Source organism: Paenibacillus sp. 23TSA30-6, from assembly GCF_014858585.1.
GTDB lineage: Bacteria > Bacillota > Bacilli > Paenibacillales > Paenibacillaceae > Paenibacillus.
The window spans coordinates 1-57,671 of sequence record NZ_SLTL01000007.1 but is presented as its reverse complement, the minus strand read 5'-3'; the positions used below and the strand labels follow the sequence as shown (position 1 = coordinate 57,671).

The following is a 57,671-nucleotide window of genomic DNA, read 5'->3' as shown; positions in this document are numbered from 1 at the left end:
TTTGGCGCTCCGGTTGCTCGATATCGGCAGAAGGATACCAGCGCGACACTCATGACTGAGGCTTCATCGTTCCTGTCGTTGCGGCATGGAGATGCACGTCTACTGGCGGTTCAGGCAGCTTCGTATTTCTCGCCAGGCTTCGTGCCTATGCAGGAGCTGACTGCGCATGAAACCGGATGGACGCTATCGGGTCAGCAGGCCAAGGGCTATTACGGGCCTGTTGCTGCCGCTGATCTGCCGCCTACCTCGCAGGAGGAAATCAGTCCGTGGTATTTGCTCCCGCACCACAAACGGCCACTAACCCATGAACAGAAGCATGAAATCCGGGTCGATGTGGATCGTCAGGAGGATATGTGGACGCTTCGTTTTCGTTCAGAAGGTCCGGTGGATTGCATGACACAGATTTTATTTGTTTTTGGACGTGAAGGGAAATTCACTTGCGGGGAATACAGGCTGGTTAATGAAGCGGTGCAATGCTGGACTGGGGGTATGGCGCGCTATGAATCGGGAAATGCATGGTTTGAACTGACAGGAACAGCGATGGAGCATTCGGCTACTTCGGTTCGGGGGGCTGCTCACCCTGTGGATTGTCACACATTGCTAGTCAATTGGATGGCTCCGTTCGATCAGACGATCACGATCCGTATGTCTCCTTTGCCAGTGAGTGAAGTTTGAGGTACGATGAGCACCTGTTTCCGGGGATGAGGTCAGTCTCGGAAACAGGTGCTTTTTGGTGTCTTGAGCCCTGCTGAATGGAGCGCTTCCATTGAGCTTGAAGCGATTGTGGTGTACACTGTCCAGAACAGGTGTAAATTGGAACGTCAGGAAGGATGGACGGTTGCAAAGGAGGGAAAGACACTTATGTATGCCCGTTTAAGATCGTTGAATTATCCTGTAAAAGGGTATGTTTTTATTGTATTGGCCGTATGCTCAGTGATAAGCACCTTGTGGATCATTAACGTGCGGCTGCCCTCGGGAGGCCGCCCTTATCTTTTTATTTGGTGGAATATGATGCTGGCCTGGATTCCGATGCTTTTAACGCTGCTGCTTGATGTGATTTATAGTTCCTGGCGGCGGGGAACGAGAACATTTTTGCTCTGGATAACGGGAGCGGTATGGTTCTTTTTTTATCCCAACACACCGTATTTAATCACAGATTTGCTGCATGTGTTCGCAAGATATCCTTTTCTCGGGGAGCAACGCTTTTGGGGAGAGCCGTATTTCTGGAATCATGTACTGGGGATGCTGTCGGTCGCTGTCCTTGGGCTGACGATGGGATTTGTATCGCTCGAATCTGTACGACAGCTGGTACAGCGTGCACGCGGCGGGTTTGTAAGCTGGCTGTTTGTGCTGGCTGTACTGCTGCTAAGTAGCTTGGGGATTTATATCGGTCGTTTCTTTCGGGGGAACACATGGGATATTATATCTGCGCCTTCCCAGTTATATGCGCAGGTATCCTCCATATGGGCAGATACCCTGCAGCGTGCTCATTTTGTGGAGTTTAGTGGGATGGTATTCGCTATTTTGTTCATTAGCTATGTATCCACGATGTGCGTGGTTTGGATCGGCAACAGCCGTCGGGATGAATGGCGTAACTGGTGATGTCAATACGACCATGTGGCTGAGTAGCTTCATAAGCTTGAATAGAAAGGAGGAGTAGAGACAATGAACGGACAGAACCGATCAGATATTCGCGCAGGGCTTCAGGTGGATATTGTGCTTAAAAAAGATCAGCCTACCGGAAAGCTGACGCGAGGAACGGTGAAGGATATTTTGACCAATTCTCCGCGTCATCCGCATGGAATTAAAGTGCGTTTGGCAGACGGACAGGTTGGGCGTGTCAAACATATCGTAACCAATGAAGGATAGAGACCGCGGGTTGAGGGGGAATGACGTATGAATCAGGCAACGGCAAGGTCGCAACATGATCGCTATCCGTTTGTTTTGCTTGTATTACTGGTGCTTGTTCTCATCTGGTCCTTTATCCATCCGGCGGATCATTTTACCTGGGTACTGGAAGTTCTCCCGGCGATTTTGGGAGCGGGTCTGCTGGTGGCGGTTTACCGCCAATTCCGGTTTACGAATCTGGTGTATACCCTGATGTGGCTGCATGCGCTCATTCTGATTGTCGGCGGGCATTATACCTATGCGGAAATGCCCCTGTTCAACTGGATTCGGGATACCTTCGGGCTGGAGCGTAACTATTACGACCGACTTGGGCATTTTGTGCAAGGCTTTGTGCCTGCGCTTATTGTCAGAGAAGTACTGCTGCGTAAAACGACCTTGGGAAGCGGAGGTTGGCTGACCTTTCTCACGGTTAGTGTATGCCTTGCGATTAGTGCTGCGTATGAGCTGATTGAGTTTGCCGTAGCCAAGGCGACTGGAACGGCCGCAGAAGCCTTTTTGGGAACCCAAGGGGATATATGGGATACCCAATGGGATATGCTTCTTGCTTTGATTGGTGCCATGACAGCCGTGATTCTGTTAAGCGGAGTACATAACAAGCTGCTGAAACAGCTCAGACATTAGCGGGTTCCTTTCTATTGGAGATTATAGCTGGACGATACAAAGTTGTAATGATAGTGGAGGGTGGTTACAGAATGCGTGCTAAAGCATTTTCTAACCACCCTTTGATGTATCCTGAGATCCGCAGTTTCTGGGGCTATATATGCGTCATAGGGCGGCTGCCGAGATGTAAGGTTGCTGCATCGATGTAGCTGTCCAGCAGCCGTTCGAAAATGCGGTCCCACGTCTGCTCCAGACTGTACGATCTGCCCGCCACGGACATAGAATCGCGAAGCGGGCCGTCTTTGTACAACAGGTGCACAGCTTCGGCAAAGGCAGGGGCATCTCCGGCCGGACACAATAAGCCCGTCTTCCCATGGATGAGATTATCCTTTACCCCGCCTTCATCGGCACCGACCACGGGTGTTCCGCTCGCCATGGCCTCCAGCACGACGTTGCCGAATGTTTCCGTAGTGGAGGGAAACAGGAATACATCCGCTGCGGCGTATAGCTCCGCTAATTCCTGCCCTTTCACAAAGCCAAGCCAATGGACTGCATGCTCTGGCACCCCCATGTCCGCTGCTGTTTTGACCTTGTACAGTGGTCCGTCTCCCGCAATGACCAGCACAGATTCTGCCCGGACATCGTCCGACAACTGGAGATAGGCGTCCAGTAGGGTGTCTATTCCCTTTTCCGGTGCAAGTCTGCCGACATATAAAATAACGAAAGCGTCTGCACGAACGCCCCATTTTCTCCATACTTCGTGACGATCCACTTTCGGTTGGAAGCGTTGGGTATCAATGCCCCGGCCCCAAATTTCGAGTTGGCTCATTCCTTTATTGCGCAATAACTCCATGGTTGACCGAGAGGGCACGTACACTCGTTCACAATGTCTGTGAAACCAGAGCATGTATTTCCATAAGGCAGGTTCAAGCCAGCGAAGCTTGTAATATTCGAGGTATTTATCAAAGTGGGTATGATATGAGGCGACGAGTGGAATATGGTGTTTGGCTGCGTAGCTTGTTCCGTACAGGCCAAGGTTAAACGGGGTAGCGACATGAATCAGGTGCGGGGAAAAGGCAGTCAGACTGTCGTTAATCTGCTTGGCGTTGGGGATCGCCAGTCTGCATTCGCGGTACAACAAAAAAGGGATGCTCCGAAACCGTTCTACACCCGGCCCGGAGGGCAGATGATGGTCTGCCTCCGGGGCGAAGACGAGCGTAGATACCCCATGTTTCTCCAGATAGCCAATCCATCGTTCCAGTGTCAGGGCAGCGCCATTTACGTCAGGAGCATACGTGTCCGTAAATAATGCGACTCGAAGCATACCTTCATTCCTCCTCCGCCATTCTCATTTATCCTATGACGTTCCAGGGGAGTCCGCTTGGAGGCTCCGGCTTTTATTGTGCCATGATTTTGTTTACGGGCTTGCCGGGTTTTGTAAAAGCTGACCCGCGGACAGGCGGTTTTCTCGGAACATCCAATAGTAGACGAGGGAGGACAAAATATAGAACACACCTGTCATGCTGAACGTGATGGCATAGCCCCAGTAATTGCCGTAGGTCGTAATCAGATAGGCTTGTACAGGTCCCATGCCTGCGGTTCCGAGCATCCAGGTCGTTTGGAGAATCGAGTTGGCAATGCCCCGGTTCTTATCCGATACACGTTCCACCAGAATGGCGGTTTGCAGCGGATTGGCCGCATTCATCAGCGCTTGCCTGAACAGAAAGCTGATGGAAGCAATCCAGAGGACATTGGTGAAGCCGGTAATCAGAAGAAACGGGAGCGAGAGCAGTTGAAAGCCCACGACAGCCTTGACCAGTCCGATCCGGCTGCCAAGCGTAGGCCCGATCAGCATGGAGAGGATGGTCATGAGCTGACCGAGAGCAATCAGCAAACTCATCGCGCTGAGCGATACGGAAAAGCGGTTCGTAAAATATAAATTGAGATACGGGATGACCAGACCTGAGCCCAACCCGAGAAAAAACTGGGCAAGAACAAATTGTCCGATAACCCGGGTATCGGAAGCAACAGGAGCAGGTGCTACTGGTAAAGCGGACGTGGATTCCGCCGTATCCGCTGTTACCGGTTCAGGTGTCGATTTGGCAAGGTGCACATTTTCTTCGACGTGAGAGGCTTTTGTCATGAACAATAGAGGAATAAAAGCGGTCAGTGTTGCCGTTCCTCCGAGAAACAGGGCGACCCGCAGACTGGAAAGCTGTGTGATCCCCCACGTTTGCAGTCCATCCGCAAGCACACCACCGCCAAAGCTTCCTATGACCTGTGCCGCGAGTACAAGAGCCGAGTAATAGCTGAATATCTTCAAGCGCTGGGCTTTGCTTATGCTTTCCGCCAAAAAGGGTACAGCCAGCACCTGAATAAAGGCGGCAAATACTCCCGAAACGACGGCGAAAACCAGCATACTGCCACTGGTATCCGTAAAGGTACGGATGAGAAAGGCAACACCGCTGAATAGCGCTCCGATGACCAGCATGTGTTTGCGGCTCGTCCGATCCCCTAAAAAACCGACCGGAATAAACAGCAAAGCTGTAGCCAGCGCCTGCATGCTCACCACCCGGCCATTCATGTCATCCCCGAAGCCAAGCCCCTGGATATACAGGTTATACAGTACGGAAAACATCCCCGTACCCATCTGGTACAGCAGATTGGCGATAAAAAACAATCGGATATTACGTGGCCACTTTCTAGGCTCGTCTAACATTTTGCTAATCCATGACACGATGGGATCCTCCTGTGACGTTGATGCAGATAAGTTGATGCTGTTGATATGTATTCTAGCAGGATCTGTGCATTTCATAAATATTCCTTGTCTCCGATTTTTTTGGGTAATAATAAAGCATAGACTTTGTCTTGAAATTTCATTATAGTAATTCGGTATGAATAAATTTGAAGGGTAAGCAGGAGGGATGGCTTTGGCTTTTGGAGCACGGGTGTTAAAAACGGGAATCGCAGTGACGCTCGCCCTTTTTTTGAGCACGCTCTTGAATACCCATTCGCCTGTGGGGGCAGCGATAGCCGCTATTTTTGCCATGCAACCGTCGATATACAGGTCGTGGCGTTATTTTCTGGATCAACTCCAAACAAGCACACTGGGTGCAATCATGGCGTTGCTGGGCGGAATGGTATTTTCAAATGAACCGATTGCGGTCGGATTGGTATGCGTACTGGTACTAATGATATGTCTGAAAATAAATATGGCTGATACGGTAGGTTTGACACTCGTTACCGTTGTTTCTGTAATGGAAGCTTCCGGTGACTGGAAATTTGCGGTGACCCGTTTTGTGCTCACCTTAATCGGGATTGTTTCTGCTTTTGTCATTAATGTTACTGTTTTTCCCCCGAAACCGAAAAGGCAGTTTATCAATCAGATTCAAAGTGTATTTAACAGTATGTCCTTGCTGCTGCGCACCGCCATTTCCGATGAGATTAAGGAGTCTGTCTTTAAAGAGGAAAAAGGCAATCTGGAGGGAGCTATAAAATCGCTATCGGATAAATATCATTTGTTCGAGGAAGAGCAGAAGAAGCTCAAGCGCTCCCGGTTCAGTCAGACGAGGCAGATGGTGGTATACAAGCAAATGCTCGGAAGTTTGCACAAAGGATATGAGGTACTGGACGCGGTGGAAAGGCACTACTTCCAGTCCTTACGACCGAAGGGAACGGATGCATTTTTTGATAGTCACCTGGAGCTGCTGATCCGGTTCCATGAACATGCGCTGCTTAAATTCGAGGATAAGCTGAAACCGAACGAGGAAGAAAGCGAAATGTTCCAGCAGGCGAACGGCGAATTTATGAAGCATGCAATTACCCGTTTTGACCACTGTCAGGAGGGAATGCTAAGACTGTCGATTGTGGCTGCCGCGATGTATGACTATGGTCATCAACTGGAGCGGTTGAGCAGATTGGCGGATCATATTCATCCTGTGGAAGAGAGCAAGTAGCGAATGTATGAAAAAGCAAAAAGCGGTCGTATTCATCTATACAGATGGACGACCGCTTTTTGCGTATATAAAAAGGTATAAAAAAAGCCCGCTGGTTGCGAACAGGGGTTGAAGTTGCTACAATAGAGGATGCTATGTTTATGGTAAAACCATGAATTTAAATTCGTTAATTACACTTCTTATCGCATTATAGCATGTTTCAAAGTGTAAGTCAATTTTCCCGGATCAGAGGGATGCCAAGGGTATACCCAGGTCCATAATAGAACATAGTTTAGCCCTGCGGTGGAGCGGGAGGAAACGGAACAGGAGTGATGCCAGTGACTACTGAGCAGCAATGGAATGAGGAACAACGGAGAGTAGAGGACGTGACTGCTATCATTAGCGGACGCATTCGGAAGCTGGAGACGGAGGTTGGCTCTGTACGCGGAGATGTCGTAGATATGCGTAAAGACTTTTGGGATGAGGTAACGATCAATTTTAGTGAGGCGGATGATGTGGGCGAGACCTCCACCAGCTTGCGTCAGCAATCTGAAATTTTGTCGGAACGGGAGCGCAGGCACAAGCATTCTACAGAGGCGCTAGGTCGTTTGAAAAAGCTGCTGGAATCACCGTATTTTGCACGTATTGATTTTGCTGAGGAAGGACAGCCCGCAGAGCGTGTTTATCTGGGGATCGCCTCCCTGCTGGATAATCAGGACGAGGAATTTCTGGTCTATGACTGGCGTGCGCCGATTTCTGATCTCTATTACGATAATATGCCGGGTCCCGCTTCCTATAAGACTCCGACAGGGGAAATGAAAGGAGAACTGACGCTCAAGCGCCAATTCTCGATCCGCGGTGGACAGATTCGTTTTATGTTCGATACAGGGGTAACGATTGGAGACGAGCTGCTACAGGCGGTGCTGAGCCGCAGCTCGGATGCTCAGATGAAAAGTATTGTGGCAACAATCCAAAGGGAGCAGAATCGCATTATTCGTGATGATCGAAGCCGTATGCTTATCGTACAGGGGGCGGCGGGAAGCGGCAAAACATCTGCTGCGCTCCAGAGAGTAGCCTATTTGCTGTATAAGTACCGTGATCGCTTGCGCGCGGATCAGGTGGTGCTATTTTCGCCCAATCCGATGTTTAACAGCTACGTTTCGACGGTACTGCCCGAATTGGGTGAGGAAAACATGCTCCAGGCCACGCTTCAGGAGTATTTAGAGCGTCGGTTGGGCCGGGAGTTTCAACTGGAAGACCCTTTTGAGCAACTGGAATATGTACTTTCGGCATCGTCACAGCCAGGGTATGAGGCCAGAATGGAAGGTATCCGCTTTAAGTCTTCCAAGACGTTTTTACAAGCCATTACCGGATACAAGGCATATTTGGAGCAGGAAGGTATGCGTTTTAAACCGATCCGGTTTCAAGGGCGCGAGGTGGTTCCATTGGAGGAAATGGTGAGCAAGTTTTATGGATTCGACTCTTCGGTGCGGCTGGCGAATCGGCTGGAGCTGCTAAGGGACTGGATGCTCAAGGAGCTGGCCCGTTTCGGTAAGGAGGAATGCTCTGCTCCATGGGTGGATCAGCAGATGGATCTGATGGAGCCTGAGGATTACCAGCGCGCTTATAATCGCATGCGGCGTAAATCCAAGAACAAGGGCCATACCTTCGACGATTTTACACGTGAACGGGAAATACTGGCGCGTATGGTGGTCAGTGACCGCTTGAAGCCCTTGCGTAAGTGGATCAAAGCGCTTCGTTTCGTGGATACGACCCGCTTATACGGGGAGTTGTTCCTGAATGAGACGCTGCTGAGCCAGCTGGCCGATCACGCCGAGCTGCCCGATAGCTGGAGTGAAATCAGCCGTCAAACGCTGGAACGGATGCAGGCCGGGGAACTGGCGTATGAGGACGTAACCCCCTTTTTGTATCTGCGTGAGCTGATGTTGGGTTTCCGTTCCAATAGTAATATCCGTCATGTGTTTATTGATGAAGCACAGGACTATTCACCGTTTCAACTGGCTTTTTTCAAGCGCTTGTTTCCGCAGGCTAAAATGACGGCGCTGGGCGATTTTAATCAGGCGATTTATGCGCATGCTTCGGTGCTTCAGGATGCGGAACCTCTCTATGAGCTGTATGGAGCGGAACAGACTGAGATGATCTCCCTGACACGCAGCTACCGCTCGACTCAGGAAATTGTGGAGTTTACCCGGGGAATGGTAGCCGGAGGCGAGCATATTGTGCCGTTTAACCGGAAGGGTGAGAAGCCACGTGTTACGGAGGTACATTCGCGTGAAATGCTGCATCGTCTGATCGTCGGAAACATCACAGAATTGCTGGCAGAAGGCTATGAATCCGTGGCAGTAATCTGCAAAAATGCCGGAGAAAGTGCAGCAGCTTACGAAGCGCTCGAAGGGCAGTTGCCCGTGAAGCCAAGGCTGATCAAGAAGACAACTCCGGCTTTTGAAAAGGGAATTCATATCATTCCGGCTTATCTGGCGAAAGGCGTAGAATTCGATGCGGTCCTGATCTATGACGGATCAGCGGAGCAATATCAGCGTGAAAGTGAGCGCAAGTTGTTCTACACTGCCTGTACACGGGCTATGCATTTGCTGCACATTTATACGATAGGCGAAATTACACCATTCGTGAGTTCGCAGGAATCGGATTCGTATACCCGTAAAGTGGAAGAAAGTGATCCTGTTCTGTAAGACTGGCATAATTGTGCGTATTCCAGTAACATAATCAAATAAGAAAAACAGGTAAGAAGCATAAACGGAGGTAACAAAACGTAATGGACATGAAGAGTGTATTTCAACGCCCGCCGCTGGCGGACTGTGTACCCGAGCTGGTAGCTACAGCCAGAGGGGAGCGCAAGGCATCGCTGGTTATCCGCGGAGGAACGCTGGTCAATGTGGTATCGGGCGAATTATTACCGGGAATGTCTATTGCTGTGCAGGGCTCCCGTATCGCATACGTCGGTCGGGACGTTAGCCATACCATCGGAGAAGACACCTTGATCATTGAAGCGGAAGGCCGCTATATGGCACCGGGATTACTGGACGGACATTGTCACATCGAAAGTACGCAGCTTACCGTAACGGAGTTTGCAAAAGCTGTGCTGCCGCTAGGCGTGACGGGCGGATTTTTTGACCCGCATGAGATTTCAAATGTGCTTGGTCTGAAAGGGCTTCGCCTGATGCTCGATGAAGCACGCACGACACCGCTGGCTGCCTACATGCAGGTGGCTTCTTGTGTTCCGTCCACAGGACCGGAACTGGAAACGACAGGGGCTTCCTTCGGCCCGGCGGAAGTCGCGGAAGCCTTACGCTGGGGCCCGGATATGATCGGGCTGGGCGAAGTCATGAATTTCCCGGGCGTCGTCTATGGAGACGATGTGATGATCGGGGAAATTCAGGCCACGCTGCGCGCGGGCAAGGTGGCGGACGGCCATTTTACATGGGCCTCCGACGACTGGCGGCTACCGGTATATGCAGCCGCAGGGATTACGGGCGACCACGAATGTGTCACGCCCGAGGATGTAGCCGAGCGTATCCGGCTCGGCATGTATGCCAAAATGCGGCAAGGCTCCGCATGGCATGATGTGGCGGAGACCATCCGCGCCAGCACGGAAATGGGTCTCGATACCCGGCGCATGATGTTGGTGACGGATGACCGCAGCGCGGAATCCTTGCTCCATGAGGGACAAATGGATTTCGTCGTGCGTCATGCCATTGCGCAGGGCGTCAAGCCCGTGACCGCATTTCAGATGGCTACGCTGAATACGGCAGAGCGCTTCGGAGTAGCGCGGGATATCGGCTCGATTATTCCGGGAGCGATTGCCGATATTATTTTACTCGATGGCCGACTGGCCGAAGTGAATGTGACCGCTACGATTGCAGCGGGGCAGTTGGTGGCCGAGCATGGCCAAATGGTCGCCGATTGGGATGGCTTTGTTTATCCTGCGGAAGTGATGGACACGGTTCGTCTGGGACGTGACCTGAGTCCTGCTGATTTCCGCATTGCGGCTCCAGTACAAGAGGGGAACGTACCTGTACGGGTAATTCGTGTCACGGAAAATCACGTGGACACGAAGGAAGTGCGGATGAATGTTCAGATCCGCAATGGTGAGGTCACGGCAGATCCCGCGCAGGATCTTTGCAAAATAGCCGTCTTCGAGCGGCATCATGGCAGTGGCAGCCATGCCGTGGCACTCGTGACGGGCGTCGGTTTCACTGAGCCTGCCGCCATTGCCATGACTGTGGCGCATGACAGCCACAATCTGCTCGTCATTGGCAACGATGACGAGTTAATGACCCAGGCGGCGAAGCAGGCCGTGGCTATGCGCGGCGGCGTGGTGGTCGTGTCCGCCTCGGGCGAAACACGCTTCCCGCTGCCTATCGCCGGGCTGATGTCTCCTGCGCCGTTTGCAGAGGTGGCAGCGCAGTCCGAGAGCATCAGCCGGGCACTTCAGCAATCCGGCTGTGTGCTGAACAACGCGCTGATGACACTGTCGCTGCTGGCGTTGGTGGTCATCCCCGAAATCCGCCTGTCGGACCAGGGACTTGTCGTGATCGGAGCGGACGGTATCCGCAAGGTATCGCTGTTCGTGGAAGAGGATACATCGGAAGCCTGACAGAATCCTTAGCCCATATGGGCGTAGCTACGATATGTGTTTTTGAAAGGGGGTGTCCCATAAGGTCTGTAAAGACTGGAGGGATAGCCCCTGTTTTCTGCATTAAATATCAAAAAGGTTTCCTTCTATACATGGATTCGGGGAGCAATGAGCATATGCATCAGTATTATCGTTCATTAGAGAAGATGGCTTATCAAGCTTCGATTGTAGAGCAGGATTGGAAGAGATTTGTAGAACGAACCCGTGTGAAGCATGTGCAGCAGGGAACGTATCTAATTGAAACGGGTGTACCCGTAAATCATGCCTATTTTTGCTCAGAGGGATTATTCCGTTTATTTTACACTTTGGCAGATGGCAGGGAGTATAATGTTGGCTTTTCGCCAGAAGATGATTATGTAACCTCTTACGGGGCTATGGTCCAAGGGCAACCGTCGACCTTTACCATTGAGGCTATGGAGGATTCGGTAGTCGTTGAAATCCCCTATGACGTACTGAAGGAGCTTATGGATACAAGCCATATGTGGGAAAGATTCGTGCGCAAGAGTGTAGAGAGACTATATATTCGAAAAGAGGAACGGGAACGCGAACTCTTGTATCTTTCCGCCAAGGAACGTTACCAAGCCTTTCTTCTCAAATATCCCGGATTGGACAAACGAATTGCCCAATATCATATCGCTTCGTACATCGGTGTATCCCCCGTTTCGCTTAGCCGATTGCTCCGCAGCGATCCGCATTAACATAGGTTAATGCAGCTTGGGGGACAAGCAGAGTACAATCATGTTAGTCCATTCAAGCTTCATAAAAAAGGAGATAGGCATATGCGATATATGATGATTGTTTTGTTGGAATTTTATCCTTCCTGGCTGGCTTTGCCTCGGGAAGAGCGTCGAAAATATGCGGCATCCTTGCAGGAGAGCATTCAAAAATATAGCGAGCATGTTCAAGTTCGTTTTTTTGATGCAGAGGCGCTTCCCGGCAAGGATTACACCGATTTCGTCGTATGCGAAACGGAGGATATGAAACAGTATCACTATATGTGGGAAGAAATTCGCGACTCGGAGCCGTACACCAAGGGATATATGAAGATTAAAAATGTGGTCATGGGGATGGAAAATGCCTTTCAGTCATACGAGTCAGAAATACTACAGATGAAAAAGTGAAATATAAGCTGAACCCGATAAATTAACTCGGAAAACGGAGCAGACGGAATGATGCTGTACAAGCAGTGGGAAGCACCATCCGTCTGCGCAGTGGCGCAACATGTAATTTTTGGTTCAGCTTATATACGATTAATTAAAGGCGAATTCCTGGGCTGTTGCATATAGGATTCGCCTTTTACTTTTTGCCATCATTCAGCTCATATCTGTGACAAAAGGGGCTGCTGCAAGCATCTGTTCGGCTTCGTGCTGCTTACGGAATTGCGAAGGGGTCATGCCGTTCCATTTTTTAAAAGTTGCGATAAAATAGCTCAGATTATCAAAGCCAACCTCCAGCGCAATATCGACCACCTTGCGGTCACTTTGCTCCAGCAGTCGGCAAGCCTTCTGAACCCGGTGGTAATTGATGTATTCGACCGGGCTTTTTTGTACCATCTGCTTGAAGAAACGGCAAAAATGGCCCTCGCTCATACGGATCTCATCGGCGATATCCCGCAAACGAATAGGCTCATGAGCATGATTGTTGATGTACGCCAACGCTTGTTTGATCCGTTCAACCTTGCTGCGTTGACCTGCCATAATCACGTCCTCTCCATTAGCCGGGGTCATATGTGGATACATGCTGGCGATGATGCTATAGAGCTGTGCCTTGGTCGCCAGTTCACGGGCAGGTGCATTCTGTTCATGACTGGTGATGATGCGATGCAGCGCGGTCAGCACCTCCTGTTCCCAGGGCAGGACTCCGCGAATGTGAGGGGGAGCGACCAGCTTTTTGCTGATAAAAGGGTCGATGAACTGCTCCTGCACCGCATCCTGTGTCCGGCTGAGCAGCAGATCTGGATGAAACACCACGGCAGAGAATACGCAGTCAGGGTCTCGTTTCAAATACCCGGCGTGAAGTTCCCCGCTATTTACAAAAAGGGCTTCACCTTCGCTGACCTCAGTGTAGGCCATATCCGTCTGAAATACCGCGCTGCCCCGCTCCACAACAATAAACTCCATTTCCTCATGCCAATGACACTCCAGTACACAATTTCCATTCAACTGTTCCACGCCCGGATACACGCTGACCGGATACATGGGATTGCCATGAATACGGTTTTCCCGCAGCATTTCCCGATTCATTTCCTGCACTCCCTTCCAGATGCCTGTTTAGTATAGAAAATATCAAAATATTGATACAATACGTCAAAATAAAAGAAGTAAACCCTTACATAAATCAATATTATTATAGTAAGGATTTCGAAAAAATCCAACAAGCGATTTGGGTTCACCAATATATAGATCGAAACGGAGGAAATAAACAGATGAAATTTACAAATGGCTATTGGATGGTCCGCAAGGGCTATGAAATACAAAACCCTGCGGAAATCCGTGATATTGTGACGGACGATGCTTCCATGACGGTATATGCAGCAACTCACCGGATCGAGCATAAAGGAGACACCCTGAACGGGGCGTTACTGAAAGCGACCTATAGCTCGCCGATGCCGAATGTCATTCGGGTACGCTTCAACCACCACAAGGGACGGGTGCATCATGGACCGGATTTTGAAATTCATACCTTGCCGACCGAGGTGAACATTACAGTAGGTGAGGACGCAGCGGTGCTTCAAAGCGGCGATCTGAGTGTGCGGGTCGGCCGTGGAAAGAGCTGGGACGTAGGCTTTTATGTGGAGGAGCGTAAAATCACGGGTAGCGGGCATCGTGGGCCTGGATACATTACAGACCCGCAGGATCAGCCTTTTTTCCGGGAGCAACTGGAGCTGGGAATCGGGGAGTACATATACGGCCTCGGGGAACGCTTCACTCCGTTTGTGAAAAATGGGCAGGTGGTCGATATCTGGAATGAGGACGGCGGCACCAGCAGTGAGCAGGCGTACAAAAACATTCCCTTTTACCTGTCTAATAAAGGCTATGGTGTGTTCGTCAATCATCCGGAAAAGGTATCGTATGAAATTGCATCGGAAAATGTCTCGAAGGTGCAGTTTAGCGTCTCCGGCGAATCGTTAGAGTATTTTATTATTGGCGGAGCCAATCCTAAAGAGGTGCTGGACAATTACACCAAGCTGACGGGCAAGCCGGCGTTGCCACCAGCCTGGACCTTTGGTTTGTGGCTGACCACCTCGTTTACGACCGACTATGATGAAGCGACGGTGAATCATTTTGTAGACGGGATGGCTGAGCGTGATTTGCCGCTCTCGGTATTCCATTTTGACTGCTTCTGGATGAAGGAATACCAATGGTGCGATTTCCAATGGGATCAAGATATGTTCCCGGACCCGGAAGGCATGCTACAACGTTTGAAAGCGAAGGGACTCAAAATTTGTGCATGGATTAACCCGTATATTGCGGAAAAATCCATTTTATTCGATGAAGGCATGGAGAACGGGTATCTGGTCAAAACCGTAGATGGCGGCGTGTGGCAATGGGACATGTGGCAGGCAGGTATGGGGCTGGTTGATTTTACGAATCCGGCTGCGGTGACCTGGTATCAGGAAAAGTTGAAGGTACTGGTGGATCAGGGCGTGGATTGCTTTAAAACGGATTTCGGCGAGCGGATTCCTACGAATGTGGTGTATTATGACGGCTCTGATCCGGTGAAAATGCACAATTATTACACGCATCTGTACAACAAAGCTGTATTTGACGTGCTGGAGGAAAAGCTGGGTAAAAATGAAGCGGCCTTGTTCGCACGTTCCGCCACAGCCGGGGGACAGCAGTTCCCGGTTCACTGGGGCGGCGACTGCTCGTCGACATATGAGTCGATGGCGGAATCGCTGCGGGGCGGCTTATCGCTCGGTTTGAGCGGCTTTGGCTTCTGGAGTCATGACATTAGCGGCTTCGAATTAACAGCAGCGCCGGACGTGTACAAACGGTGGGTACAATTTGGACTTCTGTCCTCCCACAGCCGTCTGCACGGAAATGAATCGTACCGCGTACCTTGGCTGTTCGATGAAGAGTCGGTGGATGTGGTACGCAGCTTTACAAAGCTCAAATGCTCGCTGATGCCGTATCTGTACCCGTCCGCTGTGGAGTCCTCGGTAAAGGGTCTGCCAATGATGCGGGCTATGGTATTGGAATTCCCGCAGGACCCGACTTGTGCAACGCTGGATCTGCAATACATGCTGGGCGATTCTATTTTGGTAGCCCCGATCTTGAATAAAGAAGGCAATGTGCAGTATTATGTACCGGAGGGCCAATGGACGAATTTGTTGACGAATGACACGGTAACAGGGGGGCGCTGGGTTAACGAGCATCACGATTTTACAACCTTGCCCGTGCTGGTGAAGCCGAACACGCTGCTGGCGATCGGTCATGAGGACAGCCGTCCGGATTACGATTATGCAGATCAAGTGGCTTTCCACCTGTTTGAGCTGGGCGAAGGCCAACAGGCTCGGACGGTTATTGTGAACACATCAGGTGAAAAAGAGCTGACCTTTACAGCCAGTCGCAAGGATTCTGTGATTACGGTGAAGGCTGAGGGTGCGGTTAAACCATGGTCACTGGTACTGCGAGGGATTCACGAGGCTAAAGTCGAGGATGGCAGTAGTCAAGCGGGAGAGCAGGGTGTGACCATTACACCAGCCTCAAGCGGACAACAGGAGCTTACCATTCACTTGGGATAGGTCATGTACACTCTCGCTCACAAATAAAATTCGCTATTTTGTTGTATAACGATTGTATTGCAAAAAGAGGCTTGCCTGATTCAACGGGCAGGCCCTTTTTTTTGCTTTGGAATTGCTGGTTATCCTTGCTGGAGAAGCATCGGAACAACGTACTGTCTGAATATATCCACAGGAGTCCGTTTCTTTTTGAACTTGTCAGCAGTAACGACCACCACCATGTCATAAGACGGGACGACAACAATATATTGACCGCCAAAGCCGAGCGCGTAATAATAGTCCGTTTCAATGCCTTTCTCCTTTGCGTCTGAAAAGGAAGAAGCCCACCAGTGCCAGCCGTAAAAGGCTTTTTGTGGCTTGGCCGCGGGAAGGAGCGCACGGGTGGAGTGCCGGACGGTCTCAGCTTGTATGAGCTGATGGCCTTCACGGCTTCCTTCGTTCAGGTAGAGCAGTCCAAATTGAAGCATATCCATGGGTTTGAGATGCAGTCCAAAGCCTCCTGTATGAGTGCCTTGCGGATCGGTTTCCCAATGGTAGTTTTCGATACCCAGCGGTTGGAATAACTGTTGCTCGGCAAATTCAGCTACCGCTTGTCCAGAAGCATAACGCAAAATGGTAGCCAAAAGCTGGGAGCAGCCGGAGTTGTACTCCATTCGTGTACCTGGTATATCAGCCAGCGGCTGTGACAGCACAAATTGTACCCAGTCTGATGTTCGGCTCATCGTCGGAAATGAATTTTGCCCGCCAAATTCAGTCCAGTTAAAGCCCGCGGACATCGTTAACAGATGTTCAATCGTAATATCACGCTTTCGCGTATCGCTGTCCTCGGCAATCTGGGGAAAAAAATTAAGGATAGGCGTGTCCGGCTGTGGTACGATTTGCTGATCCATTGCGATGCTGACTAGTGCGGCAATCACGCTTTTGGTGCAGGAGTTTATTTTATAGAGTTCATTCGCGAATTGAGGTTCACGGTAGTATTCCAGCATTATGTTCCCTTGCTGAACGATCAGGCAGCTACGAATTTCCAGCTCCTTCAGCCCACGGACAAGCGGTGTAAGTTCCAAACTACTCAAGTAAGTCCCTCCTTGACATTTATACTACATAAAAAAATAAGTATATCATTTTTAAACCGCTTCTTAAGACAATGAAGGTGGTTTTTTTGGTTCACAATATTGTCACAAATACATTGAGAAATCTATACACTATTCTCGTTTCGTTCAAAAACTTCTCTAAATTAAACGATATATAGTAAGTTGGACATTTTATTCAGACATAACTGGGGGATCGATTCATGAATTTAACAATCAAGGCCAAAATGATTCTTAGTGCACTGCTTATTCCGGGTGTCATTGCAGCCATGCTGCTGACAAACTACATTCTGAGTGTGCACAATGAGAACGAGTATAGGGATATTGTGAATCGTGAGGAGACCATTGTATATAATTCAAAATCTCTTCAATTTTTATTGAACGGAATATCTAATGACGAGCGTGGATATTTGCTAACCCGGGACGAACAGTATGGTAAAGAGATCGAAAACAAGCAGAGCGAAATCGAAAAGCTGCTACGGGAAACGGAAGCTTTGGTCGATACGAGTAATGGGGATATAAACAAAAAGATGGATGACCTGAAAACGGGAATCAATGCCTATTTTAACCATGTCCATGGCTTATTGAATACAGCGGGTTACCGGAGTACTAAGGACATGTTTCCGCCATTTTCGGATTTACTCGATGTGTTTGAAAATGAACGGGTTCAACGAAAGCAGCTTGATGTGAAGATGATGGCGTTCGTCAAAGCTCAGGAGGACATGGTACAGGCGAAAATACAGCACGCGCACCAAACCATGACGAACACAACCTGGATAACGAGTATTGTGGGCTGTCTGATCATCATTTACAGTATTGCACAATCGGTTATTTTGATTCGTTCGATCCGGCCGCTGCATCACATGAATGAACAATTGCTGGAGATGTCGGAGGGCGGGGGAGATTTGCGTAGCCGCCTCGATATTACATCCAAAGACGAAATTGGCATGATTGCCAGCTCGTACAACAAGCTGATCGCGGGCTTTCGCAATATTATTGTGGATGCTCAGGATACAGCCCGTACGTTATCTGTGACCGCCGAGCGGGTAAGCCTGAGCACTGAAGAGATGAACCAGGCCAATCGTCATACTTCCGGTGTGATGGAGGAGCTTGCAACTGGTATGGAGCATCAGGTCGATGATATTACAAGCACCACCGATACAGTGAAGGAGCTTGCTGACGGACTCAACCATATTGCGGTGACGAGCCAGCAGGTATATGAGCTGTCTGATACGGCTGCCAGAGATGCGCAAGCAGGGGAGCAATCCATCGGTCAAGCGATGCGGCAGATGGAAAAGGTCAGCGAAAGTGTAGATAGCTCTGCTCGTGCTGTACGTCTGCTCAGTGAACAGGCTGAACAGATTGGAATGATCGGTTCCGTCATTACTGGTATTGCCAAGCAAACAGGAATGCTGGCGCTTAATGCGTCGATTGAAGCCGCCAGAGCAGGAGAACAGGGCAGGGGATTTGCTGTCGTAGCATCTGAGGTAAGAAGGCTGTCTGATCAGGTATCCGTTTCAGCAGCGGAAATTACACAATTTGTGCAGCATATTCAGGACCATGTTGGTCATGTAGCATCAACGATGCAAGCCGGAACGATTGAAGTTCAATCGGGCGTGAAGATTATGGAATCGGCTGAAACGGCATTTCGTCAGATTGGCGGCTCCATTCAGCAGGTTAGCGAACAGATACACAGTGTACATCGCTCTGTGGGACAGATGTCTACCGGATCGGGGCAAATGGTGGAGGCCGTAGAGCGTATCCGTGAAGTAGCCGAACAGTCGGCAGGCGGAACCCAGAGCGTCAGTGCAGCCACTGAGGAGCAGTTGGCTTCCATGGAGAATATCGCTTCATCCATTCATACGCTGGCAGAAATGTCGAAATTGCTGAATGCAAGGGTTGGAGGATTTAAGGTATAGCTGTATAAATCCGCACCAATGTAAACACAATAACACCTGTTGAATCATTTTGGACAGTTGTGTTATTACTTTTGCAAAGGTGGTAACGGGATGCAACAAAATAAAGGGAATCTGCTTGCATTAGGTTCCATCCCGCTGATGATGACGCTAGGCAATTCCATGCTGATCCCTGTTTTGCCGGAAATCGGACGTAAGCTACATGTCAGTTCCTTTCGCATTAGCATGTTGATTACGGTATATGCGGTAGTTGCCATTTTGCTGATTCCAATCGCGGGATATCTCTCCGACCGATTTGGTCGCAAGGCCGTGATTGTACCCTGCTTGATCCTCACGGTGATTGGCGGGGGAATTTCTGCGGTGGGGGCATGGCTGCTTCATGATCAGGCAGCGTACTGGACCATTATTGGGGGACGGTTGCTTCAGGGGGTCGGAGCAGCGGGAGCTTTTCCCATTGTCATTCCGCTCGTGGGGGATTTGTATGAGAACGAGGAAGAAGCCAGCAAAAATCTGGGTGTAGTTGAGACGTACAATACATTCGGCAAAGTGCTAAGTCCGATACTTGGTGCGGCATTGGGAGCAGTTCTTTGGTTTTTGCCATTGGCGGTGATTCCGGGCCTCTGTCTGATTTCACTCATTTTGGTGCTTTGGCTGATTCATGCGCCCAAACGTAAGAACCAACCAGTTACAGTTCGGGAGTTTGTGGGAAATGTGAAGCAGGTGCTTAGCGAAAAAGGACGCTGGCTATATGCTATTTTCGTCGTGGGTGGCATTTGTATGTTTGTCATTTTTGGCGTCCTGTTCTACTTATCTGACATACTGGAAAGTCGTTACAACCTTCGTGGAGTCTGGAAGGGTTTCGTGCTGGCGATTCCGCTGGTTTCTCTCTGTCTGTGTTCTTATATTGGAGGAAAGATCATCGGTAAGCACAAAAAACGGATGAAATGGATCGGTTTTGGCGGGTTGGCCGTGTTGACGATCAGCTTTGGCATTCTCGGATTTTTTCAACATATTTATGCGGTGATCGGACTGTTTACATTGGGGGGAGCCGGAATTGGACTGGCACTTCCTTGTTTGGATGCCCTGATTACGAAAGGGATTGAAAAAGAGGAGCGCGGAACGATTACCAGCCTGTACAGCAGTATGCGCTTTGTCGGGGTATCGCTAGGTCCTCCGGTTGTATCCTTGCTGATCGGAAGCAATGGGCATGGTCTGCTCTTTGGCGTGATGGCCGGAGTGGGCGGAATTGCGGCTCTGCTCATGCTGTTTGCGGTTAAACCGAAGCAAGATGAACCCTCAGACGAAAAATCCGGTGAACATATGAATGTGTCCGGGGGGCAGTCAGATATATCACGAAAAAAGCCGCTTTCTTCCAAATTGAGACGCAAAGCCCCGGCAAAGTAAGAGCGATCTAAAACCAAAGAGCACCCGTTTCCATGAAGCCATGGTGTTGGGTGCTCTTTTTGAAATATGTTTACCCCTCGACAGGGACACGTGTCTTGGGCTTGCGACCTACAGCGATCTGAATAATATAGATGAGCAGGAACAATACAATAAACAGCGAGGAAAGGCGATACATCCACGCATAATCGCTGGCTTTGGCGATAATACCGAGAATAAGGGCACCGGCAGCTACTCCGAAATCGAGGGAATTCAGAAACATACCGTTTGCCATGCCCCGCTGCTTGGGCGACACAACCTGAATCATCCACGTTTGCAAGGTCGGCTGCATGACACCAAAACCGATACCATAGCAAAGAGCGGACAGATACATGAAGGCGTCACTATGTGCGTAGGAAAGCAGGATAAGACCGCCAATCAGGAACAGGGCACCGGGGATGAGCAACGCTTTTGCTCCTTTTTTGTCATAGATACGACCCGAGAAGGGACGTACGATCAGGACGGACAGCGCATTAAACAGGAAAAAATAAGCCGGGTGCGACAGATTCGCTTCATCCCCGTAAAGCGCCATAAAGCCGAGCAATCCGCCGTACGTAATGGACATAAGCATGTTCAGCAAGGCTGGAATCCAGAGCTTGCGGTTAAATGCCGGTTTTCGTCCTTCTTCCAAAGGAACCATGGGCGGCTCAACATGTCCTTTCGGCAGGGTACGAATCAGCCAGTAGGCCAGCGGGAAAATAACGACAATGACAACTGATGTCGTATATACCAGCAGATTAAAGCTGCCGTATTGCAGCATTGAAATACCGATAGTTGGGCCAATAGACATCGCCAGGCTGGTGGACAGGCTGAAATACCCCATTCCTTCACCGAGGCGCTTGGCGGGAATGACATCTGAGGCCATTGTCGGAAATGCGGTACTGCTCATACCGAAGCCAATCCCGAACAGCATGCGCATGAGAAGCAGTACCGTAATTGTCGGTGAAACGCTATATCCAAGCGTGCCCGCCAACGCGAACAGCAGACCGATGAAAATCAGGGTGCTGCGATGTCCTTTTTCCAGCATACGGGCTGAAAAAAGCCGGGCCGCAATCGCGCTTAATGCGAACAGCGTCGTAACGAGGCTGATCTGGACGGAGCTGGCGTGGAATGTATTTTTCACATACGAAGGAATGGAAGACAGGATCATCTGTAATTCGAGAAATAAAAATAGATTGGATACCGTTAAAACGATAAATTCCTTGGTCCAAAGAGGTTGCTTGCCTTGTTGCATGTTAGTCGGTCTCTCCTTGTTTCTCTGATTCGGTCATGTTAGCGTGAATGTGTAAAAGCGTCTGGCGGAATTGCTCTATATCAGCAAAGGTAATTCCTTTTACAAAATCATGGTTGGCGTCACGTTCGATAGGAAGAGTTTTCTCTACGAGTTGTCGACCTGCTTCGGTCAAATGAAGCAAATAAGCCCGACGATCCTGTGGACTATTCACACGGCGAACCCAACCCTTCTTGTCCAACAAATCAATAATTCGGGTCGTAGTCGGCTGGTCCTTGACCGCCTTAGCTGCAATTTCCTTCTGATTGAGACCTTCTGCCTGGTAGATTTGATACAGAACCGACCATTGCTCAGGGGAAATATCATAAGGTTTAAGGCGCTGCATAAGCTGCTGGCTCATCTTACGGTGGGTAATGCCGAGCAGCATGCCGATGGAACAATCCGGGGGCAAGTTATTCATGAGTAGCTTCCTTTCTGTTTTTCGTACATAAATTAATTCAAAAATAAATTAATTGTTAAAACAATTATATGTAAAACAAGTTTTTTTGTCAAAAAAAGTTGTCTATAAATGCTCATCTGCCGATTCCTGAACCAAGATAGCAGCCGCAATTACGCAGGAGCAATTTAGGGAGGCGCTGTCAAGCCATCCGACATACGAGAGGTACTGGTAGAGGATCGGGCTAACCATATGTCTAGCTATCTGAAATCGGTTTACGTGGATCATGGTGAGGATTTGCCTGAACGCTGGAGAAACTTGACACGCCCTTTGGCAGACTTGCGAGATATGGAGAGAAGATGATGCGGAGGCAAAAAACAGCCCGCAATATACGGGCTGTTCGGGTTTAAAGCAATATAGTTTTGCCGTTTCGGGCGAATTAGGCTTTAGGTACAGTTTCCCAATCCTTCAGGAAGCGTTCAATACCGCTGTCAGTCAACGGGTGTTTCCACAGGGAAGGGAGCAGGGAGCCAGGAATGGTGGCAATATGCGCACCAGACAGAGCAGCATCTTCCACATGCTTGATGTTACGGATGGAGGCTGCAATGATTTCGGCTTTCAGATCATAAATGTCCAAAATCTGTCTCAGGTCACGAATCAGCTTCATGCCATCAACGGCGATATCATCCAGACGTCCTACGAACGGGCTGATAAAAGTAGCGCCAGCTTTGGCAGCCATCAAACCTTGAGCCGCGGAGAAAATCAGCGTTACGTTCGTTTTAATCCCGTTCTTGGTCAGCTCGTTACAAGCATACAATCCGTCTTCAGTCATAGGCAGCTTAATAACAACGTTTGGAGCCCATTTGGCAATCTCATAAGCTTCCTTGAGCATATCCTCGGCTTTCAAGCCAATGACCTCAGCACTTACGGGGCCTTCAACGATACCGCAAATCTCCTGAATGACTTCCTTGAACACCCGACCTTCCTTAGCGATCAGCGAAGGGTTCGTTGTTACACCATCAACCAGACCCAAACGTTCAATACGTTTGATTTCTTCAATGTTACCAGTATCCAAGAAAAATTTCATTTGATTTCCTCCTCAGGGTTTTATAATTCATAATACATATCACACACCATGCACATCAGCTAATAAAAGGTAGCATATTGCACACGTTAAACTTATAATTAGTATGTATTACATACTTAATTGTGACACATTTTAAAATTGAAAACAAGCGGTCTTTGATTAAAATTTGATGAATTGTCGGAAAATGCGGAAATTTACCGATCTAGGCTCATCTATAATGTATACTACCCCATTCTATAAGGAGGTAATCATTATTCAACTGTCTGAAAGACAGCGGGAAATTGTTGATATTGTCCAGCGCCAGGCGCCTGTTACAGGGGATAAAATCGCTGAGGAGTTGGGGCTGACGAGACCGACCCTCCGTTCCGATCTTGCTTTGCTCGTCATGCTCGGTCTGGTAGATGCCAAGCCCAAGGTGGGATATTTGCCAGGGCGTTATCCTAAATATGAAAGTCATATCGGCACCATGCTTAAAAAGCTGACCGTGGCTGATGTGCTCAGTGATCCGATTTTGATTTCCGGTGACGCTACGGCTTACGATGCGGTACTAATGTTGTTTCAGCAAAATACGGGTACGTTGATGGTCACGGGAGAGGATCAGGAGCTGATCGGAATTGTTACCCGCAAGGATCTGCTGAAGGTGACGCTGGGGCATACCGATCTTCACGCCGTTCCGGTAACGATGGCGATGACGCGACGGGCACAAATGACGACACTTACTCCGGGTGATTCTCTGCTGGAGGCGATATCCAGGCTCGTTCGTCATCAGGTCAATTGCCTTCCGGTCATGGACGAGCAGTGTATGGAGACCTCCTCCATTCAAGCCATTGGATTGGTGGGACGGGTTACCAAAACGGACATTATGAACGCTATTTTGAGCTTGACGGAAGAGAAGACGTAAAAGAAGATGTAGAACAAGAAAAAAGGGGGCCTTATATGTACTGGTTAGCCATGCTGACCATGCTGATTGATCATATCGGACTCGTATTTTTCCCGACTGATCCGGCCTGGAGATTTGCCGGCAGGCTTGCTTTTCCAATCTATGCGTATGCGCTGTATATGGGGTATGCCCGCACCCGGAATATGCGAAGCTATATGCTCCGCTTGCTCGGTATCGCCCTGATTTCTCAGGTGCCCTATATGCTGGCGTTCGATGTGTACAGGCCGAACGTGGTCTGGACACTGTTGACCTCGCTGCTGGCACTGACCGCCGCGTCCCGTCTGAAAAATGGAGCGGCTGTGGCAGGCTGGTATGTGCTGACAGCACTGGTCATGGAGCTTACCCTGATGGATTACGGAGCCTACGGGTTGCTGCTTATCCTCATTTATCGCTACACCCGTTCGTATATGATGGTTGCGGCGCATTTTGCGCTGAACGTCGTATATGACATGGTGCATCACGCGAATCTCCAGCATTTTAGTCTGCTGTCTACCATTCTTATCGCATGCTTTGCATCCGGGGAGAGCGGCTTTTATAAACGGGTGCCGCGCTGGTTGTGGCGCAGCTTTTATCCGGTGCATCTGGCTGTTATTGCAGTCGTTCGCCTCTGGCCCTGAAATAAGCTCATAATCATCCTCAAAATTAGCAAAAGAACCTTTGAAACCACGAAATACATGGTTTCAAAGGTTCTTTGTTATACCAAAGTTCAGGACGCTTTGTTAGGACCTTGGGCAAAAGGCAATGGCCGCTCTGGAGCGCCTTCCTTCATGTACTGCACCAATACTTCCGGAATATTGTGTATTCCGCCTGCATTAACACGATAGCCATTCGTTTGTCCAGGTGAGTTAATGCCACGCTTCACCGTGAAGGTAACGTCAATACCCAAGGCGCGGCAAATTTCCAGCGTTTCCTTGGTATATCCTCCATACGGAAAGGCAAGGACGTTGCGATCATTATGAAGATGCTTGAACAGCTTCTTGTCGGCAGTGTCCAAATCATTGTAAACCCGCTGTTTAAATTCGTCCTCGGTTTCCATACGCCCCAGCTTTTTCGAATATACCGGACCCATGAGAAGCGGCTTTTCCTTGGTGCGTGCTACATTTGTGTATCCATACGCATGCTGGTCATTGGTATGATTGTAAAAATCAACACCTTCAGAATGCATGTGCTGGATTTGTTCCCAGGTCAGCTTCGGAATACCGATGTGTTTGGGATTACTGATCGTGGATGTGATGAGAAAATTGGTTGCCGGTACACGGTACTTTTTCAACACGGGAAAGGTGTCTGTATAAAAAGATTCATAGCCGTCGTCGAAGGTCATGAGTACAGCATTATCGGGCACCTTGGCTTTATGCAGAATAAAGTCCGTATACTCTTTCATCGTGATCCAGTGGAAGCCGTTAGCTTTCATTTCATCCAGTTGCTTTGTCAAATTGCTGAGCTTGAGAGCGCCGGGATCGGGTGGCGTTTTGGTTACCTCATGGTACATCAGAACAATGACTTTGTTTTGGTAATATACTTTATCCGGCGTTGGCGTCAGAGAGAATAAATGTCGTACCAGCCGATCTGCATTAGCCGTACGTGTACGGTGAGTCCCTTTAACAACGGGTGGATGGTAGATGGCGCGTGCTTCGTACACCAGTATCCCTAAAATAGCTACCATGCTCATAATCAGCATCGTTCTTTTGAATATGACGTGTTTCATGTGATGACATCCCCCGCATGCAAAAATTCTAAAAGTGCAGATATGTAAACCAGATATCTACTAGCAAAATCTAGTCTATCATACCTAATACACACGGAGGAAATATCACAACTTTGTTACCTCTGTATTGCTTTTGCCGATAACGACGATGTGGCAGGGAAATAACCGATCTCAACCGCATGCTGGATCATATTTTGAATAAACTCCAGATCGGTTGTCGGGCATTGCACACCAGCCTGATCCAGTAGAGCGGCAGTCACAGGGCAGCCGTATCGGTAAGCCGAATCCTTGGCCCCGTCTCCCTCCAGTTGGCCCATAGCGAGGTGCAACGCATCCTCCTGAATGCCGGAAGACGGGTTCAGCAGCCAAGCGCTGTAATCGTCAAAAGGCATCGTGTCTACTGCGTATCCAAGCTGGTTGACCATAGCAATCAGCTCATCATACGGCAGCGGGTTCGGATTGCAAATATGGAAAATGCGGTTCGCGCTTTTTTGATGCACGGATAGCTCCACAATAGCGCGGCTCGCATAGTCAATTGGCGTGAAGTCCGTATGCCAATCAGCCTGTGGCGCTTTACCCAGCAGCAGCATCGCCTTTATCATCCGGTAGTAGGCGTTACTATCAATATTGCGCTGGAAGCGTCCGTTAGCCGAATGGGCCGTCAGATTGCCTGCACGATAGATAGAAATAGGTGTACCCGACTGAGCCGCCTGGAACATCAGCTTTTCCGCTGCGAGCTTACTGTTCGTGTACAGGTTGTCCACCTGTAGCTCGTCAGGGAAGGAGGACAGCTCCAATACGGCTTCCCATTGTCCTTCATTCGCCAGATCCTCCGGTATGCCCATGGTTGAGACATGATGAAAAGATACTCCCGGTTTGGCCTGAGCAATTTTCAGCAGCTCCAGCGTTCCGGTTACATTCGTACGGTCAAAGGCAGCCGAATCACCAAAATGGCGAACGTCAGCGGCGCTGTGAATAATACCGTCAATTTGATGCTCCAGCATATGGCGGTCAACGTCAGAGAGGCCAAGGTTTGTCTGCTCCAGATCACCGTACACCGCTTTGACCCGTCCTTCGATCAGGCTGGAAACGTCTGGTCCAAAATATCCTGTCAATACGGACTGAATACGTTCGATGCCGGATGGACCGTCCTGAGAAGGGCGTACCATGGCATACACTTTGGCTCCCGTCCGTTGAAGCAGGTCATAGAGAATATGAGAACCGAGATAACCTGTAGCCCCGGTCAATAACACAACATTCATGTCGCGCAATTCAGCTACATCCGCAGTGCCTGACAGCTCGATAGGATGCTCATTCAGGTCTGTTTTTTCTTGTGTAACTGTTATTGTTTTGCGTTGCGGTGTTTGTTCCGTACCCAGTTGCTCCACGTATTCGGCAAGCTCACGAACGGTTTTGTAGCGGAAAAAGTCTCCAATACGTAACGCACCATAACTCGGCTTTAAAATAGCCAGCACATGAATGACACGAAGGGAGTCGCCGCCGATCAGGAAGAAGTCATCTGTTGCGCCGATGTTGGTTTTGCCAAGTACCTGTGTCCAGGCTTCGGCAATAAGCGTTTCAGTTCCTTCACGGAGAGGTTCCCCGCCGTAGGAGCTGTCGGACGCCTCGGGAAGCGGCAGCAGGGCCAGCTTTTTGCGGTCAATCTTGCCCGTCGGTGAAATCGGCATAGCTTCCAGATGAACGACATGGCTCGGTACAAAATAGGAAGGCAGCTTGCCCGCAATATAAGACTGTATTACGTCTTGCGGAATGGACTGTCCGTCCGTAGTTGTGTAATAGCCAACCAGCATATTTTGATCCGTGTGATCCTTGACAGCTACGACAGACACGTCCTGAACGCCCGGATGCTTGGAAAAATGATCTTCAATCTCCCCAATTTCAATCCGGTTGCCCCGGATTTTGAGTTGTGAATCCTTCCGGCTTACGTATTCAATCGTACCGTCTGGCAGCAGCTTGGCGATATCGCCTGAGCGGTACATTTTTTCACCCGGAACAAAAGGGTTGTCCACGAACGATTGTGCCGTCCGTTCCGGCTGATGGAGATAGCCATGAGCCAGTGCCGGCGTAGCAATGCATACTTCACCGGGAATGTTAATCGGGCATAGCTTGTTATCATCGTTGACGATATAGACTTTGTAGTTATAAATCGGCTTGCCGATCGGGATGTTCACGACGTGCTCAGGCACAGCACCACGCACCCGGTGGGTCGTCGTTGCTACGGTGCATTCAGTCGGTCCATACACGTTCACGATGTCTGTATCTGTACCGAATTTACTCTGGAAGGCCCGAACTTGTGAGCCGTACAGGGCTTCGCCTGCCACGGTGACAATTCGTACCTTAGCTAATTTGCGGTAGCCTTCGTCTGACAAATACGTAGATAGCTGATTAAAGAACACGGTTGGCAAAATGGTAATGATCGTCGTGCCTGTGCGTGCGATGGCTTCTGCGAATTCTTCAACAGACACGCGTTCTTCAGAGGACAACAGGTACAGCTTGGCTCCGTAGAACAAGGCTCCAATCGTATCCCAAACGGATGCATCAAAGCTATAGGTGGCGAATTGAGTCAATACATCCTGAGGTGTAATATCGCAATCGCGCTGTACGACAGCCCCCAGGTTCACGACGCCCCGGTGAGCAATCAGGGCACCCTTCGGCTTGCCTGTCGAGCCGGACGTATAGATGACATAAGCGAGATCATCCGGACCTACGTTAACGTTCGGATTGCTTGCGGCATAGCCTGCCAGAGGCCCGTTAATGGCCAGAATTTCTTTGACCGTCTCAATGGAGCCGCATAGTTCAGCCGCTTGTCCGGCGAGTGCAGAAGTCGTAAGGACGAAAGGAGAGCGCGTGTCCTCTACGATGTAGCTGCTCCGGTCGGCTGGATGGGCTGGATCGACAGGCACATATACACCCCCGGCTTTCAGAATACCAAGCAGGGAAATGACGGTTTCCAGGCTTCGCTCCATGAAAATGGTCACGAATTCGCCTTTTGCCAGACCTTTAGACAATAGCACGCGTGCAACTTGATTGGCGCGTTCATTAAGCTCACGGTACGTATATTCTCCGGCGTGGGAAGCGATGGCCGGACGATCCGGATACTGCGAAGCGGCCTCCTCGAACATTCCATGAATGGTCTGATGCTCAGGATACTTCACAACTGTATTATTTAAGTCCTCGTGAGCTGCCTGATCTGCTTCGGATAAGATGTCAACCGAATTGATAAGGGCATGACTGTTGGTGAGTGCGCCACGCAGAAGAAATTCAAAATATTCTGTATACCGAACAACCGTTGTTTCCAGAAGAAGTGATTCATCATACCGAATCTGTATTTGGTAAGTGCCGTTGTTCTCACGGATTACCCAGTCCATGATACGAGGCTCTGTATCTTCATTGACCAGCAGATTTACCGAGAACGAGGTATCCGCTTGCGGGTCTGCCAGATAAGCCTGGGGCTTATGGAGCATTTCCTGAAACAAGCCTGCCAGCTCGTGAAAATTAGTATTATTTTCCATCGTCAGCGAAGCTGTGAGTATACCGGATTGAGGCACGAAAGTAGAGAAGGAGATATCTTCTTCTGCGGACAGACGATACAGCCATGCTGCATACACTGACAGAAGCATGGCATGTTGTTCTTCCGCTGACGTTTGCTGATGCAACAGCTTCGAGATGCTTGGTTCTAACTCTACCTGATAAGTAGAGTATGTATGTTTGCGTTGCAGACGTGCAAAATCCAAAGGAACCAGGAATGGGGATGGCGCTGTTTGTGTACTGTTTTGTAGTAATAAAACCATTACGCTTACCTCCTGAACGTATGATGTCGTGATGCTAAAGTCAGTAAATGCCTCCGATCCCGTCAAATGCATGAATAGGAGGGAGGCACTACCGAACGACTTACTTATTGAATAAGTTTCAAAGTAGATAATTGATAATTATGATTTGGTGCGGTTAGGGTCTGCAATTTTGAAGTAAGAAGTAATCTCCTGAAGCTCTTCCGACATGGAAGACAGCTTATGGGACGATTCAATGATGGAATCCAGAGAAGCTTTTTGTTCCTCGACCGTCTGCACAATGTGGATACTGTTGCTGGCTGTTTTGCTTACAGTGGAAGAAAGATCTTCCGCTGATGCCGTCATTTCCTGTGTACCGGCGGATATTTCCTCTGTAGCGCTGGATACCTCTTGAATTTGCCATGCCACTGTCTTGGTTGCTTGAAGAATGCTATTGAACAGCTCACCAGCTTGTCCGGCTACAATAATTCCGCTCTGTGCCTCAACGTTGCCTTGTTCCATCGACTTCACAGCTTGACCGATTTCACTTTGAATCTCTTCAATCAGCGGTGTGATTTGTTTCGTTGCATCCGCTGTTTGTTCTGCCAGCTTGCGTACTTCGCTGGCAACCACGGCAAAGCCTTTGCCTTCCTCACCGACACGCGCTGCTTCAATAGAAGCATTCAGGGCAAGCAGGTTCGTTTGGCTGGAAATGCCTGAAATCGTACCGATGATATTACCAATTTCCTGTGAACGGTCGTTCAGTAACTTGATAATACGGGATGTATTCGTAACTGTATTGGTAATTAAATGCATTTGTGAAGAAACTTTGCCCATGATTTCGTTGCCTTCGTTAGAACGCTTCTCTACCGAATTGGCTTCCTCTGCAACGGTGGTGGAACTGGCGGCAATATTTTGGATAACCGAGGCCATTTCAGCCATGGCACGTGCGCTATCGCCCGTTGCTTTTTCCTGTGAACGGATGTTTTTCGTAATTTCATTGATGTTCTGATTGATGATGTTGGAATTGATTCCGTTTTGTTCGCAGATCGCGAGCAATTCCTTCGCCGATTCATTCACTTCATCAGTTGTCAGCTTCACTTTGGTCATAATGCTGTTAATATGGCTTACCATATCGTTGAAGTTTCTATTCACAACGCCCAGATCGTCTTGCCCTGCTTGAATCTGAACGTCCAGATTTCCACGGCTTACTTCACTGATACCGTACATCAGTTGTTTAATAGGGGACAGCGTACGCTTCACGACCCAATATTGGAGTGCCAAGCAGATGAGCAGGAAAGCAGCCAGAATTGTAGTGCCGCTGATCAGCAGCTTGGTCAACCCGGCAGGTACAGCGCCTGCATCAGCATCGACAGCAAAATATGCAAAGATTTTGCCACTTGAATCTTTAAGCGGGTACGTCAAGGTTGTCCACGTACCAAAGCTGTCATCATAGAAGCTGGTAAACGTCGGTTTTCCGGTATCCAGCATGTGGCTTACGCCTTCCACAACTACAGAAGGTTGTTTATACATACCGCCGACACCCAGTTTATCTTTTTCGAATGCTTCTCTCAGAGCGGTAGGCATCGCTACAACAGATGTTTTGTCACCGTCTTCCAGCTCGGTTCCGAAGATATAAGCTTGAGAGATATTCGGATTCGTCGCTGTGATGTTATCCAGATAAGCGCGGAGTTTTGCCTGAACGGGACCATCATAACTTTTTTCCTGAACAGCTTGGGATACTTCATTTACATTAATTCCCTCAGCCCATTTTAATGTGATTTTTTCCACTTGCCCATGTAGCTGGTCTATCAAAATCGTACGTTGGATCAAATAGCTGGACACGATGAGGACTAGCCCGATCAATACGATGTTGAAGAAGGATAATAATAAGTTCTTGGTGAAGAAAGATAAGCTACTCCACTTTTTCAAAATGCTCCACTCCCTGGTTGTAATTTTTGTATATGGTGTTGAACCGCTTATCGAATGAGATAATTTAGTCCCCCTTACAAACAATATTAATTAAGGTAATAGACCTCTTGAAATTTTGTTAATAGGTCTTTGGTCCTTTTTAGATAAGTATGTATCCCTATATATATGTCGTACGATAAGCTCTTGAAATGAATACCTTGCCCAATAAAAATTTAATTTTTACCGGGTAATTCCTGTGTGTGTTTCAGTATATTCCATTTTATACTTCAACTTGAAATTCAAATTCAATTCAGGCTTCAAGTAGGTATCCAATAGAAACCATCATACTTTATAATAGAGTCAAATGCACTTGTCAATTTGGGACATTTTTCATATTTCGCATTACAGATGCTTGATATGCCGCGGTTTTTGCGGGTTCCTTGCAAAATGAGTCAATATAGCCACGACATAGGAAGAGGGATGAAGAGAATGTCCAAGCTTACGATTGTAAAGGTTGAAAGTGATCATGCAGATCTGCATGATTTGATTCAAAGGCTGGATGAGGATTTGCTGAAAAGGTATCCTGCTGATGAAATTTACTTGGTTGATTTTTCCAATCCGAAAGTTAAAGAAATGATTTTCGCTGTTGTGTATTCGGATGCAAAACCGGTTGCTTGCGGCGGACTTAGGCCTATAGATGCGGAAGAGATGGAGCTTAAGCGATTTTATGTCGATTCTTCTTATCGTAGGCAAGGCATTGCCGTCAGTCTGTTAGCTTTTCTGGAAGAAGAGGCCCGTAAACGAGGCACTATAAGAATCAAGCTGGAGACAGGGGCTGCTCAACCTGAAGCCATTGCTCTCTATACGAAGCAGGGATATGAGCCTATTGAACGATTTGGAGAATATAAAGAGGATGAAAATAGTCTTTGTTACGGTAAGAAGCTTACAGTGTCTTTATAAAACGTTTTCATATAAAATGAATGATGAACCATACTAGCCTATATAGCGGGAGAGATGATAATGAATTTGAAGCAAAAAGCAGCTGAAAAAGCAGTAGAAGCCATTCAGGACGGCATGAAAGTAGGACTGGGCACAGGCTCCACAGCTTATTGGGCCATACAAAAAATAGGTGAGCGTGTGGCGCAAGGCTTACATATACAGGCTGTAGCTACTTCCCAAGCTTCGGAGGATCAGGCCAGAGAACTGGGAATTCCCATCGTTCCATTTGATCAGATTGGACGACTCGACGTAACGATTGACGGAGCGGACGAGGTGAATGAGCAGCTTGTTCTGGTGAAGGGTGGAGGTGGAGCTTTACTGAGAGAGAAAATCGTGGAAAGTAACAGCAACCGGTTAATCATTATTGTGGACGAGTCCAAAGATGTGAAGGTGCTGGGTGCATTTCCATTACCAGTCGAAGTCGTACCCTTTGCCAGTGAATGGACGTTGGAGGCATTACAGCAGACAGGCTGCCGGGCTGAGTGGCGAATGAAGGACGGGGAGCGTTTCCAGACGGATAACGGCAATTATATTGCCGACTGTCGTTACGGAACCATTGAAAACCCGCAAGAGCTGGAAATCCGATTGAACCAAATTCCGGGGGTGGTCGATAACGGATTGTTCATTAATATGGCAGACCAGGTTATTATCGCACGGGCCAATGGACAGATTGACGTTCGAAATAAGTGATGCCTAACGCACGTCTGCTTCGCAATGTAGCCTTTGTGGTATTCATTTTATATACGGGGCTGTTATTATATTGGATGTTTCTTGGTTTTGGGCGTACATTACGACCGGGTCCTCCATATTCATATAATATCGTTCCGCTGGATACGATCGGGCGATATGTGAGGGCGGCACAGTCGCTTCCTTTTCGGGTGTGGGGTGTCAATTTGCTCGGTAACATCGGAGTCTTCGTCCCGTTTGGCATCCTTCTGTCTATCATTTGGGTGGCCTTACGCAGATTAGGCAGCTTGTTGCTGACCGTGGCGGTCGCGCTTGTAATTCTTGAAGTGTCCCAAATGCTGCTCGGCGCAGGCACGATGGACGTGGATGATGTGATCCTGAATGTACTGGGTGTGCTTTTTGGCAGGGTTGTTTACAAGCTACTACGAAAGAGGCTAGGGATTGAATAATGAAAGCCCTGCTCTCCCGAAGGCGTTTCTTGTGCCGATTGGAGACGGGCTTTTTTACATAATAGACTGTAGTTTTCGCATAATACAACTTCATAACCAGGGGGATAAAGAGGTTGAACTTGACAAAAGTTTGCAATTAAGATATCTTTGAATAAAGATATGAGTAACGGAGGCTGTTAATATGTCAGTAAAACCAGATGATCAGGACTTGGCGCTTAACTTGTTTGTTGTGCTGGCTCGCGCCTATAATTCGGTCACATCCCGCACAAATCGGGATATTCATAGTCATGGATTGAACACAACAGAATTTGGTGTACTTGATCTGTTATATTATCGTGGACCGCAGCCCTTGCAGAAAATTGGTGAAAAGGTGCTGATCTCCAGTGGAAATATTACGTACGTCGTAGATAAACTTCAGAAAAAAAAGCTGCTCACCCGGCGTGCATCACAAGAGGATCGACGTGTGATTTATGCAGAACTGACTGACGAGGGACGTCATTTCTTTGAGCAAATATTCCCGCAGCATCATCGTGTTATTATGGAGACAGTGGACGGATTATCTGTGGAAGAGAAAGAACAGGTCATTCATCTGCTAAAAAAGTTGGGGCTAACGGCTGAGGGACAGAAAAGTAACGACTAATAAGCTGCAAATACCCGAGTTAAATAGGCTTATAAATAAAATACCGGTTTTCCGGTATTTTATTTTTTTACACGCATTTTTAGGCAGCGGGGTTAATGTAAAGGCGGAAATCAGGTATAATTGACAAATAGTCACGCTCGGATGTTCCCCCAGTTACAGTCTATGGATATAAATACGGCCTTGTCGGGGAAGGAGCTGTACATGAGTATACAGCAATATACCGCAGGTGAATCGTTACTGCTGCAAGCAGAAAATTTGGCGGAACTAGTCACAAATAAGCAATACGAATTACAGCCGGATCTTTTGCAGCGTTTTGGGGATAACGGTAAAGTAAAAACAAAGCAGGATTCAATATATAGTTTGAATTATTTGGCAGAAAGTGTGATTGTAAACAGTCCGATTCTATTTACTCAGTATGTTTCTTGGTTAAGAAAGCTGTTTGAAGGCTTCGATATAACACAGGAAGATTTGACGATCAATTTTAGATTGATTCAGGAGACGTTAGTAGAGCATTTCCGTCATCCGGATAAAACGATGGTGCTGCAGCATTTGGATTTGGGGATACAGGAAACTGGAAAGAAAGAGGAATACGCCTCTTTTATTACGAATGATAATCCGTTAGCAGCTGATGTGGTGGCTATTTCAGCTACCATGGCTTACCATGTCCATTTGGTGAAGGAACTGATTGCTTTCATTCGGCAAAATGCTGCTACATGTCATGTGAGAATTATGGTCGGCGGTTTGCCCTTTAATCTTGATCCGCGCTTGTGGCAGGAAATAGGGGCGGACGGCTGTGCACCTGATGCAGAGGAAGCGCTGGAGGTAGCAGAACACCTGCTGTCGTCCAGGGTGTGAGGCAGTTTGAAATATTTGTAACCAGGAGTCATTGGGTAAAGGGGGGCCTTTTATATGAAGGAACCGGCAGCAGAAATGGCTGTCCTGCGGAAAACGATCGAGCAATTAACAGATGAGATTGTGAAAAGCAAGGCTGAAGAAGAAAAGATGCTGAATGAATTTTCAGCGATGAATAATGAGCTTGTCAATTTGCAGCGTCAGCTTGCCAAAAGCAATGCAGATTTAAAGCGGACAAAGGAAGAAGCGGTACGGGCGAATGACTTGAAAAGCACCTTTCTTGCAATGGTCAGTCATGAATTCAGGACTCCGATGAACGGGATACTCGGGATGATCGAAATGCTGGGTTCATCCAGGCTTTCCCCGGATCAACGGCAGGCGATCAGTGTCATACGCGAATCGGCATCTGTGCTGCTAAATATGATTAATAACCTCCTTGATATATCCAAGGTGGAAGCGGGACAAATGGAGCTGGAGATCGGGAGCGTCAGGGTCCAGGCGATTATGAACCACGTTGCCCAGTTGTTGGAGCCGCAAATCTATCAGAAGGGAAACCGTCTAAGCATAGAGGCCGATTCCGGTGTAGCAGACCATTTGGAGGGAGATTCGGCACGGATCATGCAGATTTTGCTGAATCTGCTGAACAATGCCAATAAATTTACGAGCGATGGATTGCTAGTTGTTCGGACGAAGCTGGTAGAAGAAACAGAAGATTCCCAGCGTATTCGGTTTGAGGTGCAGGATTCAGGCATCGGGATTTCACAGGAGGATCAGGTCAAGTTATTTCAACCCTATGTGCAGGCAGGGGAAGGTAGCTCTTCACAATATGGAGGGACTGGACTGGGACTATGGATTTGCAGTTCATTCGTTGAACTGATGAAGGGACGGATTGGAGTCATCAGTGAGGAAGGTCAAGGCTCTACGTTCTGGTTTGAGATTCCTCTTGTCAGGGGAACAGGGCAGGCAGACGAAGTGAAGGAGCATAAAACCGCCGAGCTGACAGGGCTTGGTGAGTGGCTGCGTGAGCATAGTCATTCCCTCGCTATTCTGGTAGCCGAGGATAATCGGGTTAATCGTCAGGTGGTCGAGTTACAGCTTCGTCACTTGGGATTCCAGCATATTGATTTCGCGGAGGATGGAGAGGTTGCCGTAAAAGCGGCCTCTCAACGGACTTATGCTTGTATTTTGATGGATCATCATATGCCCATCATGAATGGTATTGATGCGGCAAGGGCCATTCGCCAGCGTGAAGTGGTGGGCAAGCTACCTCCGGTGCCAATCATTTCTTTGACAGGGAACGTGTCAGAGGAGGATAGAGCGAGGGGCCGGGAAGTTGGGGTGAACGACTATCTGTCGAAGCCGGTAATGATTGAACGACTGTCTGAGAAGCTCATCCAATGGCTTCCCATGGCTGCTGCCGAGCCTATCCTTAATGAAGAAGTTATTCATGAAATTATGCTGCTGGACGAGAATGGCAGTATGGGATTGCTGGCCTCACTCGTAGAGATGTACACCAGTGATACACCTGCTAAAATAAGCACATTAATTGAACTGGCTACTGCGGACGAATCAGCAAAAGTAGTGGAGGTTGCTCACGAGCTGAAATCAGGTAGCGTGAGTCTGGGAATTGAGCGTTTGTCCACGTTATTTTCCGATATTGAGCAGCTCGCACGGGAGAAGCGACTTGAAGCTGCACAAGAGAAGCTGGCTGCCCTTCAGTCTGCTTATCAGGCAACGTGTAGGGAACTGGAACGATATATTCGTCAGTAATCGTTGGAATTTTCCTGTTAAGCTTGCACACAGATGGAAAAGTTGTGTGCAAGTTTTTTTCTGGAGACAGGGCGGAGAAGGAGACATAGATAACAGATATGAAAGAACAACTTCGTTCGATTCACCCACTGGCCTGGACGATTATTGCGGGTACTATATTTGGCAGGATGGCAACATCCATGAGTATCCCGTTTTTGTCCATTTATTTGACTACCCGCTTGGGGGTATCCCCTTTTCATACAGGGGTGATCGTATCGGTCAGTTCATTAGTTGGCATTTTTGCCAGCTTTTACGGTGGATATATTTCCGACCGGATCGGACGACGTAAAGTGATGCTGGTGTCCATCGCCAGTTGGGCACTTGTATTCGTGGCTTTTGCGTTGGCTGAAGCGGCCTGGGCCTTTTTCGTCATCAATGCTCTGAATGGACTGTGCAGATCCTTGTTCGAGCCAACCTCGCGGGCGCTGTTATCAGATGTAACTCCCAAGGAGAAAAGACTGCTCATCTACAATATGAGATATGCGGCGATTAATGTAGGTGTGGTGGCAGGGCCGTTGCTTGGTTTGATGTTAGGATCAGCATCCTCGGGTACACCGTTTATGGTAGCGGCTGGTGTGTACGCGTTGTACGGGGTGTTGCTGTTGATCCAATTTACTCGGTATGCATCAGATCTGCATTCAGGGACAACGGTGGGAGAGGCTCCACTGCGGATGGGCGAGGCGTTCCGCACAGCCAGCCGTGATCCGGTGTTTATGCCGATTTTGCTGGGGACGATATTTTGCGTCATGGGTTATGCTCATTCCAATTCCACGATGCCCCAATTCTTGTCCTTATCCTTCGAGGAAGGGACCCGGTGGTTTACATACATGCTTACAGTCAACGCGGTGTGCGTATTGGCTTTTCAATATCCGCTGGTACGGCTGGCAAGCCGTTTTTCCCCGGTAAATTCCTTGATTGCAGGAAATATATGTATTGCAGTCAGCCTGTTACTGTGCGGTATGTTAAATTCGGGCTGGATGTTCATACTGGATATGGTGCTGTTTACAGTGGGTGAAGTACTGCTGTTCACGATGCTGGATGTATTAATTGATCAAATTGCAGATGCTCAATATAAAGGGACCTATTTCGGTACGATTGGCTTTAATAATCTGGGTAGCGTGTTTGCTCCTTTGTTTGGCGGCTGGCTATTGGACATCTATGGTCAAACAGCGCCGCTTGTCGTTTTTGTTCCGGTTGCACTGTCGGTCGTGATTGGCATTCCATTCCTGCTGGTCGCACGCCGCCGTCTGGCGCAGCGTACAGCCCGGATCGCAGCTCAAGGAGGAGAGTCCGTAGAGCAACTGTCATCATAAAAAAGGGAGCTGAGTGCTGGATGAAGTCGGAAGAAGATGTGCTACGAATCATACAATATATGAATGATCCACAGGTGCTTGAAGACTTGCGCTATGTGCGAGAGCTGAGGCTGCCGCAGGGCTGTATTGCCGCAGGTTATGTACGTAATCGGGTGTGGGACAAGCTGCATGGTTATACAACTCCTACGCCTTTGAATGATATAGATGTTATTTATTTTGACCCGAAAAATACGCTGGAGGAACGGGACGAGCACCTTGAACTGTCCTTGAACCGCAAGCAGGCGGGACGCAACTGGTCTGTCAAAAATCAGGCGCGGATGCATTTTCGCAACGGGGCAGCTCCTTATGCTTCGGTAGAGGATGCGATGAGCCGCTGGCCGGAGACGGCTACAGCGGTAGCGGTTAGATTGAATGACGAGGATCAAATGGAGGTCGTTTGTCCGCATGGATTAAAGGATCTGCTGGATATGCGGGTACGCCAAAGTCCATTGTTCCGCCATACGACGGCTTTTCGTCAGCGTGTATTTGAGAAGCAGTGGCTGGATAACTGGCCGTTGCTTATTTTGGAGAACTAGAGTGTAATCCCCATTTCAGGTTATAAGGAGAGACGATGAACCATGTTTAAAAATATAAAAGCAGATTCGGATCGTGAGGAGGTTCTGGAGCTGCTAACCTACGCCGTGCTGGATCATCCTGAACGCGGAGAGGCAGCTTTACGTACTTACCAAGCTTCGGATGACTGGAAGCTGTTCGGTGTGGAAGATGAAGGACTTATTGTAGGTATTGTCGGATTTGAGGAGCAGGAGGATGGAACAACCGTAATCCGGCATCTGGCCGTGTTGCCCGAAAATCGTCATAGAGGATATGCCAGAGGTATGCTGCTTACCCTCATTCAGGAACGTAATCCGAAACGGCTCACCGTGGACACGGATGCAGAGGGAGCAGATTTCTTCCGTAACGTAGGCTTTGCCGTATACGGATCGGAGGACTTATCCAAAGGCGGGCAATTTCATTGTGTGTATGAAATGGACGAAGAATAAGCGAATCTCGGGGTCCCGCGTCTCTTTTTTTACATAAGATATGTTATGTCTGGAATTGACATCATTCTCATGTAAAAGTTGATGTGCCTTTGGTTGCAAAGGCATTAGCGGGGGAGGTGGGTTCCAATGGGTTACCACTACACGGCTATAGGAGATTCATTAACGACAGGTGCTGGGACGCTGCTGACTGGCGGATTTGTGCCTACCTATCGACGGATGGCGGAAAAACGTCTTCGTACTCCAGTCAGTTACGAGAATTTGGGAATCAACGGACTGACATCGCAGGAACTGCTGTCTTTGGTCCGCAACAATCCGCTCTTTCGGTCAGCGTTGAGCCGGGCTGAACTCATAACGGTGACGATCGGCGGGAATGATCTGCGCCCATACGTCAGCGCCCTTGCCGGAGGCTCCGGTTCGTCTGCATCGTCCATTCCACAAGCACTGAACCGCACGAAAGAACATGTACGCCAAATCGTACATGTCCTGTATCAGATAAAATACGGCCAGCGTGAGCCATTTATCATTCGAATGGCAGGGCTGTATAATCCTTTTCCGGGCGTGAGGGAGGCGGGGATATATGTGCGCCAATATAACTCATTTCTCGCTACGCTGGGCGGTCCGAATTACCGGGTGGCGAACATTTACCCTGCGTTTGAGGGCTACGAACGGGAACTGCTCTCGCTGGATCGGGTGCACCCGAACAGCCGTGGCTATCGCGTCATTGCGGAGGAGCTGGATCGGCTTGGCTATGCGCCATTGCGGTGAGCGTAGAAGGGTATGTGCAAAAGAAAAAAGAGGTCCATCATGGCAGTAGTATCTGACCATCGTGGACCTCTTTATCTTTAGCTGAACGGAACCCTTTAAATTTCTAAAATAGCTTTCAGCTTTTTACAGTCTTCCTGTAACGCAGGCAGCTGTTCCAAAAAAAAGAGAAGGGCTTTAACGTGGGCTGTTTCCACGTTTTGTTCCGACAGCTCACCCTGTAGCCTGCTTAATATTTGCATATGTTCATTCTGGATGGCTTCATCTAATTCGACTTGCTTCAAGTCTGCGTCCATATGTTGAAGCACATGGGCGATTTGTCTTCCTTTGGTCCAGATTTGATCAGAGTCTTCATATAATCCGGAATCGCGGCCCCACATGATTTGATGTTGAACATCAGGGCTCAGCATTCCTTGTGCTAGCATATCTGTAATGCTGACGATAAATTCAGCCAGTGTTTGATGCTCCGTCGAGGACAGTTCTGAATCGCTCATTCGGAAGGAATTGATAGTCATGCTTCTCACGACAAAAACGATATCGTATGCATAGTCACGTATAGATTGTCCATAAGCATCAATTAAGAAATCGACCATCAGGTTAGATATATTGTGTTCAAGACGATCCATGGCCTGCGCAATTTTTTCTTCCTTAGAACCGATTAAAGGGACGGAATATACCAGCAAATGAACTTTATTCTTATAAATCCGGCCCAGAGCAATCAAGGCCAGTTGTCTCAACTTTTCACGGGGAGGCAACTGATGCTTCATATAAAGCTCCTTAATATCTGCATCAAAAAGTTTTTCAATCAGGACGATTGTCCCCAGCAGCAACTCTTCTTTACTTTGAAAGTATTTATAAAAGGAAGCCTTCACCATCCCGCTTTTACGTGCAATCTCATCCACCGAAGTGCCATCGTATCCCTTTTCCGAAAATAGGGAAAGGGCAGCATAAATAATATCCTCACTCGTTATTTTTTTCATTGTACTCCCACTTTTTGCTCTGTCTTTTTAATTTCCATCGGGCTATGACCATATACAGGGAGGGTACTACAAACATCGTAAGAATGGTTGAGTACATCAATCCAAATATAATGGTATACGCCAGCGGTCTAAACATAAGCTCTCCAATAAGCGCAATCGGAATCAGACCGACAATGGCTGTCAGTGAAGTAAGCAATATGGGACGGAAACGCGCTTTGGTCGCTGCAACAACGGCCTCCTTTAGTTCGATCCCTTCACGTCTTGCATCCTCAATAAACTCAATCAGCACAATGCCGTTACGTACGACAATACCTGCCAAGGTCATTAAGCCCAACACGCCCATAAAAGAAACCGGCGTATTTAGAATGAACAAGCCAAGAAATCCGCCTGCTGCTGCCATATACACGGTAGTCAATATGATGAGTGGAGTCGAGAAAGAATAAAATTGCAAAAAGATCAGCATGAAGATTAATAGTATGACGACAACATATAACCATCCTATTTCTGATAAAATGTCATCTTGCCCTGAAATCTCGCCGCCAATTTCCCAAGTGTAGCCTGGAGGAAATTTAATGTCCTGCAATTTAAGCTTGACATCCTTCATGACTTCGGAAGCTGTACGTCCGTGAACTTCAGCTTCAACAGTAATCGAACGCTTTAAATTATAATGGTTAATTTTTTGTGTTGCAAAGGATGGCTTCAACTCAGCCAATTGAGATAAAGGGATTTGAACACCATTGGCATTGGTCACATTCAATTGCTGAAACAAAATTTCAGGATTTTGATCGGTTTGGCTTAGCTTCAGCTTAATATTGATCAAATCTTTCCCCGTATCAAATCGGCTAAAGCTCACGCCATTACCCATTAACAAGAGTGTACGTGTCAGATCATTATTGCTTACCTGATATTGATCCATCGCTTGTTTATTGATTTGGAAATCCAACGTATATCCTTCATTTTCCATATTGTCTTGTATGTCCTGTGTTCCTCTGGTAGCCATAATGTCTTCTTTTAACTGCTGTGACAACGAACGCAACTGATCTACATCATTGCCTAAAATCCGAATGGAGATCGGCTTACCGAGAGGCACCCCCACTTTGGCTATTTTTAAGGAAATGGATTGACCTGGATAACGATCCTTTAAGATGGAGGGCCATTTGTCTGCCATTTCATCGGGATCAAATGCACCTTCTTCCCCAACAATAGCAATCTGACCCACGGTTGTGCCTGTTTTGGCGTCAGCGGTCATATCTCGAAACAACGGGGGAGCGTCGCCGCCAGCCGCGTAACTGATCGTTTCCACATGAGGTTGCTGCTTCACCCATTTGGCAATATCCTCGGTGACCCGCTTGGTTTCTTCTATAGAAGTACCTGTAGGCATACGCACATTAATGCTTAATTCCGGATCGTTGGTTCTGGGGAACAGGTCGATCGGAATCAGAGCAAGTACGCCGTACAGTGTGGTGCTGATCAATAATCCTAATGAAGCATACAATGCAGGTCGCTTGATGACTTTGGGAATCAGCTTGCTGGTATATACGTTACGAAGAGCATCAATTTGTTTTCCCAGCAGTCCCGGCGGCTTCATGGTGGAGTTGGGCGTTTTTTGACTTCGTTGTCCATACCATTCTCTAAAGATTGGAATGACGGTAAAGGACATGAGCATGGAAGCCAATAACGTAAAGATAACAGCAAACGGTAATGGTTTCATAAGGGAGCCTGCATCGCCTGATAAAAAGAACAGCGGGGCAAAGGAGGCTACAGTTGCCAAGGTTGCGGTCAAAATGGAAATGGAAACTTCTTTTGTTCCATTTAATGCAGCTATCTTGGGACTCTCACCCAAGGTCATCATTCTGCGTTCAATATTATCATTAACCACCACAGCATCATCGACTAGAATCCCCATTACAATAATTAAGCCAATGACCGTAACCTGATTCAATGTTATTCCGAGCATAGGGAGAATAATGAAACCTATGGCGATTGAAATAGGAATAGCCAGTGCCACAAAAGAGGATGTAATCAGATTCAAGCCCAATGTACATACGATCACAACCGCCGCAATGGCAAACAGCAATTCACGGGTCAAGCCATGAAAAATATGATCAATCCGCTCGATCTGTGAAAATAACGTATTTAGTTGAAACGTATTAGGCAGATCTGGTTTTAACAACTGCATTTCTTTATTTACTTTGCTATAAATCGTGTCTACGTCAGAGCCGGTATTACCGTTAATCGTCAGTGTAATAGCTGGTTTACCGTTAAAAAAGGCCATATAGCTGCTGGTGTTATGGGTAAGCAATACGGTGCCCACATCACTGAGATACACAGGAGCGCCGCTGTCCGTTCTGGAAATAATGACTTTACTCAAATCCTGAGCATCCTTGGACTGCTTTACATTCAAGCGATAGGTACGTTCATTGTAATCCAGATTGCCCATCGGAGATTGCTCATTTTCCTTCTGCACTGCACTCATGAGCTGTTCCCAACTGATATGGTACTGCTGGAGCTTTTGAGCATCAATCTGAATCTGAACCTCTTGATCCGGTAATCCCTTGATTGTTACTTCCGATACACCGGGAATGGTTTTTAATTGATCCTTCCACGATTTCACCATATCATTTAGTTGATACAATTGCTCCACAGAGTCCCCCGTGATGGCGTAGGAATGGATAAATACCTTATTCAAATCATCGTTAACGACAGGCTTTTGAGCATCTGTGGGCAGAGAAGACTGGGCATCGTTCATTTTTTTGCGTAATGTATCCCAGGCTTCTGTGGCGTTGGCGTTGCCTTCTGTCTCAATGATAATCGTCGAAAGTCCATTTTCGGATGTAGAAGAAATCTTTTTAATATGATTGATTTCTTTCATTTTTTGTTCCAGAGGTTTCGTGACCGTTTGTTCTACCTTTTGGGGTGTAGCTCCAGGGTAGAGGGTCGTGACCACAGCGGTTTTCTTGATAATATCCGGCGTTTCCTGCCGGGGAAGCTGAGAGACACTATACAGCCCGGCAACAATCGCCATGATAAAAATAAAGAGGGTCAGTTTTTTCTTTCGGATAAAATATGCAATCATTTGCTCGTTCCCCCCGTGACCTGAACGGGCAGCCCATCGTAGATCAGGTTTACTCCGGTGGTAACGATACGATCCCCGACATTCAGCCCCTTGGTAATTTCGAGCTTATTGTTCGACATCTGACCGACATTCACGATGGTTTTTAGCGCCTTGTTGTTCACCACTTTATAGACAAAAGTATCTGTACCGTTATTAATGACAGCTTTGGCCGGGAGCAAAATTTGCTCACTCTGGGTCAGTTGGCGGCCTGCCTTTACGACTTGTCCCGGGGCCCAATCATGCTGGGTGTTAGGAACAATCACTTCCACGTTGATACTGCCCGTATTGGTGTTGGTGGCCGGATAAATTTTGCTGACCGTTCCTTCTCTGTTCTCATCGTACAGTTGAAGCTGGACTATCTGACCTTGCTTCCAGTTCGTGATTTCATGATCGGGAACAGGGAGCAGCACCTTGAGCTTGTCGATTTGTCCGATACGGTATACGGGCTGTCCTGCGCTAGCCAATTGTCCGACCGTTGCCTTTTTTTCCAGAATAACGCCGGAAATCGGTGCTTTTAAAGCTGTCTTGGAGAGGGAAAGTTCGGCCTGCTTTTTGGCAATGACCGCTTGCTGGTATGCCGCAGCAGAGTTATCCTTGGAGGCTACAGCCTGTTCCTTCGCGGCGATGGCAGATTCTTTCCCGGCTTGGGCTTGCTGTAAACTGGATGCTGCCGATTGCCGATCTTCTAATGTTGCTCCCTCCTGGATTAAGGAGAGGGCTTCTTGTGCATCCTCAAGGTCCTTGGTGGCATTGGTCAAAGCGAGCTGCGCATTTTCATAATCGTTTTTGGTTGCAGCTCCCTGATCATATAAAAGCTTGGTGCGTTCAGCAGTAGCCTGTACTTTAGTCAAAGCGGACTGTGCTCTTTGCACTTTGATACGCACCTGTGCCTTTTCCTGCTCTCTGGCTCCTTTATTCACTTTGTTAACTCCGGCCTGAGCTGCTGCCTTTTGCGCATCGGCGGATTGGATGGAGGCATCTGCGCTTGAAATGGCGGCAGTTGCATTTTTCATGCCTGCCTGTGCTTCAAGAATGGCTGTATTGGCTTGCTCCAGTTGGAGCTGATAGCTGGATGAATCTAGCCTGGTCATGATCTGCCCCTGGGATACGGAATCTCCCACGTTTACAAGGGTATCGCGTACCAGTCCAGATAACTCAAAAGATACAATGGTATCTTCATAGGGCTGTAGTGTGCCTGAAAGGTCAAAAGACGAAGACAGTGGCTCTTTTTTAACGATCATTGCTTCAACCTTTTGGTTTTGTTGTTCTGCTGCTTCATGATCACTCGATCCTGTAGATGAGCAGGCTGAGGTGAACAGAAGAATGAATATAGCAGATATGTAGAGACCGTGTTTCAACAAGATGATCATCCTTCCTGATTTTGTACTTAAGAGTTTATATATAAACTCAAGAGTTTATAAACGGATTATAGGACCCAATCTTTGGCATGTCAACAACTGTTTATAAAAAAACACCTCTCATCCTAAGGATCAAAATACCGATCCAGATCGATGGAGGTGTTATGTGGATGAAACGTAAAAACGACCTTTCTCATGAGAGGAGAAAGGTCGTCCATATAAAATCCAGCTCTTTCTAGCCGATTAATTTACGGAATAAGCTGCGTACAGCCCACTTGCGTTCACTTCGTTTGCGGTATTTGGGCAGGGAGCGGTAGACAGCGATAGACTGGTTAAAAGTTGCCGTGGCCTCGTCTTTGCGTCCCAGCAAACGATACATCAAGCCTGTCAGATAATAGCCCTCGCTGGAAGAAGACTGAATCTCCTGAAACTGGTATAGATAATGCAGCGCCTTGTTTACGTCACGTTCCTTGAAAGCTGCGGCCAAATGCAAATAAGGCTCACCGTATTGCACCCGTGGGTTAATGTCCAGTGCTTTCAGTAAATGCGGTTCTCCATCCTCGATGTGCCCCGTATGAACCTCAGCCGTTCCCCGTGCATTCCAATAATCTGCGGAACCCTCATAACGGGACTCGATGTCAAGCAGCAGCTTCAAAGCCTGATGATATTTCTTGCTTTCAATCCAAATACGAGCCAAATCGAACTTGGCAGCCACATCGTTGGCATTTAAAGCGATCTGCTGACGCAGCCGCGCAGCATTGCGCCTTCTTTTCCATGGTTTGCTGATGCTGGGTAATACACCGATAAAGCTGCGATCCAATATGTAAATCACAATCAGCAGTACGAGCAACGCCAGAAACGGGTTGCCAAGCAAGCTCCATAATAGAGAGAAAATTAAAAATTTCCCGATCATTCTGCTCCCATCCTCCTGTACATGTAACTATCCATACTTTCCACATTATAGCATAGGGTCATCACAAGGGTCATTAGCATGGTGAGGCTTGCAAGGAGTATACCCATCTGTGAAGCAGCACGTTTATCCATCCTGATTGATGTACTGTTTTACCAGAAAAATCACCTTGGAGCGAGGGTAACCCCGTAGTTTATTATGATATTTGTAAATGCTTTTGAGGTAACAGTGGGCACAAATGAACGCACCCTTGGAAATAATGATCGAATCGGTCGAATGGCAGAGCACACACTGTTCAGGCTGATGCTTGTGAAAATATCGCATGTTCAAAGTCTCCCCTCTATGTACGATAGGTTTCTATGACTCGTCCTGAATGCCAAGTAATTGGGATACTATTTTCCTGTGTCGTTTGGCTTTTCTTGTACCATGAATGAGATTCGATAACCGGGCAGGCGGAATTTGATACGTCTCACAAAACGTTTTCTGATCCAGTTTCCTTTCCACAAGCTTCTGCTTGATCGTCCATCCGAAGGGCGTTACAGGGTGTTTTTTATTGTTGTCCAACATGATTCACCTTCTTTATGTATATAGGTTGAAAAATTAGTCTTGATTGGTTGCTAATTGGTTATTCAAAGCGTACCATGAGATAAAATAATTATCGAAAATAGATTTTCATTGAAAATTGCAACTTCATCGTGGGTATAATTGACATTATTTCTAGGTACATTCTATAATCGGAATATTACGTAAAAAAGTAGGTTCTCTAAATGAAATTTTAAAATCATTACTGGAGGCGACATATTCATTGGAACAAGCCATTGTGATTCGTTCAGAAATACGAAAGTGTATGCAAGAAGAAGGCTTTACGCTAGGCGGTTTCTCGAAAGCAACAGAAATAAGGGGTAGCTACCTTAGTTTATTGCTCAATCACGATCCCCATAAATATCCTCTACCGATGCGACATTTTGATAGTATGATCCAGGCTTTAGATAAACCAGAGGGATGGCTGTATGAGTGTTACGTGGATGAATGCTTTATTACAGGAAAGACGGATCGTCGTCGGGTGGAACCTTTTTTGCTGCGTTGTGCAGAGCTTGGGAAAACTGAATGTATAGAACGAGTATTATCTCGTTTAATAGAGAATCTAAATCAACTTTCTCTAGTGTTCGAAATTGCAGAGAAGGTACACGCAGCGGGAAATCAGCAGGGGGCGGTGCCGCTCTATGAGTGTGTGGCTGAACATGAGAAACACCAGCATTCCGAAACCTTGGCGATTAGCCAGTATCGGCTGTTTCGTGCCGCCTTGGGTCAAGACTTGCAGAAAAATAGAGATGCAGCCACACGGTTTTTACAGTTTCGAAATCGTTTGCCTGTACATTTCCAGTTAGATGGACTATTACAATTGGCAAACACATATTATACATTGAGTGACTGGAAACGAATGGGGGAGTGCGCTGACGAGTTAATCGTATTAGCAAAGGTCGTTTATCAGGAGCAGAATCAAAGAAAAACGAGTAAGCGAGAAAAGACTTCTTTGAATACAGAGCGACACTTGGTAGTGTATTATGGTCAGGGGTTCCTTTTAAAAGCAACTGAATATGAGAAGCAGGGTTTCTATGAAGACTCTAGAAAATATATTGATGGATATTCTGATTTGTCTTGGTTTAAAGGTCTGGATATTATTGGAATAGAGGAAATGAATAAGTTTAAAATGTTTGCAGTAGCTAATTCGTATATGTTGGATATGCTCATGGGTCATAATCACAAATTAACGGAATATACACATTATTTAGCCTCACATCCTCGTGAAGTTCTATTTGGATTGGCGATTATCGTAGGGACAGCAAATAAATACGGTTTTTCTATAGATAAAACCCTAGAGGAATTATCTGAAGAAATATCAAAATTCAACGAATATGATGATATTATTGCATTAGGAAGAAGATTACATTTTCATTATCATTTATCCCTGTATTATTTAGATAAAGGCTTGTCAGATCAGTGTATTCAAAATACTTTACAGAGTCTCAATTTATCAGTTACTATTAACAACAGTAGTATGTTTGCTCAGGGAGTTGCCTTGTTTGAATTATGCAGAGAACAAGCTACAGAAGGCCAACTAAACTGTTACAAAAAAATTTTGGAGGAGGTTAGAGTACATGAGAGGCTTAATCTCTGCCATCTTAGTAATAAGTTTCTTTAGTTTTACTTTCTGGAGTGGACAAATTTCAACGACTTTTCCTGATGCTATTATAAAGCCAATGGATCACGGTATAGGTTCCTAATTTCAAGACTGTCATACAAGAAATTTTCATATCGTAATTTCTTTATATATTTATATGATTAAGGTTTCAATAAAAAAAGGTAATAGACCCACATACACTACATAATTACATTTGACCCTTGCCACTTGCGGCAAGGGTTTTCTGCTTTTTTTCTATCATTTAATCACAGCAATATGTTTCTCGAGGAGTGATTTTTTTCTAGAAGATGCAAAAAGGTGCTTTCAACATGGCGAAAAAGGTTTATTCAAGCAATCACATTGAGCGATATAAAAGAGATATCAGGATGAAATACGGATATACGTCATTTCAATCTTCTGATAACGTCGTGTACATCCTACTTTATAGTAAGCGTGGACTTATAGAGCGAATATTAGTTCCACTGACAAGCTGTTAGAGGTACCTAAGGTTATCAGAGCTTTTTCTCGTTGAAGTAAACTCCGTTTAACCTTGTCAAATTTATTGAATGGCACATACGGTATACAGTACCTAAATAAAAGGAGGAGTTCATGTGAGTGAATGTGTTGGAGGAGCTGAGCGTAGGGAAAAATGTTTTGATGCTTTCACATCGCCAGCAGCAATTTTGGTGCTCTTTATTCTGTTGGTTATCATCACTAAAGCCTGTTGGGTTTAATTTTTAAAGCAATGTCACGGTAATGCCCGATCATTGTTTCGGTATAAAAGGCTCTATCGGTATGTAACCGGTAGAGTCTTTGTAATGTTTACCTGTATGTCCTGTCCTCTGATGTATTTGAGCTTATATTTATGTTGTACTGCAAACTGGATCGGCTACACTTTTCTAGACAGAAAAATTGTGGTCTAATATAGTAGAAGACTACAGATAAATTCTAGAAGGAGCGAACGGACGATGACTAAAAGAAAGACGCACCTTTAGCGCTGAATTTAAAGCGCAGATGGTTCAGCTCTATCAAAGTGGCAAAGCACGAAAGGATATCATTCAAGAATATGATTTGAATCCTTCATCATTGGATAAATGGGTGAAACAGAGTTCCACATCTGGATCCTTCAAAGAGAAAGACAACCGGACTCCAGAGGAATTAGAACTGATCGAACTTCGAAAACAGAACAAGCAACTGCTCATGGAGAATGATATTTTAAAGCAAGCCGCGCTGATCATGGGACGAAAGTAAATGTCATTCGCCAGAATAAACATAAATACTCGGTATCAGCAATGTGCGACGTCCTAAAACTCCCTAGAAGCACGTATTATTATGAAGAAAACAAAGTGGAAGTGACATCGGAGGATGAGCTTCCCACGCTGATTATGGACATTTTTCAAAGCAGCCGCCAAAACTACGGTACGCGTAAGATTAAAAAAGAGCTGCACCAACAAGGCTTTACGGTATCCAGGCGGAGAATAGGGCGAATCATGAAGGAACTCGGGTTGGTTTCCTCGTATACAGTCGCCCAGTACAAGCCTCGTCCCACGAGCTGCAATGAAGCCAAGCAAGCGAATGTATTGGACCGAAAATTTGAACAAGAGCAGGCGCTATCTGTCGTCGTAAGCGATCTGACGTACGTCCGAGTGGGTTCATATTGGAACTACGTATGCTTCTTTGTAGATCTGTTTAACCGCGAGATTATCGGCTACAGTGCCGGCCCTCATAAGGATGCCAAGCTGGTTTACCGTGCTTTGGCTTCAATTAAGGGCAACCTGAATGACATTCAGCTCTTCCACACCGACCGAGGCAATGAATTCAAGAATAAGCTCATTGACGATGCGCTGGAGGCTTTTCAGATTGAACGTTCTTTGAGCATGAAAGGCTGTCCCTATGACAATGCCGTTGCGGAAGCTACTTTTAAAATTTTCAAAACGGAGTTTGTAAAGAAACGTCATTTTGAAAGTCTTGCTGAGCTAACCACAGAATTACATGATTATGTACACTGGTTTAACCATATTCGGATTCACGGTTCTCTGGATTACTTGAGTCCGGCTGAGTTCAAGCAGAGGCACCACAAAAAAATTGTCTAGTTTAGTGTTGACAATCCAATTACCACATTATAATCAAAATACAATAAAGACATAAAAAACCTCTTAGGTTTGGAGAGGTTTTTTATGTCTTTTATAAAGGTAGACGATATTATGGAAGCAAAACCCGCTATAGAATAATATAGCCTCTCAGTCTTAGTGAAATAACTATTAGAATGCCTCCAATAGTTGAAACAACGGAAGCCATAGACGAGAAAATAAAATGGACTGCCGATGTTCTATTGAACTATTGGGAACGATAATTCAATAGAACATCGTGGTATCGAGTCAGTTGTTTGGTAAGTTGGCGCAACTTCAATCATCCCAGCTCAAACTAACCTTGCTCAACTAACGCATCCATTTAAAATTCGTGCTTCATCCAATCCGATTATTTTCTGCTGGCATATACTCTTTATATATTTCAAAGTACACCCGGAAAGGAGTCAAAGCATATGGCAAATACCACTAGTCTTATATGGAATAATATTTCCGATCCAGCTGAAATTGTAACGATTTTACTAAGCAATGATGATCTCAGCACTGCCGGTGTTGTCGAAATTGAAGTGTTTCTTACGATTCAGGGTGTTTCAACACCCGTAGCCCATCAGCTTTTTTCAGTGCCTCCATTGATTACTTTTATTCGAACTTTCAATCTTTCTAGTGCTGTCGCATATGAAGTTCAATATAATGTCACGGGCACGACCAGCTTAACAGTGAATATATTCCCAGCATATGTAAATGGCAATATAATAGGAGCCCAGCGAGTACTGGGCAGCGAGAGCCAGGAAATATCTCAATTAACGCCTGTTCCATAAAATAATGGTTTGGAGGGGACGCAGATGCCAAGGACGTCGGGACCCATTCAGAATAATGGGTTGGCAACAACACTCATTTTGGCAATCCGAAATAGCAGTACGGTGCAATTACCTATGGTTCAATTAGAAGTTTTCATAATCACTGGCAACGGGCTGCCGAAAACACCTATTGCTCATGAACTATTTTCAGTGCCTCCGCTTTCTAATATTATTAAGACTTATACTATTGCTGGAGCCTTGGGTTATGAATTACAAGCAGATACAACCTCAGGCAGCGATTTTACGGCTAACATCTTCACGATGGATGAAAGCGGAAATCTAATTGACGCTCAGAGGGTCCTCGGCTCGGAAACGGTACCAACTGTGGCGTTTACTCCAGTTCCCTAATGAATAACAACGCAAGTTGGAGTCGGTGCAATGCTGTGTGCACTGAATAAATAAGCAATAATATGACAGCCCATAGTCGCTATTCTGAAAACCTACCCTCTATAATTCCTGTAAAACGAATAATTTGCTCTTTCCTGAAAAATCCGCAGCGTTATAGCAATCAAACCATTTTAAGATATAAGTATGAAAGCCTCTGTTAATTCAGGGGCTTATTTTGCGTCTTGAGGAGGTGACGAAACCCATGGCAAAGATAAAATCCACATTGGATATACAACTGGATCTAACCAGACCTGTTGAGGATTTGACTGAGGTCATTTCCGCTGTAATTGCTTCACAGCCACATAAACGTAAAGAAATACTTGAGGGATTGGATATTTCTGTAGGGAATGCATTAGCAGAGATACAGGCTCAAAAAGAAAAGGATCAAAAAGCAAACGATGATAGCTCAGGAAAAGTTTCCTGAACAGAGCGACGGGGGAAAGGTCATGCATGAGAAAGTCGATCAGGCAATTAAAGGCTTATCCGCAGGGGCCATGATCGGTTATTTTTTTGGGGGGTGGACAACGATGTTGACGCTATTATGGTGGATAGTCGTTATCGACTTCTGTACCGGCTGGGCGGCAGCTTGGATTAACGGAGAATTGAAGAGCAGGAAAGGGTATTACGGAATTGCCCGTAAGGTGGCCATTTTCTTGTTGGTGACAGTAGCACACTTGATTGATCGTATTTTGGGGGATGCGCATTACTTCCGAGATGCGGTCATTTTCTTTTATTTGGCGAATGAACTGCTCTCGGTTATTGAAAATGTCGGCAGAATGGGAGTGCCAATGCCAGACGTACTCAGGAATGCGGTCAAAATTTTTGAATCCCGGTCACAAGCACCAATCAATCCTAATTTGCCAGCTAAAGAACAGAAAGAAGACGATGATCAAAAGCCTGCTTTATAAAACAATATTGAGGAGTGATTATTTTGCAATCACGTAAGAAGGGGAATACGCAGGGAATAGATGTATCCCGATATCAAGGAAAGATTGATTGGAAGGTAGTGAAGGAAGATGGCATATCATTTGCCTTCATCAAGGCCAGTCAAGGAAAGTCATATCGGGACAAGACATTCATAGGTAATGCGCAGGCTGCGCGAGCTGTAGGAATCCTGGTTGGAGCTTATCACTATGTAGACGACTCTGCCATAACGCCAGAGGATGCCCGAAAGGAAGCAGCAAACTTTGTAAGTGCCATTGATTCAGCAGGAGGCATCCAGACATTTGATTTGCCGCCTGTAATGGACTACGAGTCCAATAAGTCCGGCCTGAGCAAATCAGCGGTGACAGCCGTAGCCAAGGCGTTTTTGCAGGAGGTTGAGCGACTTACTGGAGTACGACCAATCGTGTACACATATCCTTCGTTCATCGGTAATTTCAGCGGCTTATCAGATTACCCGCTGTGGATTGCCCGGTACAGCGCCACACAGGTTCCACCTGGCGCATCTGGATGGTTACGTTGGGATATTTGGCAGTATAGCGATGGTTCGGCTGGTGGCACACTGCCGTCCGGCACGCGTAAGGTGGATGGAATCGCTGGTCCTGTCGATCTGAATGAATTTGACGGTACGGCAGATGAGCTTCGGACGCGGTTCAGCAAGAAGCCATCCGTACCCAAAGAGGAGGACTCGACTGTTAAGAATGGATCATTCCAGATTAACGGAGAGAATGCGGGTAAAGCTCTGCTGTTTGATGGAAAGACTCACGTTCCGTTGCGCGTGCTGGCGGATGCTCTTGGTATCCCTTTACGTTGGGACAATGCCAAAAAGGTAGCATATCTGAATAATCGTAAATTGCAATCAGTTAAATTGGTTGAGGGAACTGCTTTTGTACAGTTGCGGCCCATTGCTGAATCTTACGGAGCAGAGATTTCATGGGATGCTAAAAATAAAATTGCTGGCCTGAAAACGAAAGGGGATAAATAATCATGCAAACATTAATCGAAGGTGTACAACCATACGTTACCACTATTGCTACAGCCGCCATAGGCGTACTCACAACATTCGTTTTAGCTGGCTTGAACACAGTTAAAGGGAAAGTAAACGCATGGCTTGAGGCACGTACAACGGAAGCGCAGAGAGAAGTAATCCACAAGATTGCTGGAGAGGGTTTTGCTTTTGTACAAACAGCTTTCAAGCAGGCTGGGGGTGAACGAAAGCTTCAGGAGGCTTTACAGTATGCTTCACTTACTCTTACCAGTCAAGGCATCGCAGTATCCCAAGTAGAGCTAAGGTCTGCAATTGAGAAGGCATACCTTGAATATAAGGCCAAAACAAAGACAGTGCTGGCTACCGAAGCACTACCGAGTGAAGAGGCAACACAGGCAGCAGCTAAGGAAGCAGTCTCTTCTTTAGCTGCACAAGTCACAGCTATTCTTTCTCAAGCTACAGCAGAGGTAGCATCAGGTCAGATTCAGACTGCAACTGAGTCTATTTCTGCGCCAACAAAAACAGAATAAAATAAATGTGGCCCCGCGCGATTATGTCGGGGCCACATTTATTTTATTCTCAAGTTATGGCTAATATCACTCCATCCAGTCACTTTTCCGTCAGTGAAATTAACCGAAGATAAATCAAACATCCAAGTCTCATACATTCCAAATCCCGAAATACCACTTGGGGTTCCCATAACTTCCTTTACTTTATCCATTGAGTCACCTTTACTAAAAGTACCTTTTTTATTATTTTGATTTTCAATGAATTGATCGTCTTGAGTAGGCTTATTATTAGGAAGATCTACATCTCGGTTCCGTACAGCTGCAAATTCACTTTCTGACGAATTTTGATTTGACGATGCGCTTTGAGTTTTGATTTCATCTAGTTGTCTCTCTACAGCAGCCATTACATCCTGCGTGATTTCTTCTTTCTGATTGTCAATTTCTACAGATATTTCACCTTTATATTGTTCCATTTTGCCTAGTGCAGAATCAATATCAGGGGTGCTTTGCCAGCCGTCTTGAGTAAGAATCTTTGCTTCTCCAGTTAAACGATTGATCATTACAGGGTACTTTTGATTCAATTTATCGTACTTGTACATAGTGGGATAAATAAAGAGTCCAAATAATACAATAGACGCTAATACAACAGGATAGATGGACACCAGTCTCCAATTTATCCGGATCTTCTTTTGTTCATTTTTGATTTGATTTTCAGGTTCCAAAGTATACAATCCCCTTCACATTGGATATTCTAGTCGTAGTCTATCAGAACTAGGAATATATATCCAGATAAAAACTTGTCCAAACACCCGTAACTACGAATAAAAGGATAAAGCAAATACCCTACTGGCTTGTGATGGTAGGGATTTTTTTTACTTGAAACACGAACAAATGTTCTGTATAATTATATTACTAACTTACATGTATATTATTTATGGTTCTTGTTTCCTATTGAAATGTCGGAAAATGAGAAAAAATGTATGGATATCCCGAAGGTTATGGTATAAAATTGAAAAAAGACCAGAACCATAGGGCCCTAGTCCAATACCTACTTATATTTTATAATATTTGCAAGGGCCCTGCAACTGTATTGGAGGGCTTATAATGAGTAAATATCCCAAAGTTCCTGAAAAAATAATTCGTAAGTTAGCTAAGGCAAAAGGCATAAAGAAATTGAATGGCAAATCTATCGAGGATATTGAAACAGCAATTGTTGAAGCAGGACATGAGGAAGATTTAAATCATCTCGCCTCAGAGTTTGCTTTTACTAAAAGTAGCTGTGGGCTCATTATAGAAAAACCATTGACTCCTTTCGCAGAGGAGATAAACTCTCCCGAAAAATTAATAAAACTGCTTCTTGAGCGAAAACTTATACCTCATAACTTTCGCGGTTTGGTTAATTGGCAGACGGATTATGATGATAAAGTCAGAATTTGTGGTTTTTATCAAGAAGGCGACACTGTGTTTATAAACACTGTTCAAAGAAGGTACACAAAAATAAAAAACGGTTGGAATGGAACCACAACTAGCGCATATGCTGATTTTATTCCAGTTGCAATTCACTTTGACAACTGTTTGCTTGAGTTTAGAACTACAACTACTTATTTTGCTAATGTAAAATCTTTTATCATGGAACTTCTTTTATACGAAGGAGATTTTAAATACGAGACTCTTACAAAGTTAACAAATAAAGATGCGAATAGGATAAAAGCTTTGCTTCAAGCCGGTTTTTCATCCGAGGAAATTGCCATTCCCTCAACTGTTGGGACTTTTAAGTGGACTAGTTCAAAAGGAAAATATGATTTGGAGAATGATTTGCTTATAGCTAAATTCAAACAGTTTTTACGTGATAATTCGCTTCCCTCTGATGATCGTATGGTGGTCACTGTACATCTAGAAGAGTATGAAGATGAGGTCACAAAAGTGAAATTTCCAGTCACCTTTAATATCAACATTAAATCAGGCAGTATAAAGTTTAATTCAGTTGTAACCCAGGGAGTAATTGATCATGTAGTCGATGCTATTATTAAGGTTACTTATATTGAGAAACTTCTAGAGCTTGAGGAACAGGAAGTAAAGGAAACTGTAATATAAGATTACAAGGAGGAGAGAAGATGTCTAAGCCTATAGGTAAAATAAATGATTTATTAATTAATTGGGCATCTTCAACTCCTCCTATACTCGATTTTACTGTAGAAAATGTTTTGTCGGCTATAGATTTTGAAACCACATACGATTTTGTTTTAAAACTTTTGTTGTCGAAAAATGGATTTGAAGTTAATGTTTCTAGAATTTATATGTGTCCAAACAATCATAAAGCATATCACTGTGAAATTAATGATGAAATTGATGAATACGATCTTCCGGAATGTCACGTTTGCGGGGAAGAGATCGTTAATGATTTAGATCACAGTTTTTTAGTTTTCAATTTTACAGATGACTTTATTGATGACGCTAAAAAAAAAGAATATTGGTTGAGGGATATCCAAGGCCATCTGGCGATTTAATTGGTGCAAAAAGTATGCAGGAATTAATCCAAGATGGATTATTAAAAATAAATGATTTTGATAAAGGAGTTGTTTTTATGGTGGATAATAGACAGTATCATATCAATGGAGTAAACGGGGAAACTCTTAATATAAACACTGGATCACAAGGAAATATATTTCAAAGTATAACTAACAAAACTGAAGCTGATGTTACGAATTTAATTAAAGAATTACTTCGTTATGCTGAGGAAAACGGAGAACCAAGAGATGTAGAAATGGTTCAAGCGCTTGAAACTAATATAAAAGAAAAGAAGTGGGAGAGTGCGAAGGCAATTTTTGGTTTGTTAACAAAGTCAATCCAAGTATCTGCATCAGGAATTACTATAGCAAAAGCATTTGGTTGGTTGTAACAATACATTAAGATATCGAAAACATCGGTGACATCCTACTGGCTAAGCTGGTGGGGTGTTTTTACGTTTTAGGGGGATGAATGATGAGAGGTAAAATTATTAATGCAATAGCAGCAATCATTTTAGTAGCGGGGGTATTGTGGTGGTTCAGCGAACACGGACAAAGCTCGCCTTTGCCTGCTCTGAAACCTGTTGAAACGTCAAATATACCAACATCGAGCAATCCAAGAGGAACAGTTCAGTTGGAATTCCCGTCAGCGAAATATCCTGAGACTGCCCAGCACATTAAAGAGGCTATAGCAGCCGGACACTCCAACACATGCACAATTGACCGTGACGGAGCCGACAGCAACCGTGACGCATCTTTACGGGGGGGTCCCACAAAGAAGGGCAAGGATCGAGACGAATGGCCTATGGCGATGTGTGTGCGCCCATAAGGGCATAAACTGAATTTGCTGATAGCAAGGCAACAGGTTAGGTTGCGAAGCCTGTCATCGCCCAA

Annotated in this window: 52 protein-coding genes and 1 pseudogene (1 of these 53 running past the window's edge); 37 read left to right on the top strand and 16 right to left on the bottom strand. The window is 46.6% G+C overall.

Annotated elements, in window-relative coordinates; all coding sequences use genetic code 11:
- The 4 genes from E0698_RS08175 to E0698_RS08160 form a co-directional block, all read left to right on the top strand.
- Positions 1-675 carry the 3' end of a hypothetical protein gene (locus E0698_RS08175; protein ID WP_192511222.1) on the top strand. Its footprint begins 1,077 nt before the window's first position, so only the last 675 of its 1,752 coding nucleotides appear in the window; its start codon lies beyond the left edge, outside the window; its stop codon occupies positions 673-675.
- A gap of 186 nt (positions 676-861) precedes the next feature.
- Positions 862-1,602: a DUF1361 domain-containing protein gene (locus E0698_RS08170; protein WP_149094988.1), complete on the top strand. Its 741-nt coding sequence runs from the start codon at positions 862-864 to the stop codon at positions 1,600-1,602.
- Positions 1,603-1,665: 63 nt separating this feature from the next.
- Positions 1,666-1,869: a YwbE family protein gene (locus E0698_RS08165; protein ID WP_013309792.1), complete on the top strand. Its 204-nt coding sequence runs from the start codon at positions 1,666-1,668 to the stop codon at positions 1,867-1,869.
- 27 nt (positions 1,870-1,896) lie between these two features.
- Positions 1,897-2,529, top strand: a complete 633-nt coding sequence (locus E0698_RS08160) for a DUF2238 domain-containing protein (RefSeq protein WP_149094853.1) — start codon at positions 1,897-1,899, stop codon at positions 2,527-2,529.
- 133 nt (positions 2,530-2,662) lie between these two features.
- On the opposite strand, the gene E0698_RS08155 is transcribed toward E0698_RS08160, so the two are convergent.
- On the bottom strand, positions 2,663-3,832 hold the full coding sequence (locus E0698_RS08155; protein ID WP_192511221.1) for a glycosyltransferase family 4 protein: 1,170 nt from the start codon (positions 3,830-3,832) through the stop codon (positions 2,663-2,665).
- A gap of 93 nt (positions 3,833-3,925) precedes the next feature.
- Positions 3,926-5,245: an MFS transporter gene (locus tag E0698_RS08150; RefSeq protein ID WP_443146906.1), complete on the bottom strand. Its 1,320-nt coding sequence runs from the start codon at positions 5,243-5,245 to the stop codon at positions 3,926-3,928.
- A gap of 187 nt (positions 5,246-5,432) precedes the next feature.
- Between E0698_RS08150 and E0698_RS08145 the strand changes: the two genes are divergently transcribed.
- The 5 genes from E0698_RS08145 (at position 5,433) to E0698_RS08125 (ending at position 12,239) form a co-directional block, all read left to right on the top strand.
- Positions 5,433-6,464, top strand: a complete 1,032-nt coding sequence (locus E0698_RS08145) for an FUSC family protein (RefSeq protein WP_187644880.1) — start codon at positions 5,433-5,435, stop codon at positions 6,462-6,464.
- Positions 6,465-6,775: 311 nt separating this feature from the next.
- Entirely contained in the window at positions 6,776-9,154 is a 2,379-nt protein-coding gene (gene helD / locus E0698_RS08140) for an RNA polymerase recycling motor HelD (RefSeq protein WP_202894826.1), read from the top strand.
- An 83-nt stretch (positions 9,155-9,237) separates the two neighbouring features.
- Entirely contained in the window at positions 9,238-11,079 is a 1,842-nt protein-coding gene (locus tag E0698_RS08135) for an adenine deaminase (protein ID WP_192511219.1), read from the top strand.
- A 155-nt stretch (positions 11,080-11,234) separates the two neighbouring features.
- The gene (locus E0698_RS08130; RefSeq protein WP_192511218.1) at positions 11,235-11,816 is read left to right on the top strand and encodes a Crp/Fnr family transcriptional regulator; all 582 of its coding nucleotides are present in this window, start codon (positions 11,235-11,237) and stop codon (positions 11,814-11,816) included.
- An 81-nt stretch (positions 11,817-11,897) separates the two neighbouring features.
- Complete coding sequence (locus tag E0698_RS08125) at positions 11,898-12,239, top strand: darcynin family protein (RefSeq protein ID WP_044646952.1); 342 nt, start codon at positions 11,898-11,900, stop codon at positions 12,237-12,239.
- Between the two features lie 192 nt (positions 12,240-12,431).
- Here the strand turns inward: E0698_RS08125 and E0698_RS08120 are convergent, their stop codons facing one another.
- On the bottom strand, positions 12,432-13,361 hold the full coding sequence (locus E0698_RS08120) for an AraC family transcriptional regulator (protein WP_192511217.1): 930 nt from the start codon (positions 13,359-13,361) through the stop codon (positions 12,432-12,434).
- A gap of 182 nt (positions 13,362-13,543) precedes the next feature.
- Between E0698_RS08120 and yicI the strand changes: the two genes are divergently transcribed.
- Positions 13,544-15,865: an alpha-xylosidase gene (yicI, locus tag E0698_RS08115; protein WP_192511216.1), complete on the top strand. Its 2,322-nt coding sequence runs from the start codon at positions 13,544-13,546 to the stop codon at positions 15,863-15,865.
- Between the two features lie 119 nt (positions 15,866-15,984).
- On the opposite strand, the gene E0698_RS08110 is transcribed toward yicI, so the two are convergent.
- Positions 15,985-16,935 (bottom strand): serine hydrolase domain-containing protein, encoded by a 951-nt coding sequence (locus tag E0698_RS08110; RefSeq protein ID WP_192511215.1) that lies wholly within the window; start codon positions 16,933-16,935, stop codon positions 15,985-15,987.
- Between the two features lie 218 nt (positions 16,936-17,153).
- On the opposite strand from E0698_RS08110, the gene E0698_RS08105 reads away from it, so the two are divergent.
- Together E0698_RS08105 and E0698_RS08100 are read left to right on the top strand one after the other, a co-directional pair.
- Positions 17,154-18,869 (top strand): methyl-accepting chemotaxis protein, encoded by a 1,716-nt coding sequence (locus E0698_RS08105; RefSeq protein WP_192511214.1) that lies wholly within the window; start codon positions 17,154-17,156, stop codon positions 18,867-18,869.
- Positions 18,870-18,959: 90 nt separating this feature from the next.
- Entirely contained in the window at positions 18,960-20,270 is a 1,311-nt protein-coding gene (locus E0698_RS08100) for an MFS transporter (protein WP_192511213.1), read from the top strand.
- 70 nt (positions 20,271-20,340) lie between these two features.
- Here E0698_RS08100 and E0698_RS08095 read toward each other — a convergent pair whose 3' ends face one another.
- The 3 genes from E0698_RS08095 to fsa form a co-directional block, all read right to left on the bottom strand.
- On the bottom strand, positions 20,341-21,540 hold the full coding sequence (locus E0698_RS08095) for an MFS transporter (RefSeq protein ID WP_134910247.1): 1,200 nt from the start codon (positions 21,538-21,540) through the stop codon (positions 20,341-20,343).
- Between the two features lies 1 nt (position 21,541).
- Positions 21,542-21,997: a MarR family winged helix-turn-helix transcriptional regulator gene (locus tag E0698_RS08090; protein ID WP_192511212.1), complete on the bottom strand. Its 456-nt coding sequence runs from the start codon at positions 21,995-21,997 to the stop codon at positions 21,542-21,544.
- Positions 21,998-22,412: 415 nt separating this feature from the next.
- Positions 22,413-23,060, bottom strand: a complete 648-nt coding sequence (fsa, locus tag E0698_RS08085) for a fructose-6-phosphate aldolase (protein ID WP_134910245.1) — start codon at positions 23,058-23,060, stop codon at positions 22,413-22,415.
- Between the two features lie 184 nt (positions 23,061-23,244).
- Here fsa and E0698_RS08080 point away from each other — a divergent pair, with 184 nt between their 5' ends.
- Positions 23,245-23,961 carry a CBS domain-containing protein gene (locus E0698_RS08080; RefSeq protein WP_192511211.1) on the top strand — a complete coding sequence of 239 codons (717 nt, stop codon included), beginning with the start codon at positions 23,245-23,247 and terminating at the stop codon, positions 23,959-23,961.
- 35 nt (positions 23,962-23,996) lie between these two features.
- Positions 23,997-24,617: a TraX family protein gene (locus tag E0698_RS08075; protein WP_192511210.1), complete on the top strand. Its 621-nt coding sequence runs from the start codon at positions 23,997-23,999 to the stop codon at positions 24,615-24,617.
- Positions 24,618-24,706: 89 nt separating this feature from the next.
- Here E0698_RS08075 and E0698_RS08070 read toward each other — a convergent pair whose 3' ends face one another.
- The 3 genes from E0698_RS08070 to E0698_RS08060 form a co-directional block, all read right to left on the bottom strand.
- Positions 24,707-25,705, bottom strand: a complete 999-nt coding sequence (locus tag E0698_RS08070; RefSeq protein ID WP_134910242.1) for a polysaccharide deacetylase family protein — start codon at positions 25,703-25,705, stop codon at positions 24,707-24,709.
- Between the two features lie 116 nt (positions 25,706-25,821).
- The gene (locus E0698_RS08065; protein WP_192511209.1) at positions 25,822-29,517 is read right to left on the bottom strand and encodes a non-ribosomal peptide synthetase family protein; all 3,696 of its coding nucleotides are present in this window, start codon (positions 29,515-29,517) and stop codon (positions 25,822-25,824) included.
- A 138-nt stretch (positions 29,518-29,655) separates the two neighbouring features.
- Positions 29,656-31,425, bottom strand: coding sequence for a methyl-accepting chemotaxis protein (locus tag E0698_RS08060; protein WP_192511208.1), 1,770 nt, complete (start codon positions 31,423-31,425; stop codon positions 29,656-29,658).
- Positions 31,426-31,893: 468 nt separating this feature from the next.
- On the opposite strand from E0698_RS08060, the gene E0698_RS08055 reads away from it, so the two are divergent.
- The 10 genes from E0698_RS08055 (at position 31,894) to E0698_RS08010 (ending at position 39,958) form a co-directional block, all read left to right on the top strand.
- The gene (locus tag E0698_RS08055; RefSeq protein WP_134910240.1) at positions 31,894-32,364 is read left to right on the top strand and encodes a GNAT family N-acetyltransferase; all 471 of its coding nucleotides are present in this window, start codon (positions 31,894-31,896) and stop codon (positions 32,362-32,364) included.
- A gap of 60 nt (positions 32,365-32,424) precedes the next feature.
- Positions 32,425-33,093: a ribose-5-phosphate isomerase RpiA gene (gene rpiA, locus E0698_RS08050; protein ID WP_134910239.1), complete on the top strand. Its 669-nt coding sequence runs from the start codon at positions 32,425-32,427 to the stop codon at positions 33,091-33,093.
- Entirely contained in the window at positions 33,093-33,539 is a 447-nt protein-coding gene (locus tag E0698_RS08045; protein WP_192511207.1) for a VanZ family protein, read from the top strand. The genes rpiA and E0698_RS08045 overlap by 1 nt, the downstream gene beginning before the upstream one ends.
- A gap of 181 nt (positions 33,540-33,720) precedes the next feature.
- Positions 33,721-34,179 (top strand): MarR family winged helix-turn-helix transcriptional regulator, encoded by a 459-nt coding sequence (locus tag E0698_RS08040; RefSeq protein ID WP_192511206.1) that lies wholly within the window; start codon positions 33,721-33,723, stop codon positions 34,177-34,179.
- Between the two features lie 201 nt (positions 34,180-34,380).
- Positions 34,381-35,034, top strand: a complete 654-nt coding sequence (locus E0698_RS08035; protein WP_192511205.1) for a cobalamin-dependent protein — start codon at positions 34,381-34,383, stop codon at positions 35,032-35,034.
- Positions 35,035-35,088: 54 nt separating this feature from the next.
- Positions 35,089-36,801 carry an ATP-binding protein gene (locus E0698_RS08030; RefSeq protein WP_192511204.1) on the top strand — a complete coding sequence of 571 codons (1,713 nt, stop codon included), beginning with the start codon at positions 35,089-35,091 and terminating at the stop codon, positions 36,799-36,801.
- 98 nt (positions 36,802-36,899) lie between these two features.
- Positions 36,900-38,153 (top strand): MDR family MFS transporter, encoded by a 1,254-nt coding sequence (locus E0698_RS08025; protein ID WP_134910237.1) that lies wholly within the window; start codon positions 36,900-36,902, stop codon positions 38,151-38,153.
- Between the two features lie 20 nt (positions 38,154-38,173).
- The gene (locus E0698_RS08020; RefSeq protein WP_134910236.1) at positions 38,174-38,728 is read left to right on the top strand and encodes a nucleotidyltransferase family protein; all 555 of its coding nucleotides are present in this window, start codon (positions 38,174-38,176) and stop codon (positions 38,726-38,728) included.
- Positions 38,729-38,770: 42 nt separating this feature from the next.
- A complete protein-coding gene (locus tag E0698_RS08015; protein WP_149094839.1) occupies positions 38,771-39,193 on the top strand; it encodes a GNAT family N-acetyltransferase in 423 nt (140 codons plus the stop codon).
- 126 nt (positions 39,194-39,319) lie between these two features.
- Positions 39,320-39,958 (top strand): GDSL-type esterase/lipase family protein, encoded by a 639-nt coding sequence (locus E0698_RS08010; RefSeq protein WP_192511203.1) that lies wholly within the window; start codon positions 39,320-39,322, stop codon positions 39,956-39,958.
- A gap of 95 nt (positions 39,959-40,053) precedes the next feature.
- On the opposite strand, the gene E0698_RS08005 is transcribed toward E0698_RS08010, so the two are convergent.
- From E0698_RS08005 to E0698_RS07985, 5 genes are all read right to left on the bottom strand, one after another.
- The gene (locus E0698_RS08005) at positions 40,054-40,935 is read right to left on the bottom strand and encodes a TetR/AcrR family transcriptional regulator (RefSeq protein WP_192511202.1); all 882 of its coding nucleotides are present in this window, start codon (positions 40,933-40,935) and stop codon (positions 40,054-40,056) included.
- Positions 40,916-44,011 (bottom strand): efflux RND transporter permease subunit, encoded by a 3,096-nt coding sequence (locus E0698_RS08000; protein WP_192511201.1) that lies wholly within the window; start codon positions 44,009-44,011, stop codon positions 40,916-40,918. The genes E0698_RS08005 and E0698_RS08000 overlap by 20 nt, the downstream gene beginning before the upstream one ends.
- Positions 44,008-45,420, bottom strand: a complete 1,413-nt coding sequence (locus tag E0698_RS07995; RefSeq protein WP_443146905.1) for an efflux RND transporter periplasmic adaptor subunit — start codon at positions 45,418-45,420, stop codon at positions 44,008-44,010. The genes E0698_RS08000 and E0698_RS07995 overlap by 4 nt, the downstream gene beginning before the upstream one ends.
- Before the next feature lie 223 nt (positions 45,421-45,643).
- A complete protein-coding gene (locus E0698_RS07990) occupies positions 45,644-46,321 on the bottom strand; it encodes a tetratricopeptide repeat protein (protein WP_192511200.1) in 678 nt (225 codons plus the stop codon).
- A 354-nt stretch (positions 46,322-46,675) separates the two neighbouring features.
- Positions 46,676-46,885 (bottom strand): XRE family transcriptional regulator, encoded by a 210-nt coding sequence (locus tag E0698_RS07985; protein WP_192511199.1) that lies wholly within the window; start codon positions 46,883-46,885, stop codon positions 46,676-46,678.
- Between the two features lie 238 nt (positions 46,886-47,123).
- On the opposite strand from E0698_RS07985, the gene E0698_RS07980 reads away from it, so the two are divergent.
- The 9 genes from E0698_RS07980 to E0698_RS07945 all read left to right on the top strand — a co-directional run bounded on the left by E0698_RS07980 (position 47,124) and on the right by E0698_RS07945 (position 54,291).
- Positions 47,124-48,521, top strand: a complete 1,398-nt coding sequence (locus E0698_RS07980) for a DNA-binding protein (RefSeq protein ID WP_192511198.1) — start codon at positions 47,124-47,126, stop codon at positions 48,519-48,521.
- Between the two features lie 590 nt (positions 48,522-49,111).
- Entirely contained in the window at positions 49,112-49,234 is a 123-nt protein-coding gene (locus E0698_RS27625; protein ID WP_443146904.1) for a YjcZ family sporulation protein, read from the top strand.
- A 280-nt stretch (positions 49,235-49,514) separates the two neighbouring features.
- Positions 49,515-50,593 (top strand): IS3 family transposase gene (locus tag E0698_RS07975; protein WP_192511197.1). Its coding sequence is split into 2 segments (ribosomal slippage): positions 49,515-49,716 and positions 49,716-50,593, totalling 1,080 coding nucleotides; the frame shifts between segments, so codons are not numbered across the junction.
- A 449-nt stretch (positions 50,594-51,042) separates the two neighbouring features.
- Positions 51,043-51,405 carry a hypothetical protein gene (locus tag E0698_RS07970; protein WP_149095769.1) on the top strand — a complete coding sequence of 121 codons (363 nt, stop codon included), beginning with the start codon at positions 51,043-51,045 and terminating at the stop codon, positions 51,403-51,405.
- 60 nt (positions 51,406-51,465) lie between these two features.
- Positions 51,466-51,792, top strand: a complete 327-nt coding sequence (locus tag E0698_RS07965; protein WP_192511196.1) for a hypothetical protein — start codon at positions 51,466-51,468, stop codon at positions 51,790-51,792.
- A gap of 241 nt (positions 51,793-52,033) precedes the next feature.
- On the top strand, positions 52,034-52,255 hold the full coding sequence (locus tag E0698_RS07960) for a hypothetical protein (RefSeq protein ID WP_149095771.1): 222 nt from the start codon (positions 52,034-52,036) through the stop codon (positions 52,253-52,255).
- 22 nt (positions 52,256-52,277) lie between these two features.
- Entirely contained in the window at positions 52,278-52,739 is a 462-nt protein-coding gene (locus E0698_RS07955) for a phage holin family protein (RefSeq protein ID WP_149095772.1), read from the top strand.
- A 23-nt stretch (positions 52,740-52,762) separates the two neighbouring features.
- A complete protein-coding gene (locus tag E0698_RS07950; RefSeq protein ID WP_149095773.1) occupies positions 52,763-53,758 on the top strand; it encodes a GH25 family lysozyme in 996 nt (331 codons plus the stop codon).
- Between the two features lie 2 nt (positions 53,759-53,760).
- Complete coding sequence (locus E0698_RS07945) at positions 53,761-54,291, top strand: phage holin, LLH family (RefSeq protein ID WP_192511195.1); 531 nt, start codon at positions 53,761-53,763, stop codon at positions 54,289-54,291.
- Positions 54,292-54,329: 38 nt separating this feature from the next.
- Here E0698_RS07945 and E0698_RS07940 read toward each other — a convergent pair whose 3' ends face one another.
- Positions 54,330-54,992: a hypothetical protein gene (locus E0698_RS07940; protein ID WP_192511194.1), complete on the bottom strand. Its 663-nt coding sequence runs from the start codon at positions 54,990-54,992 to the stop codon at positions 54,330-54,332.
- Positions 54,993-55,374: 382 nt separating this feature from the next.
- On the opposite strand from E0698_RS07940, the gene E0698_RS07935 reads away from it, so the two are divergent.
- The 4 genes and pseudogenes from E0698_RS07935 to E0698_RS27620 all read left to right on the top strand — a co-directional run.
- Entirely contained in the window at positions 55,375-56,364 is a 990-nt protein-coding gene (locus E0698_RS07935) for a hypothetical protein (RefSeq protein WP_149095776.1), read from the top strand.
- Between the two features lie 20 nt (positions 56,365-56,384).
- Positions 56,385-56,777, top strand: a complete 393-nt coding sequence (locus tag E0698_RS07930) for a hypothetical protein (protein ID WP_149095777.1) — start codon at positions 56,385-56,387, stop codon at positions 56,775-56,777.
- Positions 56,741-57,169, top strand: a complete 429-nt coding sequence (locus E0698_RS07925) for a hypothetical protein (RefSeq protein ID WP_192511193.1) — start codon at positions 56,741-56,743, stop codon at positions 57,167-57,169. Before E0698_RS07930 ends, E0698_RS07925 begins: the two co-directional genes overlap by 37 nt.
- Before the next feature lie 236 nt (positions 57,170-57,405).
- Positions 57,406-57,594: pseudogene (locus E0698_RS27620) on the top strand (NucA/NucB deoxyribonuclease domain-containing protein); the annotation flags it as partial.
- Positions 57,595-57,671 lie beyond the last annotated feature (77 nt).

What these genes read in the sequence shown, in the direction of transcription:
- E0698_RS07970 (WP_149095769.1), top strand. Translation starts at nt 51,043, where the DNA reads ATGGCAAATACCACTAGTCTTATATGGAATAATATTTCCGATCCAGCT.
- E0698_RS08040 (WP_192511206.1), top strand. Translation starts at nt 33,721, where the DNA reads ATGTCAGTAAAACCAGATGATCAGGACTTGGCGCTTAACTTGTTTGTT.
- E0698_RS07960 (WP_149095771.1), top strand. Translation starts at nt 52,034, where the DNA reads ATGGCAAAGATAAAATCCACATTGGATATACAACTGGATCTAACCAGA.
- E0698_RS07935 (WP_149095776.1), top strand. Translation starts at nt 55,375, where the DNA reads ATGAGTAAATATCCCAAAGTTCCTGAAAAAATAATTCGTAAGTTAGCT.
- E0698_RS07945 (WP_192511195.1), top strand. Translation starts at nt 53,761, where the DNA reads ATGCAAACATTAATCGAAGGTGTACAACCATACGTTACCACTATTGCT.
- E0698_RS08155 (WP_192511221.1), bottom strand. Translation starts at nt 3,832, where the DNA reads ATGCTTCGAGTCGCATTATTTACGGACACGTATGCTCCTGACGTAAAT.
- E0698_RS08170 (WP_149094988.1), top strand. Translation starts at nt 862, where the DNA reads ATGTATGCCCGTTTAAGATCGTTGAATTATCCTGTAAAAGGGTATGTT.
- E0698_RS08125 (WP_044646952.1), top strand. Translation starts at nt 11,898, where the DNA reads ATGCGATATATGATGATTGTTTTGTTGGAATTTTATCCTTCCTGGCTG.
- E0698_RS08045 (WP_192511207.1), top strand. Translation starts at nt 33,093, where the DNA reads ATGCCTAACGCACGTCTGCTTCGCAATGTAGCCTTTGTGGTATTCATT.
- E0698_RS08120 (WP_192511217.1), bottom strand. Translation starts at nt 13,361, where the DNA reads ATGAATCGGGAAATGCTGCGGGAAAACCGTATTCATGGCAATCCCATG.
- E0698_RS07955 (WP_149095772.1), top strand. Translation starts at nt 52,278, where the DNA reads ATGCATGAGAAAGTCGATCAGGCAATTAAAGGCTTATCCGCAGGGGCC.
- E0698_RS07990 (WP_192511200.1), bottom strand. Translation starts at nt 46,321, where the DNA reads ATGATCGGGAAATTTTTAATTTTCTCTCTATTATGGAGCTTGCTTGGC.
- E0698_RS07995 (WP_443146905.1), bottom strand. Translation starts at nt 45,420, where the DNA reads ATGATCATCTTGTTGAAACACGGTCTCTACATATCTGCTATATTCATT.
- E0698_RS08095 (WP_134910247.1), bottom strand. Translation starts at nt 21,540, where the DNA reads ATGCAACAAGGCAAGCAACCTCTTTGGACCAAGGAATTTATCGTTTTA.
- E0698_RS08080 (WP_192511211.1), top strand. Translation starts at nt 23,245, where the DNA reads ATGCGGAAATTTACCGATCTAGGCTCATCTATAATGTATACTACCCCA.
- E0698_RS08070 (WP_134910242.1), bottom strand. Translation starts at nt 25,705, where the DNA reads ATGAAACACGTCATATTCAAAAGAACGATGCTGATTATGAGCATGGTA.
- E0698_RS08165 (WP_013309792.1), top strand. Translation starts at nt 1,666, where the DNA reads ATGAACGGACAGAACCGATCAGATATTCGCGCAGGGCTTCAGGTGGAT.
- E0698_RS08000 (WP_192511201.1), bottom strand. Translation starts at nt 44,011, where the DNA reads ATGATTGCATATTTTATCCGAAAGAAAAAACTGACCCTCTTTATTTTT.
- E0698_RS07930 (WP_149095777.1), top strand. Translation starts at nt 56,385, where the DNA reads ATGTCTAAGCCTATAGGTAAAATAAATGATTTATTAATTAATTGGGCA.
- E0698_RS08015 (WP_149094839.1), top strand. Translation starts at nt 38,771, where the DNA reads ATGTTTAAAAATATAAAAGCAGATTCGGATCGTGAGGAGGTTCTGGAG.
- E0698_RS08145 (WP_187644880.1), top strand. Translation starts at nt 5,433, where the DNA reads ATGGCTTTGGCTTTTGGAGCACGGGTGTTAAAAACGGGAATCGCAGTG.
- E0698_RS08160 (WP_149094853.1), top strand. Translation starts at nt 1,897, where the DNA reads ATGAATCAGGCAACGGCAAGGTCGCAACATGATCGCTATCCGTTTGTT.
- E0698_RS08105 (WP_192511214.1), top strand. Translation starts at nt 17,154, where the DNA reads ATGAATTTAACAATCAAGGCCAAAATGATTCTTAGTGCACTGCTTATT.
- E0698_RS08010 (WP_192511203.1), top strand. Translation starts at nt 39,320, where the DNA reads ATGGGTTACCACTACACGGCTATAGGAGATTCATTAACGACAGGTGCT.
- E0698_RS08055 (WP_134910240.1), top strand. Translation starts at nt 31,894, where the DNA reads ATGTCCAAGCTTACGATTGTAAAGGTTGAAAGTGATCATGCAGATCTG.
- E0698_RS08030 (WP_192511204.1), top strand. Translation starts at nt 35,089, where the DNA reads ATGAAGGAACCGGCAGCAGAAATGGCTGTCCTGCGGAAAACGATCGAG.
- E0698_RS08035 (WP_192511205.1), top strand. Translation starts at nt 34,381, where the DNA reads ATGAGTATACAGCAATATACCGCAGGTGAATCGTTACTGCTGCAAGCA.
- E0698_RS08130 (WP_192511218.1), top strand. Translation starts at nt 11,235, where the DNA reads ATGCATCAGTATTATCGTTCATTAGAGAAGATGGCTTATCAAGCTTCG.
- E0698_RS08075 (WP_192511210.1), top strand. Translation starts at nt 23,997, where the DNA reads ATGTACTGGTTAGCCATGCTGACCATGCTGATTGATCATATCGGACTC.
- E0698_RS08005 (WP_192511202.1), bottom strand. Translation starts at nt 40,935, where the DNA reads ATGAAAAAAATAACGAGTGAGGATATTATTTATGCTGCCCTTTCCCTA.
- yicI (WP_192511216.1), top strand. Translation starts at nt 13,544, where the DNA reads ATGAAATTTACAAATGGCTATTGGATGGTCCGCAAGGGCTATGAAATA.
- E0698_RS08065 (WP_192511209.1), bottom strand. Translation starts at nt 29,517, where the DNA reads ATGGTTTTATTACTACAAAACAGTACACAAACAGCGCCATCCCCATTC.
- E0698_RS08135 (WP_192511219.1), top strand. Translation starts at nt 9,238, where the DNA reads ATGGACATGAAGAGTGTATTTCAACGCCCGCCGCTGGCGGACTGTGTA.
- rpiA (WP_134910239.1), top strand. Translation starts at nt 32,425, where the DNA reads ATGAATTTGAAGCAAAAAGCAGCTGAAAAAGCAGTAGAAGCCATTCAG.
- E0698_RS08100 (WP_192511213.1), top strand. Translation starts at nt 18,960, where the DNA reads ATGCAACAAAATAAAGGGAATCTGCTTGCATTAGGTTCCATCCCGCTG.
- E0698_RS08020 (WP_134910236.1), top strand. Translation starts at nt 38,174, where the DNA reads ATGAAGTCGGAAGAAGATGTGCTACGAATCATACAATATATGAATGAT.
- helD (WP_202894826.1), top strand. Translation starts at nt 6,776, where the DNA reads ATGCCAGTGACTACTGAGCAGCAATGGAATGAGGAACAACGGAGAGTA.
- E0698_RS08090 (WP_192511212.1), bottom strand. Translation starts at nt 21,997, where the DNA reads ATGAATAACTTGCCCCCGGATTGTTCCATCGGCATGCTGCTCGGCATT.
- E0698_RS07985 (WP_192511199.1), bottom strand. Translation starts at nt 46,885, where the DNA reads ATGTTGGACAACAATAAAAAACACCCTGTAACGCCCTTCGGATGGACG.
- E0698_RS08025 (WP_134910237.1), top strand. Translation starts at nt 36,900, where the DNA reads ATGAAAGAACAACTTCGTTCGATTCACCCACTGGCCTGGACGATTATT.
- fsa (WP_134910245.1), bottom strand. Translation starts at nt 23,060, where the DNA reads ATGAAATTTTTCTTGGATACTGGTAACATTGAAGAAATCAAACGTATT.